Here is a 57,671-nt window from a genome sequence, read left to right as displayed (position 1 = left end):
TGGTTCGTAATGTCCCTGAAGGCAAAATGAGTACTTTCCTGAGTGCCGATGCGAAAGCCGGCGACAAAATGACCTTCAAAGGACCTTTTGGTAGTTTTTATCTGCGTAATGTTGTCCGCCCTGTGGTCATGCTTGCAGGTGGTACAGGTATTGCGCCGTTTATGTCCATGTTACAAGTGCTTGAAGAAAAAGGTTCTGAACAACCTGTTCGTCTTGTATTTGGCGTAACCAATGACTTTGACATCGTAGCAAAAGACAAGCTCGATGAATTACAAAGCAAACTCCCGTGGTTCGAATACCGTACTGTGGTCGCTCACCCTGAGTCACAGCATGAACGTAAAGGCTATGTGACCAGTCATGTTGAAAAAGATTGGTTAAACAATGGCGATGTGGATATTTACCTCTGTGGTCCTGTACCGATGGTCGAAGCGGTACGTGGCTGGTTAGATACCGAAGGCGTTAAACCTGCAAACTTTTTGTTTGAAAAATTCTCAGCGAATTAAGGGAGAATAGTTTAATGTCAGAACAAGCCAGATTTAACAATAAAGTTGTCATCGTTACCGGTGCCGCTCAAGGTATCGGTCGTGGAGTAGCACTACAAGTGGCTCGAGAAGGCGCTCAAGTGGTATTGGCAGATCTCTCAGATTTTGTTGAAGAGACGCTTAACGATATTCAAGCCCACAATGGCGATGCCATTATTGTTAAAGCCAATCTTGAAACATTTGCAGGCGCTCAATCAGTTGCTGCTCAAGCCATTGAAAAATATGGCCGAATTGATATCTTGATCAATAATGTTGGCGGTGCGATTTGGATGAAGCCCTTCCAAGAATTTTCAGAAGAAGAAATCATTAAGGAAGTTAATCGTTCATTATTTCCAACCCTCTGGTGCTGCCGAGCCGTGTTACCTGAAATGATTCAAAATCAGCAAGGGACAATTGTAAATGTATCTTCTATTGCAACCCGTGGTATTAACCGTGTGCCATATTCAGCGTCAAAAGGTGGGGTTAATGGCTTAACCGCTGCTCTCGCTTTTGAACATGCCAAAGATGGTATTCGAGTCAATGCCGTAGCCACAGGTGGCACAGAAGCCCCACCACGAAAAGTACCAAGAAATACCAATCCATTGTCAGATCATGAAAAACAATGGATGCAAGACGTGGTCGATCAAACCATTGACCGTACATTCTTAGGACGCTATGGCACAATTCAGGAACAAGTGAATGCCATCTTATTTTTGGCATCCGATGATTCATCTTATATGACAGGAACAGTCGTCCCTGTTGGTGGTGGAGATCAAGGTTAAACGCTATACCGTCATTGGTTTAATTCAACAGGCTCATTGACATAGTCGCATGGAGGCAAAAGCGATGGCACCCCTGTTAAAAACATTAAAAGAAGATTGGTCGATCTCAGCGACGGTTGCAGGATTTTTAGCCGTGCTGATTTCATATTCAGGCCCACTGATTATTTTTTTCCAAGCCGCACAAAAAGCTCAAGTTTCCCCAGCCATGATGATTTCATGGATTTGGGGGATTTCTATTGGTGCTGCGCTGGCGGGTATTTATCTCTCTATTAAATATAAAACCCCGGTGATTACCGCGTGGTCAGCGCCCGGTACAGCCCTTTTAGTCACCCTATTTCCGAATATTTCACTGAATGAAGCCATAGCAGCTTATATCACGTCCGCTATTGTTATTTTCTTGATTGGCATCACTGGCTATTTTGACAAACTCTTAAAATGGATTCCTCAAGATGTCGCTGCGGGAATGATGGCAGGTATTTTATTTCAGTTTGGACTTGGGCTGTTCACTGCGACAGATAGTATGCCGATCATTGTCTTTGGCATGTTATTGGTCTTTCTCATATCGAAAAGACTTTCGCCACGCTACGCGATGATTTGGGTCTTACTGACTGGTGTCATCCTGAGTTTTACATTAGGAAAAATTAATCCTGTTGATGTGAATTTTCAACTCGCTATACCGCAGTTTATTGCTCCAGTTTGGACTTGGAACTCGACTTTAAATTTGGCGATTCCCTTAATTTTAGTCAGTCTGAGTGGTCAATTCCTTCCGGGGATGGCGATCATGAAACTAAGTGGATATGACACGCCAGCTAAGCCCATTATCACTGCGACCAGTATTGCCTCGCTCGCTGTAGCATGTGTCGGAGGCATTACCATTGTTTTAGCGTCTATTACCGCAGCCATGTGTATGGGCAAAGATGCACATGAACTAAAAGAAAAACGTTATATAGCTGGTATTGCCAATGGTATTTTTTATATTTTAGGCGGCTTATTTGCAGGCAGTATTGTCATGTTATTTAGCCTATTACCTAAAGAGTTGGTCGCTGCACTTGCAGGTTTAGCGTTATTAGGTGCGATTGGAACAAACATGTCCGTTGCGATGAAAAATGAGGCCAACCGTGATGCGGCGCTAATCACTTTTTTAGCGACAGCCTCAGGTATGCATTTTTTAGGGCTAAGCTCAGTATTTTGGGGGATTTGTATCGGTGTCGCTGCACATGTCATTTTGACCAAACGAGTAGCCACACAAGCACCAACGAGTAGCCACACAAGCACCGATGACAACGACTCAAGATTCTAAAAGTTCATAATGTCCAAACGCATTGCCAATACAAAGAAGATGGAACACTACATCTTCTTTGTTTAATCGAAAACTCAATTTTTTGATTTTCTTGTCATTTAAACTTAAAAATTCAATATTCGAAATTAAGAGCTCTATAGGATAAAAAAGGGATCATGTTGCATCATCCCTTTTTTACTTATCTTTGAATTATTTACGTTTTTTCTTACCACTAAGTAGATCTATGGCTTGGGCATAACGTGTAGGTGCAATTCGCTGAATTAAATCAATAATTTTGGCATCATTACCAATTAAAACTCGACGTTTATTCTGCTTTACCGCATCTAAAATGACTTTTGCTGCGACTTCAGGCGGTGTTTTTAGCACTTTATTAAATGCTTTGGTTGCCCTATCTGGGTTCATCCCTAACGCACGAATACTGTCACTCATACGCGCGCTATTTGCAATATTGGTTCGAATCCCACCCGGATGCACGCAAGTTGCGCTGACTCCAGCATTTTCCAAGTCTAATTCTTGGCGTAAAGATTCAGTAAAACCTCGTACCGCAAACTTCGTTGCATTATAGGCACTTTGAGTCGGTTGAGCCGTCAAACCAAATAAGCTGGAAATATTAACTATATGTCCATCGCCACTTTGTTTTAAATACGGTAAAAATGCTTTTGTCCCATATACCACGCCCCAGAAATTAATATTCATAATCCACTCAATTTCATCATAATGCATACCTTCTACAGTACTGGCTAACGCGACACCTGCATTATTAAAGATCAAATTGACCTGGCCAAATTCAGCTTGGGTTGCAGCCGCCCATTGCTCTACAGCGGCACGATCAGACACATCTAATTGGGTCTGAATTATTTTCACACCGGTGTGCTTAATCATTTCAGCCGTTTGTGCAAGACCGTCAAGGTTGCGATCACTTAATGCTAGATGCGCACCTGATTGAGCCAGTTGAATGGCTAACTGCTGCCCAATACCTGAACCTGCTCCAGTAATGGCTGCGACTTTGTTGTTAAAATTTTTCATCGTTATTCCTATACACACTTAATCTCGTTCAGTGAACAAGCTGCATTTTCATATTATTCATAACACAAGCTTAACGAGAACTGATCTATGAATGAAATGATTTTATTTAATTGTAAAATATGAATGCTATACATAGCTCTTTAGCGTTATTGCTTCAAATCAAATTAATGTAATTCAACATGATTAGAGCAAAAATTGAAAACTTAAATGAGCCTTTTAGCTCCGGCTTTTTTTGGGATTGTAGCTCTAAATTTTTCAGCTCAAACAGCGTTTGATATTTATAAAAGTGATACAAATCCCAAATGTTATAAACAAAGCTCAACATTTATTCTATTTTTCTACACGATCCAGATTCTACATATTCAAAATCAGTATATAAAATCCACAATATATACTTATTTTTTTGTGAATATAGCCCTTGAAGACAACAAGGCTGATGCTTTGTAATTTTCCAAGTCTTGTGTATCCACCCTTTGGAAGATCAGGGATGCACATCTCTTACTATGTTCAATAGAGGTTCTAAAATGATAAAAACAACTCTTAGCCTAATCGGTTTGTCACTGGTGTCTAGCTTAGCTTTGGCTGCTGATCCATTGCATGGTACTAAATGGAAAACCATCGATGACCAAACCAAAAAACCTTTATCTGTAGTTCAATTTAATGAAACATCAAAGGGCGTTTTATCTGCAAAAATCGTTGATGTACTCACCCCGGGTGAAGCAGAAAACTGCCAAAAATGTGTAGGTAAATTCCACAATAAACCACTACTCGGTGTGCAAATCGTGAATGGTTTGAAAAATACCGGTAAAAATACCTATGACGGCGGTAAAATTACTGACCCGAAAAATGGTAAAACTTATAGCTTCAATGCAAAAATGTCGAATGACGGTAAGACCTTGAATGGTCGTGGCTATATTGGAGTATCCGCGCTTGGACGCAGCCAGACATGGATACGTGTAAACTAATCCGTATCGTACAAATTCAAAAAGCGACTCGATTGAGTCGCTTTTTTGCATGAAAATTTCAAATTTAAAAATTTTGGAATTTATATATTAAACGGTATAACGTTTGCTTAACCCCCATTCAGCTAATATGCGACGATAGGTTGTCGATGATCGATCTGCTTCGAAATGCGCCTCCATACTAATATCCAGTGGCAATTCCTCTGGTTTTTGACTTTCCACCATGTCCTGATCTTCAGCAAAAATTTGTGCATTAAAATCATAGACCGCTTGCAAATCGCCAGTGGTATCAAAATTACGAGTTAAAGGCACAAATAAACGGGTTTTATTATGCGATACAGGACAACAAGCATTTAAGATTTTTAACACCCCATTTTCAGGAAAATCGATGGTTAAAATTGCAGAAAATGGCGGATAGACATCAAACGTTCTTTTCCATAAAAAATCTTCTGGCGCTAAATGTTGTAAGCCATGCGGATAATTACTCACATCACTGAGATATTCTGTATGTAGTCCATAGTCCGTGCGTACTGTGGAATATTTTTGTACTTTAGGATTTTCACGGTCTGCAAAGCTCTCATGATGCACCCATGCGAAATGTGCAACATCAATAAAGCCTTCGAGTTGACGTCCACTTGAACCTCCAATATCAACATGAGGTGGCAATATAGATTGGTGCTGCTCGGTATCCCACGTGTCTAAATCGGGAAAATTGGCCGTAGATTCATCGCGGTTAAATAAACTGGTCCACACTAATCCATATTTCAATACAACTGGAAATTTAGTTAATGAAAAACGCTCTGAAATTTGAGTCAACTCTGGCTGTGCGGGAATTTTTACACACTTTCCTGCGCCGTTATAATGTAGACCATGATATGGACAAATAATGTCTTCACCCTTGACCCAGCCTTTGGTTAATGGCACCCCACGATGTGGACAGATGTCACGAACCAAATGAATTTTTCCACTTTCAGTTTGATATAACGCCATTTTTACATCGAGTAATTGCACTTGTTGCGGTTCAATCGAAACATCTTCTACACGTGCAACGGGATACCAATGCTGCGCCAAAATATTCCAGTCGTTAGCATCAAATGTACTGCACTGAGGTTGGGTAAATAAATTGAGTACTGGAATGGCATTCATAGTTCATCTCGACATTTTCAATATTTCTTCAGCATTTAGCGCTATTTAAATTTTGCTAAATCCTTATTTTCTAAATTGAAATTAAAATCTAAACACATTTTTGTCTATTAGAATGATTTGCATAGATTGTTCTGTTTTTTGGAACATTAAGTATTCATTATTGCTTGATTTGATAAAGCTGGCATGAATATCGCTTAAAATGCATAACATTATGATTCGCTGATGACGCGATAGAGATTGAAGCCTGTATGTCGATTACTTTTTCTAGATTTTCTGAATATTTCATGGCGGTTGCACGGACTGGAAGTCTGCGCAAAGCTGCTGAACAACTCTTTATTTCAGTCTCGGCAGTACATCGACAAATCGTTTTGGCAGAGGAAGAACTCGGGGTTGCCCTATTTGAACGACTACCTCAGGGCTTAAAACTGACGCTTGCAGGTGAATTACTGTATGCCGATTTATTAAAATGGCAAAAAGAGTATCAACTGACGCGAACTCGATTTGATGAAATCCAAGGCTTAAACCGTGGAAACATTGAAATGGGCTTTATTGCGGCTTTGAATGACAGTTTTGTCGTCGACTGTATTCAAAAGATGGCTGAAACTTATCCGTGGATCAACCTCAACATCAGCATGAATAGCAGTGAAGATATTTCCAGAAAAATCGTTGATGCAGAATTAGATTTTGGCATTATTTTAAATCCCAAAAGCCATAGCCAATTAGAGATTTTATCCTTTATAGAAATTCCGTTGGGCTTTGTAATGTCACCGCATCATACCTTGGGTGGGATGGATAAAATTTATCTTTCAGATACGTTAAATGAACGGCATATTTTACCGAGTGAACCACTCATTATTAGTGAATATGTACAGACTTTATATAAACACCATAAGTTTAGTCCGATTCAAAAGATCGAATGTAATGACATTAGAATGATATTGTCATTAGTTCAACAACAATTAGGCATCAGTTTGATGTCATACATGGATGCTTTGCCACTGCTTGAGAATAATAAGATTATTTTTAAACCGATCCGTGATAAAGGCTTACACAGTTTGACCATCGCTTTATGTGTCGCATCGAAGCGCCAAACTTCTCGAATTTCTCAGATCATGATTAATCATTTGGTGGAAAAAATGGAAGAAATTAAAATCAATTTAAAATCCATGACCCCCTAAAACCAATATTTTGGCGTTGTAATAGCAAATAATTATTTAAAAAAAAGCCAGTGCGAATAACCCGTACTGGCTGCTGAAAGCTAAAGTTTTATTAGTTTATTTTTTTAATCCAATGGATTGCCTACAATATTACTAATGATGCCTTTCATAATATGATTGCCTTGTTCTTTACGCAGTTCTGCATACCATTCGCGCGTCACACTTTCATCTTTCATATGCGTCACATCACAACGTTTACGCGCTCGCAGAACCAATTCATTAGCACGTTCATTACGTTTATTTTGATAACGACGCAATGAATCTTGTAAGCCCAAAGTATTGATTTGCAAAGAACGAGCTAAATAAATTGCATCTTCCATTGCTTGGCAACCACCTTGTCCAATATCAGGCGTTGTGCTGTGTGCTGCATCACCCACTATCACCACACGACCTTTGTGAAAATCTGCAAAAGGCTCAATATCATGAATTTCTACCCGATTGGTTTTTTGGGTATCTACGGCATCAATTAGCTTTTGAACCGGTTCACACCAGCCCTTAAAGTATTCTTTAAATAAGGCCTGATATTGTGTGCGGTCATTTTCTAAGCCTGCTGCTAAAGGTACATCAAAGAAGAAATAGAATCGGTTGTCGGCAACGGGCATCAGCGAAACGCGTTTACCTTCTCCTACAAATGTTGTCCATTGATCTGCCGCAGCAAATTCTTCAGAAATGTCGACTAAACCGTTCCAATTGACATAACCTGCATAGCGGCGCTCAACTTGTTCCCCCAATACATACGCCCGTGTCAATGAATGTGTACCATCGGCGCCAACCAATAAATCAGCCTGAACCTCGCTTCCATCGGCAAAATGTGTGATCACTTGATTATCTTGTTCTGAGAAACTCACCATTTTTTTGCCTAGATGAATATTCTCACGACCAAATTCATCCATGAGCATATTTTGTAAGTCTGCACGTGAAACAGGATAAGGTCGCTGACCAACTTCTTCGATTAAAGGAAACAGACTAAACTGCGTCATAACATCGCCCGTTAAACCATCGATATAGGCTAAATGATCCATCTTGCCACCGAGCTTTTCGACTTGTTCGGTTAGCCCCAAATAGTTCAAACATTTGACACCGTTAGACCATAAAGAAATAGCGGCTCCAACAGGTAAAATTTGTTCTGCCTGTTCATAGATGGTTACTTGGTGTCCGAATTTTTTCAAAGCGATCCCTGTCGTTAGGCCCGCCATACCTGCACCAATAATTGTAATGTCCATCTATAACTCCCCTGTGTTTTTTTAAATATCTTTCTCCTAAAAAGCGAAAAGCATGCCATTTTTTCAAACAAGCAATAAAAAATTCTAAAGTTGGCACACGCTGTGCTTCTAAACACGTGTAAATGCTTGTTTTTATCAAATGTTAAATTTTTAACACTAAAAACAAAATGCATATGTTTTAAATGAAAATAGTGAATGGATTATATATATGGCGACTTTACTAGCACCTAGTTTTGATATTCCTGCACAATTACAGACACTTACAAATTTAGCAGATGACCGTATTGGTGCAAAAATACTTGAATGTTCAGATGATTTTTTTGCAGAATCAAAACGCATGCTTCAATTTAATGCACCTATCTTCGTCGAAAATAAATTTGATGAGCATGGCAAATGGATGGATGGTTGGGAAACGCGTCGTAAACGCCATGCTGGTTATGATTGGGCAATCATCCAACTCGGTGTTGCTGGACGAATTCAAGCCTTAGATATTGATACAACATTCTTTACAGGGAATTATCCAGCTTCCGCATCAGTTGAAGCCTGCTTTGCACCAAATGGCGAGCTAGCACAGGCAGCATGGGTCAATATCTTAGACAATACCGTATTGGGCCCGAGCCAACACCATATATTGAAGGTCTCAACTGATCAGGTTTTTACCCATGTGCGTTTAAATATATATCCAGACGGCGGTATTGCGCGATTTAAAGTCTATGGTGAAGTTCAGGTTCAGATTCAAGATAGTACGAACACTTTAGACCTCGTTGCGCTAGAAAATGGTGGACGTGTTGTTGCTTATAGTGATGCTCATTTTGGACATCCACGAAACTTAATTAACCCTGGTCGCGGCATCAATATGGGAGATGGTTGGGAAACTAAACGTCGCCGTGCACCAGGTTTTGACTGGTGTATTTTGGCTTTGGGTCAATCTGGTGCAATTGAAAAAATTGATATTGATACTGCCCATTTTAAAGGCAACTTCCCTGCGCAGGTTTCCATACAAGCGATCTATGTGGAAGATGCCACTGACCCTCAACTGATTCCGCAAAGTATGTTCTGGCCGTTTTTGCTAGATTCACAAGACATGCAGATGGATCACATTCATAGCTTCGTCAGTGAGATTTTAAAGCATGAAAAAATATCGCATATCCGCATCAATATGATTCCTGACGGGGGGATTAGTCGCATACGGTTATGGGGAAAAATACATCCTTAATTGCAATATTGATAAAATAGGAAGCCTTCGTGCTTCCTATGTGTATGGTTTCAATTTTTTTAATTAAATGCCTTACTAAGATATCTAAACATGACACATAGCATAAAAATACAAGCTCTAAGTATTGAAGGCTTTGCGCCTTTTGGAGAGGTCATTTGCACGACTGGACATGATTTTTTCCACATCAATGACACACATACAGAGCGATATCATGCCCTCGTGGAAACAGAAATTTCAGGTGATGCGGTTGCTGGAATTAGCATCTTTAGAAATATCAAAACCACTGAATTGCCATTTACGATTTCGATGTTAGAGCGTCATCCCAACGGTTCACAAGCGTTTATTCCAATGCAAGCGCAGGCTTTTTTAGTGGTAGTTGCACCTGCGTTGGATGATCACAGCCCTGATCTTACACAGCTATGTGCTTTCATCACTGATGGTAGCCAAGGAGTCAACTATCGTGCAGGAACATGGCATCATCCTCTCCTGACACTCGAAGCACCCAGTAGCTTTGCCGTCATCGATCGGATTGGCACTGGACATAATTGTGATGTGTTCCAGTTCCCTACGCCTATTCACATTTCAAATTAATTTTTTTAGCTTAAATACTTAGAGTTAAATAGACTAAAAACCATCTAACCATCTGTTAATACATAATTTATTTCATCTCTTGATATTATTTAATTTAAACATAACGCATTAAAAAAGCCCTCAATTTAGAGGGCTTTATTTATTCTATACAAACTATATTCTATGAATCATCGTATGGTTCAAGACTCAAGATTGGCAATGATTAATGTTGCACATCTATCGCCATGCTTGGTTTTTTAACCTGATCTTTGCCCATAGTCACTTCTTTATTTTTAAATAAATTCAGATGATTGAACACAATATTTAAAATAATCGCCATCAAACAAGTCGAACTAATGCCTGAATGAAAGAGTGTTTGCACCCATTTCGGGAAGTTGGCATAGAAAGAATGATCGATAATTGGAATCATCCCTGCTGCAATCGCAGTCGCAACAATGATGAGGTTCTTTTGCTCGTTATAGTCAATTTTCGCCAAGGTACGAATACCACTTGCCGCAACCGTTCCAAACAAAACTAAACCAGCACCACCTAATACAGGGACAGGAATTGCTGCAATCAGTCGCCCCATAATTGGTAGAACGCCTAAGACGACCAAGATCATCCCACCCGCTGCGACAACAAAGCGACTTTTAACGCCAGTAATCGCTACTAAACCGACATTTTGTGCAAAAGCACTTTGCATAAATGAACCGAAAATTGGCGCTGCTGCACTAGATAGCATATCTGCACGTAAGCCATTGGTAATACGCTCAGCATCCACTTTAGTACCAACAATTTCCCCAACGGCAATAATATCTGCTGTGGTTTCAGTCATAATCACTAAAGTCACGATCAGCATGGTAATAATGGCACTTAACTCAAAAGTTGGCATACCAAAAGCAAAGAAGCTTGGAAATTGAATCCAGTTACCATTTGCAACTTTAGAAAAATCGCCAAAGCCAAAGGCATAAGCCAGCACTGTACCGAAGACAATGGCCAACAAAATAGATAAACGTCGGATGGTTGCATTACGGGTTAAATTCAGCGCAATCACAATACCCAAAGTTAAAAATGCCAAACTGATGTTCTCAGCACTTCCCCAGTCTGGTGCTTTATTGTTCCCCCCCATCATCCAGCGTACCGCTAAAGGCAGCAATGAAAGACCAATCACGGTGATCACACAGCCAGTCACAATCGGTGGGAAAAAACGAATAATTTTTGAAAAATAAGGTGCTAGAAAAAAGCCAATTAGAGATGCAACAATCACCGCACCATAAACAGCAGAAAGCCCACCGCCTGCGGTTACTATGGCAATCATCGTCGCCACACCTGCAAATGAAACCCCTTGAACTAAGGGTAATTTTGCACCGATATATTTTACACCTACGGTTTGTAGTATGGTCGCCAAGCCACCCACAAAAAGCGCTGCCGCAATCAATAAACCGATTTGCGCAGGTTCAAGTCCCGCGGCTGTACCAATAATCAATGGCGGAGCGATAATACCGCCATACATGGTTAATACATGCTGTAGACCATAGGCAAGGCTTTTCCCTGCGCCTAAATATTCATGTTCTGGTGAAACTGTTTTATCTTGTTCAGCCATTTTTATATCCCTTATTTTTTAACTTTGCTCTTAGCTGCCACGATACGTTGAATATGCAAATGGGCTGATGAGTAATGGAATATGAAAATGCTGTGAGGCATCTTTTACATAAAAATGAATCACAGCTTTTGAAAAAAAGGTTTCGGTATTTAAAGTCTGAAAATATTCAGCTGTCGCAAATTCAAGGCTATAAGCCCCTGCTGTAAAGTCCTTCAGCGCAAAATCATTAACGCGACCATCAGCATTGGTTTGGGCTGAACCTAGCAACTCTCCGTGTGCATTAAATAATTGAATGCTGACGTTCACTGCAGGTTTACCCAGATTGGTGTCTAAAATATGTGAGCTAATCATGCGCTAAGCTCCTGTTTTAATCTTAATAAGGCAATTTCAGCCAGTTGATGATGAACAATTCTTTTTTCGGTTTCAGGATCATTCAATAATCGATATTGCAGCGCCTGTAGTACATCTTCACTACTGAGGCCAGAGGCTTTGATTAAAAAGAGATAACCGTACTTTTTCTCATACGCGATATTGCCTTTGAGCAATGCAAATTGAGTTTCTTCATCTGCTGAAATTTCAGACTGTTCTCGATTAGAAAATTGTTGTTCCAAACTACTTAATTCTGCCTGTGCCTTTTTTTCACCAATCCGTGGATGGTTATCTAGAGCATTTTTGATTTCATCCCAAGTCCAAGCATTTGCAGCTTTTACTGCTTGCTCTGTGATTTGGGTGATAGAGGTATAAGGACGCTGCGCTACAATGTGTTCTGCCCAGCCTTCAATTTGCACACAGTGCTTTAAAAAAGTTTTTACATCTGCTTCGGATGCTTTATTAAATTCAACAAGTTGCACTATAAATTCGCCTAAAATTATTGAATGATTGTTCAAATTTAGTTTTGCAATATCAGTGCCAACCTAGGTCTATGATGTCAGTTACCTAAGTACAGGCCTAAAAAAAGAGGAGCTAAGCTCCTCTTTATCCAAATATTTTTTTACTAGACTGCATGATGTGTATACCAATGTTCCGCGATATCACCACGGCGACAGATCCAGACTTTTTCATGTGATTGCACATAATCTAAGAATCGTTGTAGTGCTTTAAAACGGCCTGGTCGCCCTAAAATACGACAATGCATCCCTATCGATAACATTTTTGGCGCGCTTTCACCTTCTGCATATAGCACACCAAAAGCGTCTTTAAGGTATTGATAAAATTGTTCACCACTGTTGAAACCACCCGGTGAACAAAACTTCATATCATTGCTTTCGAGTGTATAAGGAATAATTAAATGTGGACGGGTTCGACCATTTTCATTTGTCAAACGACTCCAAAAAGGTAAATCATCACCATAGTGATCGCAGTCATATTTAATTTGCGGAAATTCAGCCAATAGCTGACGTGTGTTGGGACTGTCACGCCCTGTGTACCAGCCAATAGGCGTCCTTCCAAATAAAGCTTCAAGCACACTAATTGCCTGATCCATGTGCTGACGTTCTAGCTCTATCGGCATATCCTGATAATGTAACCAGCGTTGACCATGTGAAACGACATCATAGTTGGATTGTCTGATCGCATCGACGATATAAGGATTGCGCGCTAAAGCCATACCAACGCCAAAGATCGTCATGGGTAAATCACGTTTTTTAAATTCTTCATGAATCCGCCAAAAACCGGCTCTGGAGCCATATTCATACATCGAGTCCATCGACATATGTTTGGCAGGAAAACTGGCCGCTCCAATAATATCGGATAAGAATTGTTCTGATCCTGCATCCCCATGTTCGATATGGTTTTCTCCACCCTCTTCATAGTTCAACACAAACTGCACTGCGATACGTGCCTGATTAGGCCATACGACTTGAGGTACATCGCCATGATATCCAATTAGGTCTCTGGAATAATCCTGTTGTTGGATCTGGTCAATTAAGTCTTGCCCGCGTAAGTAGCCTGTAGTCACTTCAACTTCCTAATTTGTTATATCAAACAGTAAAAAATTAGGTAGAAGCAAGCAAATTATACGCCAATATCGTAGACGGCTAAATAACTTTTCATATCAATGACCATTGCCTTTTTTTAAAATATTGAATGGTTGCCCTGAATCATCTGCAATGATTGAAATTTGCCAAATTTCATCTATTTCTGGAAAATTCTGATGCAGTTGATCAATGAAATAGTAATAACCCGGTGTATTTTCGGTAATATAAATGATTGTATTTGAACACAATATATAGAGTTGAATCTCATCAATGGTTCCAAGATCTTGGCGTACGACATCTATACTTTGAATATCTTTCCATAATATAGTTTTAGTGCTTATTTCAGGCCCAGTTATAGTGTATGTGAAACCATCATTAAAATATTCAAAATCACCTTTCTCCTGTCTTACACTCTCAAATTCATTTGTTTTATTTTTTATATCTTGTTTTAAATCAATTGAATCTACAAACCAAATATGAGGATGACAAATTATTGCATTCCAAATAATAAAAATACAAAGTGTAAAAAACCATATATTAGCTGTAATTACTATCGTAAGCACTGCCAATATAAATAAGATAAAACCCAAATTTATGTTTAAAAATAGTATAGTTGAAGTACTTATTGGTAACCATACTTTCATTGGTAACTGCTTGAACAAAATATCATCATCATTCAATTTTTCGTTATATTTAAAGTAAAAACAAATTGCCAGTATTAAGAATGATATTAAACTAATGAATGTAAAATGTTTTTCCCATATTTGCCAATTAGATAAAAAATATATAAAAATGACCATAAATATTGAAATTGAACAATACATCGTAAGTAAGGAATTTAAAAAAATATGCATTCTCATTGTTTGTTTAATCTAGTAATTTTTTAATGGTATAACTATACTTAATTATTGATAAATTTAAAGCATCATGATCAAATGTCTTTGTAAAATCAACACACCTAACTCTGAAAATTAATTTATATTCATAAGTCATTTTCACTCAGTTCCAAATAAAAGATTCAAACAATAAGATTGGCTAGCAATTGATTAATCCACGCTTTGGAGAAGACAAAAGATTTTGATTAGGCCCACCTCACATCCAAGTAAGTTACATAAGTTTTAGTGACTTATGGTGGTCTGTCTTAAGAATCTTTATGCAATAGAGCCATAAACGAGCAAAACTCTACAAAATATTAAAAAAAATATTTACTCATAATTTTTAAATTTTACTCTTCACTCAACAATGCAATATATTGAAAATAAATAAATTACAAAAATATAGATAAACCTAATATAATATTCATAAACTTCTGTTTCTTTCAATTGCCGCGTTAATATTATTTAAAGAATTAAAATTTAACTTTTTCGTAATCATTGGTTTAGTCATTAGTTTGGGCGGCATTATTTTAATCCAAACGGGTAATGGAAGTTTTAACTGGTCTACAGTCTTTACCAACATTCAGTCCAATCCATTAAGCTATTTTCTTGCTTTTATGGGCGCGAGTTTATGATCACTCTACTGTGTGATTACACGTAAATACAGTCATGGACATAACCCTATTTCATTCTTTTTCGTCGTAATTACCATTATACTATGGCTAAAAATGTTGATATTTCACGGTATTCCGCGAATGCCTACCGTAGACTTACATACCGGTATGTATATGTTAATCGTGTCCATCGTGACTGCATTGGGCTATGCAGCGTGGAATGTAGGTATTATAAAAGGCAATATTACGATATTGGTGACTTTATCGTATTTTAGTCCGATTTTTTCTTCGGTTATTTCAATGTTTATATTACAGACACCACTGAGTTTAAGTTTTTGGCATGGTGCCATTTTGGTGACATTCGGTTCGCTGGTATGTTGGATTTCAACCAGTTGGCCACAAATAAAAGCAAAATTAATGCAATTGCGTCATGAATAATATGGCGCAGTTAATTGCCTCTGATTATCTTAAACTGAATAACAAAACCGCGATTAGGCACAGCATGTGAAGTAACTGTGTTGGTGCAAAATATAGAAAATATTTCCATCCACCTGTGAGAAATGCATTCACACATTTTGAAATCGCATGGGCTGATAATCCAATCACCACAGCATAAACCAATGTTAAATTGTCGATATTACCTTGCATCACCACGGTTGCCATAGCTGCATGGACTTCAAAGAGTGATGCTAATAATGTCCCTAAAATTAAGCCTTTATCACCTAAAGCGAGATTTAATCCATACACAAGTGCTTGGATCAAAGTAAGCGTGATGGCAATGATTGCCGCCTGTTTTAAGCTAAACATTCGACTATCAGTCTTTTCTAACTGTGCTGGTTCATTCGCTTCTACACGAAGCATTTCGGGTTCTGACTCTTTATTATGCTGAACTTGAGATGAGCCATAAATCAGATATAGCGCAGCAAGGACTAATATCAAGATGCCGACGATACTTGGTATAACTAATATTTTAAACCATGCAAAACTCACCCCAAGGACAATGATCAAAAGTTGAACCAATGTCGCAACACATGAAAAAAGTCCTGCCCCTGCATTACTTTTGGCACTGGCTTTTCCTGCTCGTACTTCCATGCCTAAGCTTGCGATTGTTGCTGTGCTCGACACAAAACCTGATGCCAAGGCCGATAAAATAATGGCTTTATCAGAGGATAATAGCCGCTTGGCGATGTGCGCTAATGACTGCACCACCAAGATCAATATCAGTAATTTTAAAATCACATAGGGATTTAATACTGAACCCCAATAGGCTTGATTCGGAGTTAAAGGTAAGGCAATTAGGATCAATGCCAGTAAAAAGACTCCATCTCTTAACTCATAGTCTTTGATCCAATGCGCTGCAAAATGATGTAAGCCTTTTTTTCCAACTAATATGAGGGTCAGCACCACAGCCAAACACGCAGCAAGTGGAATATTAAAAACACAAGCAGCGCCGATTAAATAGGTCATAACAAAAGCAAGTTCTGTGGTTGTGCCAATATCTTGTTTTTGCTGGCTTAATCCATAATAGCTAAACATACTGACGACAATTGCACCGATTACACCAACAGCTAAATGGATTAAAAAACACAATGCTCCAAACAGCGCACAAATGGTAAATGAGCGTAAACCGGCAAAGCTCTGTTCACTGTCCAAATTGTTGTTACGTTGACGCTCCAAACCGATGAGCAATCCACTGCCTAAAGCCGAAGCTAAAATCGTTAACAACGCTGGGAAGGATAAAGTTTGTATGAGTATTTCCAAATTTAAGCCCTCCCATCAATACATTGTTTATATTGGCAATATAAATAAAAAATAATAAAAAAAATTTAACGCTAAAATTTGAAAAATAAATATATAGATTGAACAACTTGAGCATTTTCAATCATGTTTAAAGTTTACTCACCCTTTAAATCATAAACAATTCAATGATAAATATCCTAGTGGACATCAAATATTTCTCATATTTAATTAAAAATATATTCGAAAAACTAACTTAAATTTGGCCTTAATTTGCTTTCATGACTGTTTAAAGCACACATTAAGCCCAAATCACCATAATGGCCGCAATCACCACAAGGGCTAATCCCCAATGATCGGTTCTTGCGAGTTTTTCCTTAAAGAAATAGGCAGAGATTAAGAGGCTAAATAATATTTCGATTTGACCTAGGGTTTTGACAATCGCAACCGTTTGCATACTCATAGCAGTAAACCAGCCCAAGGATGCTAGAAAGCTACAGACACTAACGCGAAAGGTCAGACCGACTCTATCCCACATGGCAATGAGCGTTTTGCGGCTAAATAGACTGAGGTACAGCAGCATAATCACACATTGAAAGCCAATTACACTCAACAATACCCACGCCGCACGATGCAAAGTCGGTAAATCACTTAGCTCTAAACTGGCTTCACGAACCAATAAAGAGGTAATAGCAAAACTTAATCCACTCCCTACACCGATGCATAAAGTTGGCAAAGATAACTTTTGTCGTTGAGAACCTTTGCTTAAAAGAAAAACGGCTATGCCACCAACCAAAACACCAATCCAACCAAATAAACTTAAATGTTCACTTAAGAAAATCACCCCCACTATGGCCGCAAAGATGGCTTCACTTTTCGCTAAACCGACGCCGATGGCATAATTCTTTTGCTTAAAAAGCAAGACCATTAAAATCGTCGCTAAAATTTGACTTAGTCCTGCAATCACCACATAGATCCAAAACATAGGTGTAAATGTGGTCACCTGAGTCACAGGCTGTTGTTGGTACAGCACAAATAAATAAATGCAGGCAAATGGGAGCCCAAAAATAAACCGTGCAAGGGTGACACCATACACATCAACAGTGGTACTGAGTTGTTTTTGAAATGCATTGCGCCATGACTGCATAAAAGCAGCCATTAAAGTGAACAAGATCCAAACTGGAAACATAAGAAAGGTGGTTTAACGGTGGATGCCTCATCAATTTACGCTTTTATTGAATTGAATGCGACCCAACAGGGCTAGATTATTCATTGAACTTGGTTATAGATTCGTTGAAAAAAATTTATTTAAAAACCTGATATTAAGAATATAGTATTTATCAAAATTTAAGTTTTTATAAAAAAATGCAAAGGCATATCACCTTTGCGTTTTGCTCTTTACCAATATTTAGTTGGTAACTTACAGTAAGTTAGCTTTCAAGTAGTACAGCACCAAATTGCTCACGTAGATCTTTTTTCAGCATTTTACCTGTTCCGCTCAAAGGAATAGCATCCACGAAAATTACTTTATCTGGCACCTGCCATTTAGCGACTTTATCTGCATAATAATCCAAAATTTCTGTATCAGATAAATCGACATCTGGCTTTTTAATTGCAATCAATACAGGACGCTCATCCCATTTTGGATGGGTTGCTGCAATCACTGCCGCCATTGCAATTTTAGGATGTCCCATAGCTAAATTTTCTAACTCAACAGAAGAAATCCATTCACCGCCAGATTTGATCAAATCTTTTGAACGGTCACTAATTTTTAAGAAACCATCCTCATTCAGGGTTGCAATATCCCCTGTATCAAACCAACCATCTGAGGTTAATGGAGACTCTGTTTTGCCAAAGTAATTGCCAATAATCCAATGCCCTTGGATCTGTAAATTACCCGTCGTTTCGCCATCACGTGCAACTTCGTGTGTACCGTTTTCTTCATCGGTAATACGTAAATCGACCCCAAATGGTGGACGACCTTGTGATAATCGTACTTGTAATTGTTCTTCTTCAGATAATAACAAATGTTTGGCTTTAAACTGGTTTGAAGAACCTAATGGACTGGTTTCGGTCATTCCCCAAGCATGAATCGTTTCACAGTTAAATTGTTCTTTAAACACTTTTAACATCGCAGGAGGACAAGCAGATCCACCCACCACATTACGCACTAAACTTTGGAGCTGACTACCCGCTTGTTGCGCAGCATTAATTAAACCCTGCCAAATCGTTGGAACACCCAATGCAACGGATACTTTATAGTCATCAATCATTTGCGTCAGGCTTGCTCCATCTAAACCTGGGCCTGGCAGCACTAAAGTACATCCCACCATTGCCGCAGCATATGGCGTACCCCATGCATTGACATGGAACATCGGCACAACAGGCATCATAATATCCCGCGCTGAGATATTTAATGAATCCGGCATACAAATCGCATAACTGTGTAAGACTGTTGAACGATGGCTATACAACACACCTTTCGGATTGCCTGTGGTACCAGAGGTATAACATAAAGAACTAGCCGATAATTCATCTAATTCTGGCCATGTATAGTCTGCAGATTGTCCCGCAATAAGTTCATCATAAAATTTAACATCTGGCACCGCTTCGACAATTGCTGCATCTGGTGCATCTAAACAAATAAAATGTTCAACAGATTTTAATAGTGGTTTTACTGCTTTGATTAACGGCAAAAAGGTTTTATCAAATAACATCACGCGGTCTGCGGCATCATTGATGATAAAAATTAATTGTTCTGGAAATAAACGCGGATTAATAGTGTGACAGACATAACCACTACCTGAAATAGCGTACCAAGACTCTAAGTGACGATGGTTATTCCAAGCGATGGTCGCAACACGATCCCCTAAATTTAAACCGAGTGATGCAAGAACATTGGCAAATCGTTTTGAATTTTTATGGACTTCACCCCAAGTGGTTTTCGTAATCGTCGTGTCTGTATTTTTTGAAATGACTAAACTATCCGCATGATAGCGACCCGCATGTTCAATCATGCTACTAATCAAAAGCGGTTTAAACATCATATTACCAAGCATTCTTTGCTCCCACATTCATCCATATTGAGTTGTTGTTTTTCCGCACTGTCCTGCAGATTTTTTAAAACTTTGCACCATGTCAAAAGTGATTATTCTTTATCGACAAGGTTAAAGCAGTAGATATGAAACGCATATCCAAAACTGATTCTTATGTTTTAACCTTAATTGATTTTAGAATCCACTGTTTTATTGCTCAAAATATGAATGCTTTAGTGGTATAAAATGCAAAAATTAAAGCTTTAGACCTATTCAAAATATAGTCTTATTTAGTTATAACATTGCTGCTTTAAAAATGTCGTTTTCAGTTATCAAATAATCGACTGAGTCAATTGGCATAAAAAAACCCAGTCTAGATACACTGGGTTCATTCATTGCATTAGCCGTTGCAGTTAAGTTGAAAAAGTTACAGTACTTCAAACTCAATACGACGGTTTTTCTTACGGCCTTCAGGCGTAGCATTGTCTGCTACAGGCTTATTTGAGCCCATCCCTTCAGTACTTAAGTTCGCCGCTGCAATATTTTTTGAAATCAGGTAGTTTTTAACTGCATTAGCACGATCTTGGCTTAAACTTAAGTTTTTCTCAGGATTCCCCGAGCTGTCTGTGTGACCAATAATTCGTACTTTTTTCCCACCGACGCGATTCAGTGCGACAACCATTTCATCTAAGATCTGTACCCCAGATGGCGCTAAAATAGCACTTCCCGATTCAAATTCGATAATACGATTACGTAAAGCCGCATCAATAATAGCCTGTTCAGCCTGATTGACAGAAAGCTGTGCATTGAAACGAAAAGGTGCTGTGACCAAAGACTGAAACTTGGTGGTCGTTGGTTGGATATCATTTTGATTTGACATCTTGCCACTTAAATCGACTTGCGTTCCGCGTACAGAGAGTTTCCCCTGTTTTACTTTTTTTAAGTCATCATTAATCATTTGGCTTACGCTATTGCCCCAACCATTGGGTGCTGTAACCGCTCGAACCTGAATTTTATCAACCACATTTGCCTGACCATAGGTCAAATAGGCTTTATTTAATATTTCTTGCTTGGTTGCTTCATTCGGTACAGCACCTTCAATCACAATAGGCTCTGCCCAAAGCAAAGTCGAACAACCTAAAATGTACACACTCGCAAGAAATTTGGGCAACATTGGTAAGATTCTTTGCATCATTATTCTTCTATAAAAGTCTGTCTAAAAAGTTTAATGCCATGAATAAGGCTGATCTGGCGCTCACTCAAAGACTGTTCCAAAACGGCTAAGCCTGCATTTTGTTCAAGATAAGGATCAATCCAACTAGCATCAATCAAGGAAACCCAATGATCACTTTGCATGTTTTGGGTAAATACATCACTCAGCGCTGTAATATCAGCGCCTTGAAAACCAAACAGTAAAACTGGCGAATCACTGTGTAGGATGCCAATGAGTAATTCAGCATCTTGGTTTTCGACAAAGCGACTAATTAAATTGACCCAAAAAGCCGCAATTTCATAACAGTAACTAATATTATTGATCGGTAAAATCAACACTTTATTCAACCGAGACGTGCCCTGATGAATAATCGGTTGTAGCAGCAAACCGAGACCAATCATGCTTTGCGCCAACTGATAAGGCGTAAAATTCAATAAACGTGCAAATGAATGCAACGTATGATGCTCATAAAAAGAAGAGGTTTCTTCTGTCCCGAACACTTGAATTTCGTTATTCAGTTTGCCTAATTTATCGAGCAAAATATCGGGATCGCGAATAGAACGCATCACTCGGTTACGCTGATATAAGTCAATTAAGGTTTGTTTATAACGATATGGTGCATACAAAATATTATCGAAAGGATCATCGATTTCTAGCAGATGAGCGAGCACCATTGGAAATTGACGCTTTGAACTGTCTTCACTACTAATCAAATTGGCAACCAAAAAACGCTTATCTTTTGGACTGGCAATAAAGAAATCTAATGAAGGCAGTGAGTTATACGCTGCATTAAAATTGTCTGAACGCATAGCGAACTCAAGCGCCTCCGTGATCCACTGATCGATTAACTGAATCAGTGAATATTGTTCACGGCTCTTTAAGAAGTCACCACGAGCTGGACATTTTCCATAATACAGCGGTGTCGTTCTCACTTCATACATCGTCACACTCCTTGTTCTTTTGCACGAATGCCACCGCTCTCATTTTTAAATTCATCATCATGGTGTTGCTGTTCCTTGTACAACACTCATCGGTGAAGTCACTGGCGCTACAGGCGCTTGTCCTGCAGGCATCGTTTGCGCTGCGACGACACGAACACCTTTATTCGTCACCACTTGATCAACAAGAGTCATACCTGAATAGCCTGAACCTGTAGTTGGGCCAGATGCGTTACCACTAATTAAACGGAAATTCACTTTAACAAACACTTTTGGATTTTGTTTGCTACGCCACACCATTTCAAATGAATTACCATTTTGTGTACGCTGAGCGCCTTCAACCAATCGGTTAATACCATATTCACCCGGCTCATCAAAAATGGTATGAGTTTGACCATCTAAGTCAATCGCGGTAATTCGTGCACCCGGAATTGCCCCTTTATTTGGCCAAACGAAGTTCACCCATTGCTGAACACCGTTTTCATACACCATACGCTGACCATCAATATCAATGGTATATGAAAGCAACTGTGTATTTTCTAATGGGAAGAACTGGAAGTTCGATTGATTGGTTGCCGCAGGTGCTGCTTGACTCAATTCCCCTGTAGCAACGCCATTACTTGGCGCAACATAGCGTTGGAAGTTCGCTACAAATTGTGGATTTAAACCAATGCCCAAATCTTTCCATGTTTTCGTGGTTAAGGTATAGCCTCGACGAATCACCAATGGATCTAAATATTCTTTTACAAAGCGAGCGATACTTCCGTTTTCACCAAAAATTTGGCTAATTTCATTACTGGTCGCTTGTAAAGTAGCATTGCTATTAAATGGATATTTAGGTGCAAGATTGGTTGTAAATGGTTGATACGCTTGCATTGCCCATAACTTATTAATTTCGTTTTGAGCTGGGATCAGTAATACTTCAAATGACTGGGTCACCGGCTGCATAAAGAGCTTTTGAATCAACTGCTGGTCTAATTCATTCAGACCCACAGACATTTTTTCATCCACAAATTTTTGCGTGCTATTAAAGACAGAGCTTTGATCATTGATGGTTTGTTTCACCAATGTCATGCTTGCAGGCCCCATATCACCACCACTCTTTAAGTCATTGAACTTACTACGTACTTGACTCAAAGACAGCATGTATTCATCTAAAATAGATTTGTTTTGCTGATCATCGCGCTTACGAACCAATTGATAGAACACATCAAACTCTTTTGCAATAACACCTTGACCGGCTTTAGAAGCCACTTGCTGTGCCTGCTGCGCATCATCACGGCTGAGAACTTTACGTTTAAACCACGCAATAAAGCCTTTCTGAGGTGCTGCCAGTTCTGCTTGAACAATTGGATTATCCCAGCTGGTTTCTTTCGCAATACGGTCAACCACTTTACGAATTGGCGAATTTTCAGGTTCACCTAAAATATCAATGAAACGTGACTGCTGAGCGACATCTGCGCCTTTGCCATAATGCACAGCATTTAAGAATTTACGCCATTCAGCGATATATTCCTGCTTATATAGTTCGGTTAACTGTTTACTGATTTGATCTGGACTACCACTAAACGTCAGGTCATCCGATCGATTGGTATTGAGTACCCAGTCTTGGGTATCTGTCGGATTATTCGCAGCTTGGTTAATCGCATCTTTTACATAATCATTCCATGCTTGGTAAGTAAAAATACCCGGCAAGGCATAACTACCTAACATGCTGTTTTGGCTTGTTTCACCTAATATTTGCTTCACTGTCACCGCAGGGAAACGTACCGAACCACGCATTTTAATTTCATTATAAACGCGGTCACGTGCAGGAATACCCATAGTAACAGCCGTTAATAATTGACGTGTTTGATCTACCAATAAAGGATCAGATTCCATTTGTGGGAACGCAGGATCAGCAGCTAAAGTCATCGCATAAGATAAAACTTGTTCGGCTTTTTGAATCATTTCCCCGCGTGGCATTTGACCACGATTTGAATCTAACCATGAACGCCAGAAACGAGTAACTTGGTCACTCAAATGGCTCGATTCCATATATTTATGATTGCTCATCATCAAATAAGCCTTCAGTGCATTATATGCATCCTGAGGGTTAGTATCTGATGGTTCTAAATAGGGCTGATTTGATTTCACAGCTTGAGTGATTTGCACATTGACGTGATTTTCTTTCAACGTCGCTTCATTGGCTTTGACACGTTGTAAGTACTGCGCCATATTTTGCTGAGATGGTGCTAATACAATTTGTTGAATTCCACGTAAATACTCAACTTTGAGTTTTTCACGGATTTTATTCCCTTGGTATAAACCAAAACTATATTTCAATGGACGATCTTCATCAAAATGATCGAGCTGCTGTAAATGTCCTTGTAATATCAGCAATGCATCCAATTGAGTCGAAAGCTCACTTCCGCTACGGCTTTCCATTTGCACAACTTTGTCTAAGTCAGCTTGAACTTCCGCCACGAGTTGTTGGTTATTACGATACGACCAAACCCATAACCCAAGCACCACAGCAACCAATAACAATGCAGCAATAAATGCCATAAAGCGCTGACGTTTACGTGCAGGATTGATATGTTGTTTAACTAGATTTTTATCTTTTAAAATGACGGTTGAAAAGAGTCCTTTTAAGAAATAACCATGGTCTTGCGAAACAGAATTCGTAGGAATGCCAAACTCACTATCCGTACTTTTCACCAAATGAAAATCTTCAGCGATTTGCTCGGTCATTGGACTTTCAATCACACCTTCTTGCAATGCACTGGTGAAATAGAACCCACGGAATACCGGTTTAAACTGATAAGGGTTGTCTTGAAACAACGTACCAATAAAAGTTTTTAACACTGGCTTTAAACTTTTAAACTCAAGTGGAAATGTCATTACACTTGGAGAAATATTTTGCGAATGACGACGACTTAAGTGCGTAGTACTGACGCTCTTCAAACCATCGTATAAAATTGAATAATGCTTTTCGAACATCTCAACGGCATGCTCAGATGAGTCTGGATCATAAGGCAGTGTTGCACCCCAAACTTGATCAAATTCATCCTTATCATAACAATCAAAAAATTCAGTAAAGCCGGCAATCAAATCCATTTTTGAAAAAACGATATACACTGGCGCAAAAATTTCTAAACGTTCAGTCAAATCCTGTATACGTGCGCGTAAGTTTTTGGCTAATTTGATTGATTTTTCAGGGCTTTGACTGACAAGCTCAGCCACAGAAACAATCACGATTAAACCGTTAATTGGTGCTTTAGAACGGTTTTTTTTGAGAATATTTAAGAAACCTAACCATTCTGAATGGTCTTCGGCATAAACAGAATATCGACCTGCGGTATCGAGTAAGACACCATCTGTAGAGAAAAACCAATCGCAGTTACGAGTACCACTTAGACCTGCCGACACCATTTTCTGATGAGTTTCTTCAAATGGAAATCTAAGACCAGAATTATAAATCGCTGAACTTTTACCCGCTGCTGGGTTACCAATCACCATGTACCAAGGTAATTCATATAGGGCTGCATTACCCTTTTTGTCGCCGAGTTTTGATTTACGGATAAGTTGAATCGAGTCTTTCATTTGCTGATTGATCAGCGCAAGTTCTTCTTTATTCTTTTGTTTGCCGTATTCAGCTTCATTATCTTTGGCAATCGCCTCAGCCAGCTCTTCGCCTTGCTGTTTATGACGATAATGCTGCACTAATTCATAAATACCCCACAGAATTAATCCGAGAATATAAACAGCAACCACAATGTAAAAAGTCTTTTGCGGAATCGAATTATGCATGGCAACAATAGCCACAAAAAATGACAAAGCCACCATCGCTTTAGGATTGGTGACGTACTGCCAAACATAACCGAGGATCGTATAAAATAGTGTGTTCACAATGTTCTCAATTTCGTCTTAATTCTAATTAAACAGTTTCTTGTTCAAGTTCATCTTCTACTGAAAATGCTTGAATAAAAGCAAATGTCGATTCTTGGTCTGTGCTATAAATCATGGCAGTTAACTCTTCTGGCAAGTGCATACCCAACATGAATCCAAAAATTTTTGCCAATTGCTGGGTATTTCCAAGATTCTGTTTTGTATATAAAAAATGATAGGTTTCAATCGCGGTTTCATTAAATTTATGCTGTAATTTTTTCACCACTTTTATATCTGTTGCATCATCTAACATCAATAAAAAGGGTTGTTCTTGATCATACTGATCTAAATTATTCAGTGCTTGAAGCTCTAAATGACGTTTCAACTCAGGCTCATGTGCCACCACTTGTAGCACTTTATTTGGAATTAAGCCTCGAACTTGAACGTCTGAAGCAGCCAAACACCAACTCGATGTAAACTCTGCAGCAATGTATTTTTCTTGTAGCCACATCTTTTCATCAATCCATTCTTGATCGATTTCAGAGTCAGCATTGAGAATCAAACTGACTTCAGACTTTTGTTTTGAAATCATTTCTAAAATGCTTAACCATTCTGAATAAGCGACTTGAGTGCCGATAAAATGTGGCTCGATATGAATTTGTTCAGGAATGATCGAAAACCCGTCGGAAAGATACTGCTGAATAATCTGAGCATAATCATCACTCCATTGATGAATCAAATTATCAGCAAGCAAAATATGGACATTTAAACGGTTTAGACGTGAAACTTGCTGTGCAGTGTTCGCCAAATGTTCTGGATGTTCATCTTGCGTATAATCTGGGTCCACCCAACCCGGATGCATACGGTACTGATATGCCAATTCACTATCATAAAAGAGTGCAGATTGCTTCAGATGCTCAGCGATTAAAAATAGACTTTCTACGTGTTGCTCTAGTTGTTGCTGAATAAGTGACTGGATTCGTTTTTCACGCATGGTGATGGCACTAAATTCATCATCTGCTTCTTCACTAGTAAGTTCATCTAAATCTTTGATTCGAAATGAAAGAACAGGCAAACCGTATGCATTGAATAATTTATCATCAAGTTCAGGACTTTTGAATTGTTGAATATCTTGGATAATTTGTTCATTTTCACCAAAACTATGCCAAGCCGCTGAAGAATAAACATTTAAACGAAATTGCTGTACATCGACAGGCTTCGGTTTTGCTTGTTCAATGGCCTCAAGTTGTTGTTGCTCAGCTTGTTCCTCGGCACGTTTTTCAGCTTCAAGCTTTTTTTCTTTTTGATGTTGAATGCTCTTATAAATCAAATAAGGCGACAAAATAATCGCACATAATGCGACAGGAAGAAGTAGAAAATAGGTGACCAGATCCAAAGCCGTCGGGTCATAGCCTGTATCTCGCCAGTAAAAAATCACGAAAGCAGTACACAAAACAAAAAGCGTACTAAAGGTTCCAATTATTAATTTCAGCATTATTATAAATTCCCCATTAAGGCATAACAGGTTTCTGTATTATCGACCTGTTTATTCGGCTGTAAAAATGCTCCCTGAGCTAAACCAATTCCGCTCAAAGAATTTAAACACACCGGTTTTATTTCTTCTTTTTGTAAAATTAAGCGCACATCCACCATTAATGTTGGACTGCACCAAGTTTGAATCATTTGTTTTAATTTTAGGCTGCGTGCCTGATTCGGTAAAAATGTTAAATAATCTTCATGATTTAAAGGTCCAATCACGATTTCAATTTTTTCGTCAATCTGTTGAATCTTCTCACCACAAAAAGTATTCAGCCCCAATAAGCTCGGCTGAGATCCACCTAAACATGTTCTCTGATCTTCTTCAAATACAAAAGTTTCAGGGATAAATTCTCGAATATCAAATTTCTGCTTAAAGATACAATTCAGCATGGTTTTTAATGCATAAGCTGTATTGTTTTGCCCCTGCATTAAACCTGAGAATTCAGCAAAATAATCATCTAAATCTGGCTGATCATGCTGGCTACGGATATAACCATTTAATGCATGTAAAATATCAAGATAGTGATTATCCTGCTCGATTTCATAACGAATAGGTAAATGATAATTTAAACTGGCATCAACATAATGTGCTGTTAATTTATGATTAAACAGCCCTAAAAACTTTTGTGTTTCGTGTCGCTGATGTCGCCCGCTGAGCTTAATCTTATTGGTATAGCTATAAGGTAATGCACCTTGAATACCCGTTAAACCCACCATTAAATTTGTCAGTTCAACTTTCTCATCGTTGAACTCTAAACTTTCAATTTCAGTGTTCGGGAAGTTCAAATTAAGTGAACTATTAAACTCAAAGTCATTAGCCCAATGGACTTGAGCTGCTCCATAAGGTGCATGTCTTAACAAACGAGTAGCTTGAACAAACTCGTAGGCTTTCGGTTCTTGGAAAAGTCCGTCAATTACAGAGCTTTCTTGCCACCAACGTTCTGCACGCATTGGTATAACTCCTGTTGACTATTTGCATCAAAAACCGAGACATCGACAAAGCTGTTCATATTGACTTTTAAATTAAAGATATGGGCTAGCAATTGACTAAATATATACAGGCTATGCCCTCTAAATATATCCGCATCGATATCGAGCTGTACTTTTAAACCTCTGACAAATAATGGAAACGGTTTACTATCTACAAGTTTCTGTGTGGTAGAAAACTGAATATTTTTTATGGAGTCGATAATAATTTGGTTTTCTTTCGATTTAGGTAAATTATACAATTCCAAAAGTTCTTTAATATGAGAGACCGTATCGCCTTTCATTAAAGACATATTATTCAAAGATAAATGTGAAATGACCCGCCACTGTTCTTGTTTATTTTGCTCAAAATAATACGGTAACGACGGTCGTTTGAGCATCAGGGCACGACGGGCCAAATTACTATCATTCAGAGTTAATGCATTTTGATCTTTATTATAACTTTCGTAAGGTAACTCACGATTACTACATAGTAGTTCAGTACTAATAAAATCGGACTGAGTGCTATGTGGGTCTAAAGCACGAGATATGATTGAATAGTTTAATTCCTGATGTTTATTCTTCATCTGCTGCGGATTTAAACTATAAAAAAACTGGACTTTATCCTGATGATAATGACTCATTGCAAAAAAAGGCAGTACCGGATAATACACTTCATCTTGGTTACTTTTTTCACGCACCATATTCATTTTTAAAATGCTATAGGCTTGAAAATATTCAGGATGGTGTGCATCTGTCACCAATGGATATTCCATTCGCTTATGATTAATCTTTTGCGGCTCTGCTTGTTTATTGAAAAGATTAACAATTGGTGTAGCAAACAATTTAAAATTTGCAGCATTTAATTCAGAATAATTTCGAATCGCTGCTTGATCATTTAAATTGAGTTTAAAGTGCATTTGAACATCAAATTCACTATGTTCTAAACTTAAAAACTTAATGAAATCTAGATTTAGATTTAAAAAATTGAATTTTTCAGGAACACAAAAATATTCCATCAGTAAACGATATGCATGATGCGTATGTTGATCGATAGGTAGAACACTTTGAACTTCTTCAAAGCCCATAATTTCAAATGGATTGGCAATATCAAAAATGTGCTGCCCTACACGAATCGAAAAACTTGTAGTGGATTTAAAAATACTATCCAAAACCTGCAAAGGAAAATTAGAAATAGCGTCTAAAAAGATCGGCAAAGTTTCATTTTTGAGTAAAGCGTGCTTATTCGAAAAAATTTCAAATCCTAAGCTCAATGTGGCATTTTGATTTAAATGCATATGTGCCGATGGATGAGTTTTGAAATTGAGCTGTTTTAATTGAATCGGTAATAATGTGACTTCTTGTACCGTCTGATATTCACATTGAACACCGCGCGTACTTTTGGCTTTTAGACTGGTCGCCTTTGGAATAACGTGTCGATCTGTTAATTGCTTAATTTTATTTATATCTTCGAAGCTCACCACAGAACATGCAGGAAATGGTTTTAAATATTGAGGAAACATCACCTCAAAAATTGATCGGGTAAAAACGTCATAACTATCTGCAAGTTTTTTATCAATCCGTGCAGAAATTAAAGAAAAGGCTTGAATTAAACGCTCAATATGCGGGTCATCTATTTGTTCTTGGTTTAAAGACAAACGCTGGGCGATTTTGGGGTATTTACTGGCAAACTCACGGGACTGTTGTCCAAATTCCTGTAGTTGTTTTTCGTAATACGGTAACAGCTCTTCAATCACAGATAACCCACTTCATTAAGCTCTTGGAGAAATAACATATTGTTGTGTTGTTGGTTTTAATAAGGCATCAAAAATAACTGGTTCGTATAAAGGATGAATATTTAAATATGCCTGAATACTTAAACATAGTGCCCCCATATTATGACCATCCATGAGCATTTCGACTCGAATCTGTTTTAAACGCGGTTCATGTGCAGCAATCGATTGCTCAATTGACTGGCAAATTTTGTCGCGATCCGATGGATTTGCTGTCGATAAGCCCACAAAATCGATAATGCCAAATTGCAAAATAGATTTTTTTGCTAATGGAAAGTCATCAATTAGTTCATCTAATTTTGCCACACGACTATTGAGGAGATCCTCTAAATCGGAAGCAACAGATTCACGAAGTTCTTGCAAAGACAGACCTTGAGTTTGCTGAGCATCTGCTGGTAATAAGCGGTCAAATAAAGTCGTTCTAAAACCATAAGGATAAAGCTGATCGAGATTCATATCTTCTTATAAATATTTAAAAAAATGAAAATAGAGGCTACCCAAGTTAGCCTCTATCTGAATCCATCTATTACGCTGCGTATGAAGCAGTGTTGTTAGATAATGACCACTTCTTAGTAACAGCACCTTTCGCAGTACCGTTAATATCTTGTTGGTTATATGTCCACTCTACTGCAGCATATTTCAAACCAAATGATTCGTGTGGAACACCTTCATCGTTTACAGTTGGTGTCACGCTAGAAACCAACACATGTTTCAGTTTGATTTGAAGATATTTAATACGTTTGTCGCCATTCGCACGGTAGAAATCAATTTGAACTTCATCAAATGTATAACCTGCTGAACATGCTTCCCAAAGTTTAGGGCTTGTCGCGTCTAAATCTTTAACAAACACCATATCAGAATGTTCTACACGTTCTGCAGTATGACCACCCACACTTGAAGAAGTCGCAGATTTAGGTTGACGGATGTTATGCGTCCAAGAGTTTACTTCTAACCAACTCTTGTGCTCTGCATCACGAGATTCGCCGTCTACTTTGTACTTACCACGAAATTGAATGTATATATCTTTCATTGTTCTGAATACCTATTTATTTAAAGTTATTATAGTGTTGACCCAAATTAATTTGAGGACTGAGGTAACTCGGTCACAAGTCGTAATGAAACAGACAACTCATCCAACTGGAAATGTGGTCTTAAGAAAACCACAGATTTGTAGTGACCAGGCAAAGCTGGATTTTCTACAACTTTTACAGAAGCTTCACGCAATGGATACTGAGCTTTAGCTTCTTGAGATGCACCATCATCAAGTAATACATATTGCGATAACCACTCATTTAAGAAGGTCTCAACATTACCTGCTGATGCAAAACTACCTACTTTGTCACGCATCATTGCTTTTAAATAATGTGCAATACGTGAAACTGCCATGATGTATTGGATCTGGCTAGACAATGCAGAGTTTGCATTAGCTGTATCGCTGTCATATTTTTTAGGTTTTTGCGTCGATTGCGCACCGAAAAATGCTGCATAATCAGTATTTTTGCAATGAACTAACGGAATAAAACCAAGATCACTCAGCTCTTTTTCACGACGGTCGGTAATAGCAATTTCAGTTGGGCATTTAAAGACCACTTCACCATCATTGGTTTTGAACGTATGGACAGGCAAGCCTTCAACTAAACCACCACCTTCTACACCACGAATCGCAGCACACCAACCATGCATATCAAAAGCATTGGTTAAACGCGTACCAAAGGCATAAGCCGCGTTCATCCATAAATATTCATTATGGTTTTCACCTGAAACTTCTTCAACGAAGTTAAAGCCTTCAGTGGCAATACCTTCTTTTGGATCATATGGCAAACGACCCAATACACGTGGCATTGTCAATGCAACATATCGTGCATCATCACTTTCACGGAATGAACGCCATTGTACATATTCTGCTGTTTCAAAGATTTTAGATACATCACGCGGACGATCAATATCAGTAAAAGACTCTAGTCCCAACATATTCGGGCTAGCAGCCGAAATAAACGGTGCATGTGCAGCCGCAGCGACATGTGAAATTTGCTCAAGCAAATACATATCAGATGGAGTACGGTCAAACTCAAAGTCACCAATCAATGTTGCATAAGGCGCACCACCGAATGATCCATATTCTTCTTCATAGATTTTTTTGAACAACGTGCTTTGGTCAAAATCGGTCGCACCTTGGAAATCTTTAATCAATTCTTTTTTCGTCGTATTTAACATACGAATTTTTGTTAAAGAATTTGAAGGTGTTTCTTGGCAGAAATAATACAAACCACGCCATGTCGATTCAATTTTTTGAAATTCAGCATGGTGCATGATTTTACTTAACTGAGATGAAATCAACGCATCAATTTCAGCAATACGCTTATCAATTGATAAAGTCATATTGTCTGAAACGGTGATGGTACCTGCCATCACTTCTTTAGCAAGTTCACCAATCAAACTTTTTGCACGATCATGTTCTTGATCTGTACGCGCGATACGACTTTGTTCGACAATTGAATCTAAAAGTGAATATTCTTCGGTTGCTTCAACGTTTACAGCAGTTGCAGTATTATAATTACTCATTTTCTGCCTCCACGCTCAACTTACGAATTTGATCAGTGTTATGTAACACTTCATCCAATAAATCTTCTAAGCGTTCATTATTTGAAATTTTATTACGCAAGTCAGACAGACGCTCACGCGCGGCAACTAACTTTTGTAATGGATCAACCTGTTGTACAACTTGCTCTGGAGTGAAATCGGCCATGCTCTTAAATGTAAGATCTACCGACATTTTTCCACCGTCTTCAGTCAAGGTATTCTCAACTTGAAAATTAGCACGTGGCGCTAAAGACTCCATTACCTCATCAATATTATCTAAATCAACATTAATGAATTTCTTGTCTTTTAATTTAGTTTTCTCTACTTCAGATGCCGCAGAGAAATCACCTAACACCCCAACAACGAATGGTAATTCTTTAATTTCTTTACCGTCGCCAACTTCAACATCGTAAGTCAATTGAACACGAGGAGGACGAATTCGTTGAAGTTTTTTCTGTACACTTTCACGTTTTGCCATGAGTGCTTTTCCTTGTTATTTATTTTTTAATGTATCGAAAGGTGAACCACTGGCAGCAGGTTTTTTCGCTGTAGTCTGCGTTTTTGCTGTCGTGGTAGTTTTCTTTTTGCTTGCTGCTGTAGTCGTTTGTTTAGACTTGGTAGACGCTGTATTGGTTCGTTTTTTAGCTGGTGTTGTCTGTTTAGATTTCACATTGCTCGAAGATTCTGTACTTTTTTCACGAACATCTGCTGCAGCAGACGTAGATTTATCAATCGTCGGCTGAATATAACGAATATTATCCGACAACACTTTGGCAGGAGAATAGGTCTGTTCATCTAGAGTACGATTTTCATTACTCCGCATATGATTCAGCGCATTATAAGAAATAGCGATACCTGCTAAAAAAGTGACATCAGTAAGTTCAGGCGACTGATAGTTCTTTTCTCGCAGCAGATTGACCGCTTGCAATGCTTTTAAATTGTAACCATTAGCTTGATATTTTTTGGCAATATCTACAAAAATTTCATTTTTTAAGTTCTCATTTTTCTTATTTTTTTTGTCACATAACTGATTATAAAAACCAATAATCTCTGGATCTGTATCACCTACTGCCAGTGGATAATCCTTTAAACAGGATTTTTTCACAGATGCCGCTTTATCTTTTGCAAAAACGGTTTGTGTTAAACTAGCTGCTAAAATTATAGGTAATAAAACACTAAATTTATTCAAAATTGCCTCTGTATTTCTACGTGCTAAAACTTAATTTATGTGAATATGTGGAGAAATCACCACTTATTTTCCCGTGGGTTTTCTCTTCATTTATCAAAATTAAAAATATGCTGCAGATTTAACAAAAAATAAGCACATAGAGTCAATACAAAAATGTGCCAAATACTCCAAAGTTTGTCGACGATTTGTTTTTTTTTGTTTCATTTTATAAAAAAATCTTTTTCCTTTTTTTATTTAGTCTGTATTATATCGCCTAAAGCAAGACACTAAAAATATATAAGGTGTTGATTTTAAAGTTTTTATTTTTATAGCAAGAAAAAAGAGATCACAGTCAAACTTGTAAAATTTCGTACTGTGGATTCTAAATTTGATGAGTTATTTATGAATAATTTAAAAGTTTTAATTACTAAACTTTCACCTCACGCCCGCATTTCACTCGAAAAGTCAGCCAATACATGTATTTCACAGCAAAATTATGAAATCGAAATTGAACATTTTTTACTCGAATTATTAACCTATAACAATAAAAATGACCTTCAAATACTCTTAGAAAAATACAAAGTTTCTGCAGACGGTTTGGCAGATGACCTCAAAGAAAGTATCGCTCAACTTCCAAAAGGAAATACGCGCACCCCGATTTTTGCCCAATCCATTGTGCGCTTACTTGAACAAGCTTGGTTATTAGCATCTGCTGAACAAAATCCACAAATTCGTAGTGGTCATTTACTTGTTGCACTGCTTACCGCGCCAGATTTATACCAAATCGCAGCAAGAGCTTCTTCTCTATTCGATTTATTACCTATAGATACGATTAAACATAAATTTTTAGATCTTTGCCTAAAAAGCATTGAAAATGAAGATTTAGCAACAGCATCACTTGATGAAAAATCAGCAGTACAAACGAATGCAACTACGCCAGTTAAAACACCAGCTCTAGACCAATACACCATTAATCTTACTGAAAAAGCTAAAAATGGTGGCATTGATCCTGTGATTGGTCGTGAGTTTGAAATCCGCTTAATGCTCGATATTTTGATGCGTCGTCGTCAAAACAATCCGATTTTAACGGGTGAGCCTGGTGTTGGTAAAACGGCCGTTGTTGAAGGTCTTGCATTAAAAATTGCAACTAACCAAGTTCCAGATGCTTTAAAAAACGTCAGCATCCACACTTTAGATATGGGCTTGCTACAAGCGGGCGCCAGTGTTAAAGGTGAATTCGAAAATCGCTTAAAACAAGTTATTCATGAAGTTCAAGCCTCTGCACATCCAATCATTTTATTTATTGATGAAGCACACACGTTGATTGGTGCGGGTGGTCAAGCAGGTCAAAATGATGCAGCAAACCTGTTAAAACCGGCGCTTGCACGTGGTGAGTTAAGAACCATTGCCGCAACCACATGGGCTGAATATAAGCAGTATTTTGAAAAAGATGCCGCATTAAGCCGACGCTTCCAAGTAATTCAGGTTGAAGAACCGACTGAAGAAGTCGCAATCGATATGCTGCGTGCCATGATTCCCGTGATGGCAAAACATTTCAATTTACAAATTGACGATGAAGCTATCGTTACTGCAGTCCATGCATCACACCGTTATATCACTGGCCGTCAATTACCTGATAAAGCGATAAGTGTCTTAGATACGGCTTCTGCACGTGTAGCTTTAACGCAAAATGCACAACCTGTAAAATTGGATCAACTTCAAGCTCAATTACATAATTTGAAGCTTGAATTGGCGATTCTTGAAAATGAACATAAGAATATTCCTATTCACCACGAACGCATTGAAAGTGTAAAAACACAAATATCCGCGCTTGAACAAGAAATTCAGTCGACAGAAACGCAGTGGAAAAAAGAACTCGAAATCGTTCAACAGATTAAAACGCTTGAACAAGAGTCCGAGCAAAAACCAGAAAATATTGAAACTTTAAGCAATATTCGTAACCAACTGGCAACTTTACGAGGTCAAACGCCGCTGGTTTTTGAACGTGTAAATGCTCAAATTATTAATGAAATCATTTCAGACTGGACCGGCATCCCTGTTGGTAAAATGGTTAATGATGAAATTCAGCAAATTTTGAAGCTTGAAGCACAGTTAGAACAACGTGTGATGGGTCAAGATTATGCACTGCATCAACTGGTACAAGGCATTAAAACCTCCAAGGCAAAATTGGAAGATCCAAATAAACCTCAAGGCGTTTTCATGCTGGTTGGCCCAAGTGGTGTGGGTAAAACCGAAACTGCACTTGCGTTAGCAAACGAGTTATATGGTGGTGAGTCTCATTTAATCACCATTAACATGTCTGAATATCAAGAAGCACATACCGTGTCGTCTTTAAAAGGTGCTCCTCCAGGTTATGTCGGTTATGGCCAAGGTGGCGTACTGACAGAAGCAGTTCGCCGTAACCCATATAGTGTGGTTTTACTCGATGAGATTGAAAAAGCACACAGCGATGTTCAAGAGCTATTCTACCAAGTATTCGATAAAGGTACTTTGGAAGATGGTGAAGGTCGTGTCATTGACTTTAAAAATACAACGATCTTATTGACTTCAAATGCAGGCTCTAGTGCCATTATGCAGGCTTGTTTAAATCAGCCAGTAGAAGAATGGCCGTCAGCAGAAGAACTTCTAGATGTATTAAAACCAGCTTTATATAAACAATTTAAGCCGGCATTTTTAGGTCGTATGCGTATCGTGCCGTATTTCCCATTGCACGATGATCTGCTCGTACGCATTATTCAGCATAAATTAGGCAAAATCACCGCGCGTATTGAAAAACAATATGGTACGCAAACACGTTATACCGACGATTTAGTCGAATTATTATTAAGTCGCTGTACTGAGGTCGATAGTGGTGCGCGTAATGTCGACAACATTTTAAATGCGACGGTCTTACCTGCTTTAGCCACTGAATTGTTGATGGCGATGAGTGAACAAAAGATTCCATCAGTCATTGAAATCGATGTCAAAGACGATGAAATTATTTATGTTTTAGATCCTAAAAGTAAACCTGCGAAAAAACGCAGCAGCAAAAAGACTAAAACCTTAGAAGCATAAGTTAGGAACGATGTAGAATATGAGTTTAGAGCTCGACGCTTTATTGCAACCGATTACGGATGATTTACCTTGCGGTAGTGATTTTTCATTTTCAAATGATTTTCATGCAATTAAAAAAGCTAAAACACAAGATGACCCGCTCTTGGATCAAGGCGACTGGATCGCAGAACCGAAACAAGCAGATTGGGGCTTTGTGCACCAAAAATCGTCAGATTTACTTCGCGAACAAACTAAAGATATTCGCTTATATGGGTGGTTGCTTGAAGCATGGACTCATATTCATGGTTTTGAAGGGATTGCCAAAGGGATTGAACTTACACAAAAAAGCTTGCAAGACTTTTGGCTACAACTTCATCCTGAAATTGAAGATGATGACCTTGATCAACGTCTAGGTTTATTACAAGGGATAATTAATCAAATCCCAACATTAATTAAATCAGTTTCAATCGTTCATGGCGCGGCAGCTTATTCCCTATCCGACTATGATCGACTACTTCATGTTCAAAACCAAAGACGTAAATCCAACCATGAAGATGATGATCAAGAAGAGTCTTTTAATGGTATGGAACAGTTTGAACATGCCTTGTTCAATACGTCAAAATCAATTCAATACCAGTATTACCAACAGTTTTTAGATATTTTAAACCATTGGGAAAACTTAAAAACGACTCTTGATGATTTGATGGGTTTAGATGCGCCAAGCTTTGCTGGCATTGACTCTCAAATCGAAATGATTCACTTGAGCTTAAAAAAAATCTATAAAGCAGATGCTTTTATCAATTCATCGAGTGCTGAACAGGTTCAATCAAATTCTCCAATTGAAAGCCAAACACTTTCCACTGTAACTTCCGTGCAGAATGATATGCAAATAATACAACAACAGCATACACAGCAATTTAAACCTCAAGTGCAAAATCATCTTGAAAACCGTGAACAAGCCATGAAAGTCTTGCAAGATATTGCGGACTATTTCCAAGTGAATGAGCCGCATAGCCCTGTCAGTTATATGCTGCAAAAAACCATTAAATGGTCACAAATGCCACTGCATGAATGGTTAACTCATGTGATTAAGGATGAAAACCCTCTTGAAGCTGTACAAGAAATGTTAGGTGTTCAGCAACAAAGTAATGAATCGAATAGCGACTGGTAAAAGCAATGTTTAAAGCAGAAAAAATTTTATGGGGTGAAGGATTATTTTTACGCCCGCAACACTTTCAATTACAAGATGCTTATCATGAACAGCGTTTAAACCATACGGTTCGCGCAACAATACCGTTCGCTTATGGTATTCAAAGTTTAATTTTTGATGAATCACAACTCAGTACCAATACTTTGGCTTTGAATAAAGTTGAAATGATTTGGCAAGATGGCGAGATTTATCAAGCACCTGCACAAGACTTATTACCTGAGCCTGTACTACTTGATTCATTAAATTTACGCGGTGAAATGCAAATTTATTTAGCATTACCAATCGTTCAACCGAATAAACGAAACGTCAATTTTGAAGAAAATACCCAATCGAGTCGCTATCATTCACATTTGACTGAAACTCATGATTTGTTTACAGATGCAACGGCTGCTGAAATTACCTTATTACGCCGCCGAGCAGAGTTCAAAATCTTTGAATTAGGCCAAGAACCACAGCACAATCTTGATGGTTTTCTTTATATGCCAATAGGCCGCATCAAGCGCCAAAGCTCTGGTAATTTTGTTTTAGATTATCAATTTATCCCACCAATATTACATATTAGTTCGTGTGATTCGCTGATTACTGGGCTTAAACGAACGCTGAATATCATTAAAGCTAAAATTAAAACCATTCAATCGAATAATCGTGAAAACGAACAAAAGTTAATTGAATTCCGTTCAGGTGATATCGTGTCATTTTGGTTGGTTAATGCGCTAAATACTGCGCATGCAACCCTGAACCATTTATTGCAATATCCACTGATTCATCCTGAACGTTTGTATTTTGAATTATTGCGTCTGACAGGTTCCTTGCTCACCTTCTCGACAGCTTACGAAGTAGATCAGCTTCCGCAGTATCAACATCATAATTTGCAAGAAAGTTTTGCTCAATTAGATGTGATTTTACGTGAGTTGCTTGATACGATTATTTCAAATCGATATATCAGTATTAACTTGAAAGAAACCCGTCAATCTTACTGGGTCGGCAGTCTTGAAAGTGACAAAATTACTCGTGATTCTCGCCTGTATTTAGCTGTTTCAAGTAGCGTGATGCCTACACATGACATTATTTCTTATGTACCGCTGCGCTTTAAAGTCGGCAATACTGTCGATGTTGAACAGCGTGTCATGGCGGCCTTACCTGCTGTGCCATTGCAACATATGATGCAAGTGCCAACAGCAATTCCGGTACGTTCAGGTGTGAGTTATTTTGAAGTTGAGCCAAATAATGATTTGTATCAACGTATGCTTGATTCTGAATCCATCTGCGTTTACATACCAGCTGGCTTCCAAGATATCTCGATTGAACTTATTGCTGTGATGAATGGTTAAGGAGCAATCATGAATATTTCAAATAATGCCCCTTCACTTTTTGACGACGGTCAAATAGGATTAGGCTCTTCAAAACCAAGTGCTGAACCGAAAATCAACAGTTCAACCAATTTAGTTGATCTACTGCATGATGGTTTTTACATCGTATTCTTACTCAAAAATCAATATGTTCCATCCAGCCCTGAAAGTTTCAGGACAAAAATTATGGATCTATTAAACCGATTTGAAAGCCAAGCCCGTAAGCTTCAATTCAGCAATGAAGATATCACGGACGCAAAATATGCCTATTGCGCTTTATTAGATGAAACCATTGTCACCCAACAAGATGCACGCTTTTTTGATTTACAAAACAATTGGATGATGAATCCATTGCAATTAAGTCTTTTTGGTTCACAGCTTGCGGGTTACCGCTTTTTTGAAAATTTAGAGCAAATTCGTTCTAAGAATAAAGATCGTTTAGCAGCACTTGAAGTTTATCATTACTGCATGCTCCTTGGTTTTCATGGTAAATACCGACTTGAATCGATTGAAATGCTCAATTCACTCGTTGCACGTGTCGGCGATGAAATTGATTATATGAAAGGTAAAAAGGCGTTTTCGCCTTTCGCGGCATTACCGGATCAAATTAAAAACATTATTCACCGTGAATTACCATTTTTTTGGATCATTATCTTTTGGGCTTTGTTTGCTGTATTAGCATTTGGTGGACTGAGATATATGTTATCTAGCCAAAATAATCAGGCGTTATCACAATATCAAAACGTCATAACTGCCCCATCGGAACAGGCTTATATCACCATTCATTTACCATAAGACTTAGACACCATGGCAAACGAAAAATCGAATAACGTTAGAATTTTACAGTCGACTCAAAAAAATAATTTACCGCCTTTAGCTCATGCTGCTATCGGCTTTCTTGTTGGTGCAGCGGTGATTATTGTTGTTTGCCTGGGATATTTTTATCTAAATTCTGACGATCAGCCTACAAATGCAGAAATGACTACTTCTGCCCCAACTGAAGATAAAGCTGAAACTGAGGCATCCGCTGTACCTCGTCAAAACGAAAATGAGCAAGCTTCAGCTGAAAAAGCGCAGCAAACCGTTCATGCAACTGAAGAAAAAGATCCGGATAATGATTTATATTCGAATGATTTAGCTACTGCTTTCAATCATGGTAACACGGCTAAGGCAACTCAGCCTGTTCAAGCTGTGGCGAATAACCGTTCACCTTTTGAAATTACCCAACCGCAGCGCCCTGTTGTAGCTGCTACAACAACCGTTAAACAACATATTCCTACTACATTAGTAAAACCAAAAGCTGCGCCAACAACAGCTAAGGTGACCAAACCTACAGAGCCATCTACAAAAGCAGCAAAAGAAGATGAGCACTTTGAAGAGCCGATGGGCGGAACGCAAATTTCTGAAACAAAACGTCCGAAAGTGGTTGCTGCAACAAACACGGCGAATGCGACTGTGAGCGCTACAGTTTCCCCATGATCATCTTTTTGGTTAGTTGTTTCTTTGTCTTAGCACTGGTGACAGTGCTTTGTTTTTCTTATGAACTCAGAATTAAAGTTCAGGATTTTTTCTTTCAAATCATTCCACAAAGTAAAAAAAGAATTCAGCACGCCAAAAATTTTGCTTATGAACTGAACTATGCAGCAGCACCACAACAGATTCAATCACACTGGCATTTACAACAATGGTGGATTTTATTTGCAGGCTTCTTACTGTTTGCCAGTATTTTATTATTTGCTTTTACTCGCCCGATTACTGCAAGTAAAGTAGAAGCTGATTATTTACGTAAAGTCGATCCACAAATTTACGCTATGCTCGATGGACAGGTTTTAGATGCACCTCCTGAAGTTGAAGAATATCTTGTTCAAGAGGCAATCGCAGAAGAAGCAGCAATGGTTGAGCAGCCATCTGTTATGGCCTTAAGTTTCAATCCAGAAGTTCAAGATATCCATACGCATTCATACTCTACGGATATACCTTCAGCAGATCGTAAATGGCATAAAATGAACCCACGTTATAAGCAGCGTTTATTGATGGTGTTTAAAATTATGCGTGAACAACATGGCTATGAAATGGTTTTACTCGAAGGTTATCGTAGTCCAGAACGTCAAAATAATTTAGCCACCAATAAAAATACCACTCGTGCCCGTGGCTTCCAAAGTTATCATCAGTTTGGTTTAGCAGCTGATGTTGCATTTAAACGCAATGGCAAAGTGGTCATTACTGAACGAGACCCTTGGGCTATGCGTGGTTATCAACTTTATGGTCAAGCCGCTGAGTCTGTTGGTTTAACATGGGGCGGACGCTGGAAATCTATTCAAGATTATGGTCATACAGAATATCGAATGCCAGGGCTGAAAAAAACAGCAGAGATGGCTGCATTACTCACGTCTGAAGGTCAACTTCAAGCCAATAATATTTCGATTGAATAATTTCGATGTTGTGCCTGCAAAATATAATTGAAGGCACACCGTATTAATTTAAATAATTTTGTATTTGCTCTATTACTTCAGTTGTTTTTTCTGCATGTAACCAATGGCCTGCGCCTTCTATCTCTACAATTTTCGCATTTGGAAATTGTTGTTCTATCGTATTGGTATGTTCCACTTTTGAAATATAAGGTGACTCTCCACCTTTGATGAACAATACAGGCTGTTGCCAAGTATTTTCAATATTTTCCCAACCAATAATCTGGTCATATTGTTTATACAACGCATCTACATTAAACAACCATTGTCCTTTGCTAAAAGACTTGAGCAGAAACTGTATCACCATATCGAAATGAATATACTCACGCATAATTTCAACCGCTTGTTGTCTAGATTGAATTTGCGCATTATTTACGGCGATCAATGCTTTAAAAATTTCATCATGATGACGTTCTTGATATGCAAAGGGCGCGATATCCAATACAACAAGTTGCTCTACCCGCTCTGAGATTAAAGCCAATTGCATTGCGACCTTGCCTCCCATGGAATGGCCAATCACTGAAAACTTATCGATGCCAATCGCATCTAATGTTTCGAGTACATCGTTTGCCATCTCACGATAATCCATTTCTGTACTTTGAGGTGATTTACAATGATTTCGTAAATCAAGCTGAATGACAGAATGTGAATTTTGAAAAGCTCTGGCAAGCATCCCTAAGTTACTGAGGCTGCCAAATAAACCGTGAATAAAGACTAGCGGGTGCGTTTCGCCCTCTAATTTTTGATGATATTCGTAATTTAGGATCATTTTTGAATACTTTGCTATGTTGATATTATGATGCCTAGTTGACGGAATGAAATCAAATGACAGTTAAAAACTATTAGTCTTACTTAGGCTATTTGTATGTGGTATATGATTTAACTTGCTTAGGCTATTTCATAAATGAAATAGCCAACCGCAATCAACCTAAAAGATCTTTGTCTTTAATTTGCAGATTTAAAGTGATTAAAAGGAATTTTTAAATAGCGAATACCATTCCCTTCTGGTTTTGGAAATTTACCTGCATCCATATTGATTTGTATTGCAGGTAAAATCAGTTTTGGCATAGCCAATTTTGCGTCACGCTGAGTTCGCATTGTGACAAAATCTTCTTTTTTCGTACCAACGTGAATATGAATATTCTGCTCCTTTTGTGCATGTACACTGCTTTCACAGCAGTATTCTGACCGATTTTCTGGTAAATAGTCATGGCATAAAAACAAGCGCATTTCAGGTGCTAACTGATAAATCTTTTGTACTGAATCGAATAATACTGCTGCACTGCCCTTGGGAAAATCACAGCGTGCTGTGCCATAATCAGGCATAAATAAGGTATCACCGACAAACACAGCATCATCACCAACCACATAGCTCAGACAAGCAGGTGTGTGTCCAGGCGTTGGAATGTTATACGCATTTAACTCGCCGATTTTAAATGCTTCATGATCTGCAAATAAATAATCAAAAGACTGATGTGAATTAAAATATTTCACATCAAAATTATAAATGGCACTGAATGTTTCCTGCACAATCTTGATGTTATGGCTCATCGCAATTTTGCCACCAAGAACCTGTTTTAAATATTGTGATGCCGTTAAGTGATCTGCGTGCACATGCGTTTCTAAAATCCATTCTACGCTTAGGCTATTTTCTTGAATATAGCGAACAATCAAATCTGCATGCTTCGTTTGAGTAGTTGCAGAAGCAGCATCATAATCCAATACACTGTCTATAATCGCACATCGTTTTGTTTGTAGATCAGATACCACATAACTGAATGTATTGGTATTTTCATCAAAAAAAGGTTGTACCTGTGCACGCTTTGACATTAATTTGCTCCCGCAAATTTTCGATGTAGATAGACGCCTGCAAACATCGCCACAACAAAATAAATTGCTTGATAGTAGCCAAGTCCAATCAAAGTAAAGGCTGGCGCTGGACAGATTCCTGCAATTCCCCAACCTATTCCAAAGATAACACTCCCCATGATGAGTTTTGCATCAATTTGATTATTACTCGGTAATTCAATCGCCGTCCCATCAAAGGTTGTCGGTTTTGATTGACGAACGGCCATTTGAAATGGAATAAATGCAACTGCAATGGCTCCCATCATCACAAAAGCTAAACTCGCATCCCACTGCCCTGTTATATCAAGGAAACTTAAGACCTTTTCTGGATTAGACATGCCAGAAATCATTAAACCTAATGAGAAAATTCCACCAAAAATAAAAGCCAATATATTTTTCATCATTAAGCTCCGATTACATGTCTCATTACATAAACTGTGATAATCCCTGCCAACATAAAACTAGCAGTTGCAACGAATGAACGCTTAGAAAGACGACTAATACCGCAAATGCCATGTCCGCTTGTACAACCTGAACCTAATCGCGTTCCGAATCCAACCAATACCCCGGCAATGATCATCATCCATGGGCTTGCATCCAGTTCAATTGTCACAGAGGTCATTTTCCCGTAGATAAAAGGCACAATAAAAAGTCCCGCTAAAAACCATATCGCAGGTGTTTTTAAAATCGTTTGAGGATTCAACATTTGCGCAATTAAACCACTGATACCGGCGATTCGACCATGTACGTATAGGTAGCCAACTGCGGCTAGGCCCAATAAGGTCCCGCCGAGAAAAGCGGTTAGAAAGGGATGCATATTCATCAGCCACAAAAACAATATATGTTTTTATAATATGTTATTTAAAAAAAGATGCAAGCCCTCCAACCGAAATATTCGTTCTGACTTGCCTTTTCCTGATTGAAAAATTCAACGTTTCAAGAGTGTTTGATTAATTTATTTAGAAATAATTTATAAACTTGAAAAATCACAAAATATATCCTCGGAGATTTTTCAATAAAGGCTGTTTATTATGAAGTTAATTGAAATAATAGATAATTTATAGATCAATACTGATATCGCTGAGTGCATCGCTCACCCATGTTAAAGCATCTGAACCCAATTCTATAATATTCGAACCAATTTCAGCTAAGTCAGTCAAATCTACAGAAGATAAAGGATCAGATGATGTACTATTTTTTTGCTGTTCTTGTTCAGCTTGCTGCTCAATGGCTTGATCAAGATGAGTTTGATCTAATGGAGATGAGTTTGAATGTTGTTGTAATTCATAGTCATTATTCTGCATAAGTTCAGCCTGTTATGTTGTTTTCTATTACGTTCAGTTGATATTAATTTGGCTCAAACTCTTTGAGCACCTTATCTACAAACCACCAAGGTAAACGCTGAATACCTGAATTCATCTTTAAAATTTCAGCTTGTTCAATTTCCGCAATGAAAGAAGCATGCTGTCCATCGGCAGAGTTATCAAATAAATAACTACGATCCGTTGCTTCTACCGCCTGCATTAACAAATCCATACTTCGATAATAACGTTCGCGAATTTTTTGTTCTGGAACACCATGTCCACCCGTTTTCACTCGGTACTGAACACGTGAAATATTGATAACAGGATCAATAGTGGAAACATAATACAGATAGGTTCGAAAGCCTTTTCTTTTTGCTTCGCGTAGAAATTCCACCTTGGAAATATGGGACATCACCGTTTCAAAGGTAAAACTAATTTTTAGTTCTAAAAACTGCAAACGGATATAATCAATAATTCTTGCACAAAGATATGAGTCAATCTGGTCTGGATGAAATTCTATTTTCCACGGATCTAATATCTGAGGTTTTCGTGCTAATAGAGGAATAAATGCTCCATTCGCGGGACGTTTTTTCGTATCTAGAAAGTCAATTAATGCTTCTGATTTTAAAGCGGGATGGTAATCCAACAAATTGAGCCGGTGTGAATGTTTCAGTTGAGCTTCGAGTTCATCCGCATTTAAATATGCCCCAATATGATGGGGCAATAAATATTCTTTAACTGTGCTTTTACCTGAACCATTTGGACCCGCGAACATTCTAATGCGAGGTTGTGGAGGCATGTATTAAACAATTTCCTCTATTTTCTTTTTTCGTTTTAAAATTTTTGGTAGATCATCCACTTGTACAAAGTCGGCTGATACATCTTTTATTTGTACTTCTTGACCATTTTGCAGACGTTGAACCAGTTGTAGACCTTTTACATAAACCACAGTGGATGACGCACTTGCTTGTTCAAAAGCATGGCGAAATGCATGGATAGCAAGGCTCGGGATCATATCGTCCTCATATTGGCTTGCTTTCATTATTGAAGTATAAGCTGTCATGTAACAACTCCTCAAACATCAAAAATAATGTGTTCAATCATCTTATCATACTCGCAATATTTGTCTATTTATCCATCAGTCATCCTGAGAAGAAATTGATAAAAATTCAAAATGCTTAAATCATTTGATTGTATTGCTCGAAAAGAATGTCGTATATGAGTCAATGTGTGTGGATAGTAAATCAAGAATTATGTAAAAGTTACCTACATTGGATTTATCACCCAATTAAGCATTTAATTTTTCACAAAAAAATAGCCACTTATTCAGTGGCCAAAAGAGAACGACATCAACAAGTTGATGTATTAGTACTGACCTATGCAACAGGACCAGGGATGTTTGTTGCATATAAATCGTTCTAACTTGATCATAATAATGTGATGAACTTGTCAATTTAAGCATATTTTATATCATTTTCTGACAATCTACATTTTCAACTTCTAAGATTATTAGAAACTGCACCTATAGTGAATAATGCTGTAATAATTTTGAAATATTAGACCATTTCGAATTATGAAAAATAGAACAAAATGAAAGAAAGTTAGACTAGAGCCCAAAAGTTTAAGCAGAGAAATTTAAACCTAAATTATTTTGTAGGACTCGAACAAAATGCACTTTCGTTTAAGCCAGATGACTGCATACTCTGTTGCTGTTGTTGTAAATAGTGCTGTGAAGCCACTCGCATTAGATTGGCCATTTCAAGAGCTGAGTTTTGCTGAGATATTTCTAAAATCTGTCGATATGCATTCAATCTTAAACAAAATGCTTGAGTTTGCTGCTGACCCGTTGCAGTAGATGTAGGGTCATCTAAAATGGCTTTGGTTGAATTAATTTGCTCAGTATATGTATGTATCTGAGCATTATATTCAGCTTGAGTCAGTTGTGGAGTAACCGCTTCATTCACATTTGCATATGCTACAGAAGCAGTAAACACAGAAAAAATAAAGACATAAAGTTTATACATCAACGGAGAATGCATAAATTAAGCCTCATCACCTTCTTTCCAGACATCTTCATAATCATCAGCATCGATCATAAAACGATAGCCCACATCCAAAGCTAAATACGGTAGCACTTCAGGCACAACATCTTGCAGTTTACGCACAGTCATTGTTTCAAAGTTATCTGCGCCTTCAAGCTCGCCGCCATAAATATACCAACTGACATTTTCATCACCTTCTGCAGGCTTACGAATACCAACTATTGGATCTTTATTTAAGGTATGGACAGCCACAGCAATTACATCATTGCCCTGCACTTCTACATATGCAGAACCCACTTCTTCACATAAAAGTTTTTGTTCTGCAATCAGTTCTGCCAAAGGTGATGAATTTTGCGTATGTTTTGCCATGTTTGTTCTCAGGCCATATAGGTTTCGGGCATTCTACCGTGAATTACACTTATATAGATAAATTTTTTCCGTGCGAAAGCATTCGTGCCTTGTTTTATCAATTCATTTATAACAAAAGACTCAATGCTGTAGATTCCATGTAAAGGTATAAACAGGAATAAAGGAAACTTAATTTAAGACATATACCGCTCAAACACAGAAATAGACGAAAAAAAATAGAATCAACATTCAAACAGCAAGCTTCTTTACCACCACAGATTTAACTTTTGCCAATGCCTGTGCAAATTTGGACAAATACCCGATTTTCCAAACTTACATGATTTATGAAAGAAATCGTCAATGCCTTGCACGTTTCATAGATTCAAAACACTGACTAGAAAATACACAGGATGGTTAATACGCTTATATATAGGTCTATAAAGTATGACTTAGCTAGGCAATAAATGTTCATCATATCTAAAGCTGCCTACTTATAAGGAAATGCTCCCACAGAATATTTAATTCGCTAAGGCAAACAAAATATCTAGCTTGAGCCCTATCATCTATGAAAAAAATTTCATTGGCCTAGAAATATGCTTTATAAACCATAGAAAAAGTAACTATCTTTTAATTTTTATATACTTAGCACACAAACCTGATTTATTCTTTCAAATAACTCGATTGAAAACTGAGAACAATTTAGATTCCTTTACGCGTGAAATAAGTTAAACCTTAGAAATTTTAATTCGCTGTATGAATACCATCTTTATGACTATGCATGCTTAGGCTGTTCAACTAACGATCTATAAGGTGGATACACAAGCCATCTCACCTTTAAGATCATTCGCACTGATTATTGCTAAACGTATGCACCACGATATAGCAAGTTTACACAAAAGATATCAACAGTTTTAGCCAATTGGGTTTAAAATGATGTCCTACAATATAATGATAAAAATGTAATCTTTTAACATTGCCAATTCTCTGCAAAGTTCGCATTATATAGCCCATTCTCGGCACATGCTTTTCACGTCAATTCAAAGAAATTATAAAAAAAATGTGGAATTTTATGCCATAATGAGCAAACTTTGCAGGTATCTTGTAAAGTAAATTTGCAACTTTTTATTGGAGCAGGCTGAATGAGCTCGACCATTTTGGTCATTCATGGACCGAATCTCAACTTACTGGGAAAACGTGAACCCGAAGTTTATGGCTATCTGACACTTGAAGATATCAACCAAAAACTGATTTCACAGGCTCAAAACGCTTCCATTTCTCTCGACACTTTCCAAAGTAATTGGGAAGGCGCTGTCGTCGACCGAATTCATCAAGCGCAACAAGAAGGCGTTCAATTCATCATTATTAACCCTGCAGCCCTAACACATACTTCGGTTGCTGTGCGTGATGCCCTTCTTGGTGTAGCCATTCCATTTATCGAAGTACATCTATCAAATGTCCACGCTCGCGAAGCATTTAGACATCACTCCTATCTATCTGATAAAGCCGTTGGCGTTATTTGTGGTTTAGGTGCAAAAGGTTATGCCGCAGCACTAGACTTCGCCATCGAAAAAATTCAACCAACTTTTCAATCTTAATTAGGAATACTGTTCATGGATATCCGTAAAATCAAGAAACTCATCGATTTGATGATTGAATCTGACTTACAGGCGATTGAAGTTAAAGAAGGCGATCAATCGATTGCTCTAACTCGTCGCAATCCAGTAGTTGCTGCCGCTGCGCCTGCTATGGCTGCTCCTGCCGCTGCGCCTGCTGCACCTCGTTCACCACGTGGTGCTGTTGAGCCGTCTCCTATGGTTGGTGTGTTCTATGCTGCGCCAAATCCAGGTGAAGCACCATTTGTGAAAGTTGGTCAAACTGTATCTGCTGGTGAAACACTCGGTATCATCGAAGCAATGAAAATCATGAACCCAATTGAAGCAACTCAAAGCGGTGTAATTGAAGAAATTTTGGTTAAAAATGGCGAAGTGATCCAATTCGGTCAACCATTATTCCGCTATCGCGCTTAAGACCACGGGGAATCACAATGTTGCAAAAAGTTTTAATTGCAAACCGTGGTGAGATTGCGCTCCGCATCACCCGCGCTTGCAAAACTTTAGGAATTAAAACCGTAGGGATTTATTCCGATGCCGACAAAGACCTAATGCACTTACGCTTCTGTGACGAAGCAGTGTGTATTGGACCAGGTGCCAGCAGCGAAAGTTATCTCAATATCCCTGCCATTATTACAGCGGCTGAAATCACCGGTGCAGATGCCATCCATCCAGGTTATGGTTTCTTATCTGAAAATGCTGAGTTTGCTGAAATTGTAGAAAACTCAGGTTTTATCTTTATCGGCCCGCGTCCTGAACACATTCGCTTAATGGGGAACAAAGTTTCTGCCATTATTGCCATGAAAAAAGCCGGCGTACCGACTGTTCCAGGTTGTGACCATGCTGTAACGATTCACAATGCTTTGGCAGAAGCTAAAGAAATTGGCTTTCCATTGATCGTAAAAGCAGCTTCTGGTGGTGGTGGTCGTGGTATGCGTATCGTTGAACGTGTAGACACACTCCTCGAATCTGTACAAGCTGCTCAACGTGATGCTGAAATGTGGTTTGGTGACGATACCGTTTATATGGAACGTTTCCTTCAAAAGCCACGCCATGTCGAAGTGCAAGTTCTTGCAGATGGTAATGGCCATGCAATTCACCTTTATGATCGTGACTGTTCATTGCAACGTCGTCATCAAAAAGTACTTGAAGAAGCTCCTGCACCGGGTCTACCTGAAGAAGCACGTGCGCATATTCTTGAAGCATGTGTAAATGCTTGTAAATTGATGCAATACCGTGGTGCGGGTACATTCGAGTTCTTATTTGAAGAGGGTGAATTCTTCTTTATTGAAATGAATACTCGTGTGCAAGTAGAACATCCTGTTACTGAGCAAGTAACTGGTGTAGATATTATCGAGCAACAATTACGCATTGCTGCTGGCTTAGGTTTGGATCTTCAACAAGAAGATATTCAACTTAAAGGTCATGCGATTGAATGTCGTATTAATGCGGAAGATCCATCTACATTTATGCCTTCACCGGGCAAAATCGATCATTTCTATGCACCGGGTGGCGCAGGTATCCGACTAGATTCTCATATCTATCAAGGATATAGCATCCCACCCTACTATGATTCAATGATTGCAAAACTCATTGCGCATGGTAAAGATCGTGAAACCTCTATTGCGCGCATGAAACAAGCTCTAGAAGAGATTATCTTAACTGGCGTGAAAACCAATATTCCGCTACATAAAGATTTGATTCTTCAAGATAAAAATTTCTGCGAACAAGCAATGGATATTCACTATCTTGAAAAGCATCTATTAAAGAAAGTCGAAGGACATGAAGAGAAATAAAACTTCAGTGTCAAAAAAACCACTCAAATGAGTGGTTTTTTATTTTCATAAGAAAGATCTATAGTCATGCTTAAGGCAAAACTCGACGCAATGTCGCAAAACACTGCTGAGCCTGATCATTGGCACAGAAATTAATAACCGATGGACTTTTCCACTTTACAAAGTACTGTGAAATTTCGCCGGTTTGATCTTGAATATTGCCCGAACAATCCATCTGATTATTGTCATATTTCACTTGTAAAATCAGTGCTGGAATTTGCACATTCGGATCTTGCGCAGGTTGATAGTCATATACCCCAGATGACCACTCTTCACCGCTTTTGATCACAACATCATTATTGCTCTTAAAATTATAATATTCAACGCACTTTTTATTGGTCGGAATTTCCATACCCCATAAGCCGACCAATTCAGAACGTGTTGTCACCCTAAAGCTATTCACCGCTTCAACTTGATTTTTAGCCTCTGAATTTTGAGTTGTATTCTTATTATCTGCCGCCATCACCAACGATGAACTCAACATGAGTAAAACTGTAAGATATGCTATTTTCATACATTTAATCAGTCATATAAATCATGCTCTTAAAGTAACACATTTTTTTACAAATCCGCGGTTTATCACATTTTCATAACAATCATTTTTCCTATTTATCCAAAAAATCAATCTCAGTTAACGAAACTACAAATCAGCTAAATGCCAAACAAATCACACTATTTACAATAAAATAATATAAAATCTTTTTTATCGTTTAATATACGAAAAAAACGAATTCTCCCATATTTAACCTAGTCTTACATAAGCTAATGAAACTGCATTCGAATAGTCTTGCTCCGCTTAATGCACGCCACAGCATGGCTTTTGTCATAGTCGCTGCAGTTATTCTTTGCTGCTGCTTAATCGGTATTTTCACCCGCCCATTAAGCTATTTAGCGATTTTTTGGCCTGCGAACGCAGTATTGTTAGCAATATTCTTAAGGTTCCCTAAACTGAGTAATCTGGGAGGATGGTTAGGTGCATTTACCGGTTATATGCTCCCAGATTTAGTGACAGGCAATTATTTCCAACTCACTTTATTTCTCACTTTTTCAAATTTAACCAACAGCATGGTATCGTTATTTTTTATGCGATATTTTCAGGTGAACTATCAAAACTATAATAAAGGTTTCACCTTTCTGACCATGATTGTCATCATCGCCTGTGGTGGATGCCTTGCAGGTGCTCTTTTTGCTATTTTCACTGTGCCTTATATCCCCAACACGTTTATGTCGACCGATCGATTGTCGATTGATTTTGGTATGTGGTGGATTACTGAAATATTAAATGCGCTGATTATATTACCGCTTATTCTGTCTTTTCCTAAACTGGCCGATCTTAAACTTTATTTCAAAGATCGACGTCATCAAAGCTTTCAGATCAATAAAATATTTCCGGCAATTGCAGTTGTCTTCTGTGTATTTTTAACAGCCGTTTCTACAGGTCCAGGGGCAATTCTCTACCCTTTAGCGGCTCTAATTTGGGCAGCATTAACCTATCGATTATTTACCTTATCCCTAATTAATGCCGTGGTAATTTTAGCGACCTATTACAATTTAAATGCGTTCTACTTACACGATTCTTCATTAGCCTATTTATCGACAGCAATTTCAGTCCGTATCGGCCTAGCCATGCTGATTCTCTCGCCGTTGATTCTTTGTATTATTAGCCGAAATCGGCACGAACTATATAAAGAGGTTTTATACCTTGCAAATCATGATAGTTTAACGCATGCGATGAATCGTCGATATTTTTTCGAGCAAGGTGAGCTTTACCTACAAAACCAAATTCAGCTTAACTTTTCCATTATCATGATGGATATTGATCATTTTAAAAAATTAAATGATCAATATGGGCATTATGTCGGTGACCAAGTTTTACAAGAATTTTCGAGCGTTGTGCGTAAGAATTTACGTGAAACTGATTTATTTGCACGTATTGGTGGTGAAGAGTTTAGTGTATTACTCACGAACATTGCAGCAGCTGAAGCTCAAGGTATTGCTGAGCGTATCCGAAAAGTCGTTGAAACTACGCCTATTTTCATTGATAAAAAAAATACGATTTATATTACGGTGAGTATAGGTCTGATTCATCAGTCTTTGCCCAATGCTCCAAGTTTGCAAAGTATGATAAATCAAGCCGATCAGGCATTATATCAAGCCAAAGAGCTCGGCCGTAATCAGGTGATTTTAGTTCATTGAGATTTATCAAAATACTGAATTGTTTTAAGCTTGCTTTTGGATCGTTTTAGGCAAGCCCACGACCAAAAACATGGCAGGTATAACCACCAGTCCTGCGATCATAAAAATAACGGGTCCCGAAAGCATGTCCCAATATCGGCCTGCTAAAATACTGCCACTCGCAACACCTAAGCCCCACATGGTACTGTATAGCGCTTGACCACGCCCTTGTTGACTCGCAGTAAAATTTTGAAAAATGATCCGCATCGCGATTAAGTGGAATAATCCAAAACTAAAGGCATGAATCGTTTGCGCTGCAAATTGAGTGATAAACACCTTCGGATATAAACCTACAATCAACCATCGCATCCCTGTTAGCCCCAGACAAATGAGCACTAAATTGCGCCAAGAATATCGATTAAAAAAGACATTGGCATAGGCAAACATAATGATTTCTGCAATGACTCCTACAGACCATAAAAAACCGATTTGGCTCGTCGAAAAATCAGCCTGCTTAAGGTAATTGCTATAAAAACTATAAAACGGCGCATGCGAAAAAAGTAGAAAAAATTCAATGATAAAAAAACTAGCTACAACTGGTCGTTTTAAGATAGGCCAAAGTGGTTCAAGTTTTTTCTGTGAAGATGGTGCAGTAGCGGGCTCTTTAATCGTAAATGACCAAATAAATGCGAGAAATGCAATGCATAACAACATGATAGGCAGCATTGAAACAGGTATTATTTCTAGCAAAGCCCCTATTCCAAATACACCAACAATGAAACCAACTGATCCCCATTTTCTGACTTTTCCATAAAGTTCTGCACGACGCTCAGCCAACCAAAATAAAGTTACCCCTTCAAACTGAGCTAAAATGGCATTTTGAAAGAAACTGAATACCAACATGAGTAATGCAACAGACTGAAAACTGTTTGGAATTATAAAAATCAGAAACCAAATACAGGCTTCCATCCATGTTGCGATTCGAACTAAAAGCATGCGCTTTCCGGATTTATCTGCAATCCACCCCCAAATAAATGGCGCAAAAAAACGTGTCACAATTGCAATCGAAGATAAAACACCTATTTCTTGATAATTAAACCCTTGATCCTCTAAATACAAACTCCAATACGGCATGAATGTACCCACTATTGAATAATAGAAAAAGTAGAATCCACCGAGTTTGGATTGGATTGGAATGTTAAGCATCAAACTGTATTCCTTAGTATTTACAGTAAGTTATAAACTTTTCAGAGTTGTATGCTTTTGCATCTAAAAGGCTTGGTTAGGATATGACGAGTATACAAATTTATTTTAATTAAATTATTTCAAAATTTGTACAATTTTATCAAAATATCAAATTTCCTCATTATTCTATTTATTAAACAATATGTTATTTTTACTTATAAAACTCTCATATGTTAATAAAAACCGCCCATTTGGGCGGTTTTTTATCTATTGGCTCTTAGTTCGAACTAAATTTAAAAAATGCAGATGACGCTCATATTGATCAATGACATCTTGCAAGATATCTTCTTGCGTCCATTCGATGATGTCATAATTTTGACCACCTTCCCTCAAAAATACTTCAGCTTGATAATCTTGCGTAATTTCTCCTGAATCAATCATAAAGCTTGGTGTATTTTTTTCTTGGACAACTACTTGGTAGATAAAGTTAATCTCATCTTGATGGTTTACACGAAGCTGCAAGCCATCATCTATCGTGTTTACCGTCACATCTAAATGACGACGCTTAAACTCTTTCTGTAGATTTGAAAATGCCTGGCTTACCGTTGTATCAATATATTGTTCAACTTCTTCACGTGTATGCGGATAATGCATAATCAATCCTAAACGTTGCTGCCAACTTCTTGGATTATGAATTGCTCTAGGTGTAATACGCGCATCCTGTAATGCTTGCATCTTGGTTGCATCTAAATGTAGAGCCTTGACTAAGCCCCAGCAAATTAAAAGCATTACAAAAGTGAATGGTAATGCACTCAACATTGTTGCAGATTGCAAAGCACCTAAACCTCCTGCAAACAACAAAACAATCGCAAGAACAGCCATTAACGTTGTCCAAAACAATCGCTGCCAAGTTGGAGAGTTTTCAGATTTTGCAGTTAGATAGTCTGTAACTAAAGCCCCAGAGTCTGCCGAAGTCACAAAAAACAACATGACCAGAATGGTCGCCACAAAACTCATCACGCCTGAGAATGGCAAGGTCCCTAAATATTCAAATAACGCAACGGATGAATCTCGTTGCACTGCAGAAATCAGCGAGGTGTTCGCTTCGTTTAAAATACTATAGAGTGCAGCATTCCCCATGACTCCCATCCAGATCAACGTGAAGCCTGTTGGAATAAGTAAAACACCTACAATAAACTCACGAATAGTACGTCCTTCAGACACACGCGCAATAAACATACCTACGAATGGCGACCATGAAATCCACCATGCCCAGTACATAATTGTCCAACCACCAATCCAACCATCAGATTGATAGGCATATAAATTAAAGGTCATGTTGAATAAGTTTGAAAAATACTGGCCAGCATTTTGTATAGTCGCTTGTAATATGAATATCGTAGAACTAGCAAAAAATACAAATAATAAGAGGGTTAATGCTAAGCCTAAATTGATCTCTGATAATCGTTTAATACCCTTGTCTAAGCCCATAAATACGGACAAAGAGGCCATAGCTGTAACAATGACGATTAGAATTAGTTGCGTCGTCGTTGAATATTCAATCCCGAATAGATAATTCAGGCCGGAGTTAATTTGGGTTACACCAAAACCTAAAGTCGTTGCGACACCAAATACAGTACCGATCGTTGCAAAGGTATCTACACCATCACCAATTGGACCATAGATTTTTTTTCCAATGAGAGGATATAACGCAGAGCGAATTTTTAGAGGTAGATTGTGTCTATAAGCAAAGTAAGCTAACGCCAAGCCAACAATTGTGTAGATTGCCCAAGCATGAAGTCCCCAATGGAAGAATGTTACACGCATAGCTTGCTGAGCTGATTGGATAGTTTCTGGTTCACCGGTTGGAGGTGATACATAGTGCATCACTGGCTCCGCGACACCGAAGAACATTAAGCCAATACCCATACCAGCAGTAAATAGCATAGCGAACCAGGAGCTATTACTATATTTTGGCTGGCTATGGTCTAAACCAAGTTTAATTTTACCCATATTTGAACAGGCAATATAAATAAGCACTAAGAGAAAAATGGCTACAGATAGTACATAGAACCAACTGAATGAGTTTGTAACCCATTGATTCAGTTGTTTAGTTATTAAATCAAAAGCATTGGGAGCTAAAAATACAATGGCAATAAAAATGCCGATAATGACAACTGTGCTAATAAACACATTTGGATTCACATTGGAATACCATGACGGTTTCAATGAAGACATACCTTCCCTATTCCGTTTTATTTGTAAGACAGATCTAAATTGATCAAAGAGATATCCGCTACTTGCGAAAGAAACAGGCTTGTAAAGATGAGTGCTGGCGATTGTAATTTCGCTCTATACGATAAATATTAAAAATATTCATGTGCATAAATTGAAAATTAAAGGCTGACTCAATCTAAGCCACTGTTTAGAATGTGCACATGTTATCATATTTTTAGATACTAAATTAAATATTAAGCAATTTATTAAATTAAGAAAACGATCAATTTAATGTCTTCATTCTAAATTCATTATATTTATCAATATCATTTTTCTTAATTTCTTATAATTTTCCAATTAATACAAAACTCAAAAAACCACTTTTTGGTGGTTTTTTGAACATTTTTTATCACTTATATAATTTCATCTGGTTGGTTTTTCTTCGGTTACTTTCTAAGTTATCCAGATCCAGATAAAGTAAGTTTAGCGAACTGCTTCAACATGCAATTTATAATTAACCGTTCTATTATTCCGTGCCGTATTCCGCATTTGGTAGATCTGAATCAAATAATTGCCTGATTCTGGCAGCTTGAATTTTCCAGATACTCCTGTTGTAGATCCAATCACTAAAGCTTCTGTTTTTCCTGGTTTATCACCAGGAGCATATATATTAATTTGGGCTAAATCATGATTGCTTGTCAGCTTATAGCTTAAAGTTTGTCCAGCCTTAGCATTCAAACTATACTGAATGTCATCGTAGCCTTTAAATGATCCTGCAACTGTAGTACCAATAGCACCTTTTGCAAACTGAATGGGTTTTACTGGTGCAGCAGATACACTTGGCGAAACCGCCGCAGACAAAGCCAAAGTTATTGAACCTAACAAAGTTAATTTTTTCATCACTATGTGCCATTTTTAAATTGATCATTTTTAATCATGTGAAATTCTAAATTTCATCAATAGATTTCTTTCATAAGTCATTTTTCACTCAGCTCCAAGTTATAAATTCCAGCAATTAGATTGAATCTCAATGCTAGTCTTTTGCCTCGATTGCGATATCGCTCAGCAAGAATTTTGAAGGTTTTCAAACTGCCAAATACATGCTCAATTCCAATTCTTCTTTTATTGATTTCCTGATTATAGATTTTTAGTTCGG

General features: G+C 38.1%; 54 protein-coding genes (1 of these 54 running past the window's edge). 18 read left to right on the top strand and 36 right to left on the bottom strand.

Annotated features, from left to right (window positions below; all coding sequences use genetic code 11):
• The 3 genes from benC to benE all read left to right on the top strand — a co-directional run.
• Positions 1-503, top strand: partial view of a benzoate 1,2-dioxygenase electron transfer component BenC gene (gene benC, locus FTU17_RS07430; protein ID WP_078190731.1) — the final stretch only. Its footprint begins 514 nt before the window's first position; 503 of the gene's 1,017 nt are visible here — the last part of the coding sequence; its start codon lies beyond the left edge, outside the window; it ends in the stop codon at positions 501-503.
• A 14-nt stretch (positions 504-517) separates the two neighbouring features.
• Positions 518-1,303 carry a benzoate diol dehydrogenase BenD gene (gene benD, locus FTU17_RS07425; RefSeq protein ID WP_180027182.1) on the top strand — a complete coding sequence of 262 codons (786 nt, stop codon included), beginning with the start codon at positions 518-520 and terminating at the stop codon, positions 1,301-1,303.
• 64 nt (positions 1,304-1,367) lie between these two features.
• Positions 1,368-2,603 (top strand): benzoate/H(+) symporter BenE, encoded by a 1,236-nt coding sequence (benE, locus tag FTU17_RS07420; RefSeq protein ID WP_180008138.1) that lies wholly within the window; start codon positions 1,368-1,370, stop codon positions 2,601-2,603.
• A gap of 189 nt (positions 2,604-2,792) precedes the next feature.
• Here benE and FTU17_RS07415 read toward each other — a convergent pair whose 3' ends face one another.
• Positions 2,793-3,629 carry an SDR family oxidoreductase gene (locus tag FTU17_RS07415; protein ID WP_180035226.1) on the bottom strand — a complete coding sequence of 279 codons (837 nt, stop codon included), beginning with the start codon at positions 3,627-3,629 and terminating at the stop codon, positions 2,793-2,795.
• 524 nt (positions 3,630-4,153) lie between these two features.
• Here FTU17_RS07415 and FTU17_RS07410 point away from each other — a divergent pair.
• On the top strand, positions 4,154-4,594 hold the full coding sequence (locus FTU17_RS07410; RefSeq protein ID WP_168379617.1) for a DUF2147 domain-containing protein: 441 nt from the start codon (positions 4,154-4,156) through the stop codon (positions 4,592-4,594).
• Positions 4,595-4,681: 87 nt separating this feature from the next.
• On the opposite strand, the gene FTU17_RS07405 is transcribed toward FTU17_RS07410, so the two are convergent.
• Positions 4,682-5,737, bottom strand: coding sequence for an aromatic ring-hydroxylating dioxygenase subunit alpha (locus FTU17_RS07405; RefSeq protein WP_180008136.1), 1,056 nt, complete (start codon positions 5,735-5,737; stop codon positions 4,682-4,684).
• Positions 5,738-5,985: 248 nt separating this feature from the next.
• Between FTU17_RS07405 and FTU17_RS07400 the strand changes: the two genes are divergently transcribed.
• Entirely contained in the window at positions 5,986-6,915 is a 930-nt protein-coding gene (locus FTU17_RS07400; RefSeq protein WP_180135013.1) for a LysR family transcriptional regulator, read from the top strand.
• A 104-nt stretch (positions 6,916-7,019) separates the two neighbouring features.
• Here the strand turns inward: FTU17_RS07400 and hpxO are convergent, their stop codons facing one another.
• Entirely contained in the window at positions 7,020-8,177 is a 1,158-nt protein-coding gene (gene hpxO / locus FTU17_RS07395) for an FAD-dependent urate hydroxylase HpxO (protein WP_180135012.1), read from the bottom strand.
• A gap of 208 nt (positions 8,178-8,385) precedes the next feature.
• On the opposite strand from hpxO, the gene alc reads away from it, so the two are divergent.
• Together alc and FTU17_RS07385 are read left to right on the top strand one after the other, a co-directional pair.
• A complete protein-coding gene (gene alc / locus FTU17_RS07390) occupies positions 8,386-9,393 on the top strand; it encodes an allantoicase (RefSeq protein WP_180135011.1) in 1,008 nt (335 codons plus the stop codon).
• Positions 9,394-9,483: 90 nt separating this feature from the next.
• Positions 9,484-9,984, top strand: coding sequence for an ureidoglycolate lyase (locus FTU17_RS07385; protein WP_180109332.1), 501 nt, complete (start codon positions 9,484-9,486; stop codon positions 9,982-9,984).
• A 202-nt stretch (positions 9,985-10,186) separates the two neighbouring features.
• On the opposite strand, the gene FTU17_RS07380 is transcribed toward FTU17_RS07385, so the two are convergent.
• The 5 genes from FTU17_RS07380 to FTU17_RS07360 all read right to left on the bottom strand — a co-directional run bounded on the left by FTU17_RS07380 (position 10,187) and on the right by FTU17_RS07360 (position 14,186).
• Complete coding sequence (locus FTU17_RS07380; protein WP_180135010.1) at positions 10,187-11,566, bottom strand: nucleobase:cation symporter-2 family protein; 1,380 nt, start codon at positions 11,564-11,566, stop codon at positions 10,187-10,189.
• Between the two features lie 30 nt (positions 11,567-11,596).
• Entirely contained in the window at positions 11,597-11,917 is a 321-nt protein-coding gene (gene uraH, locus FTU17_RS07375) for a hydroxyisourate hydrolase (protein WP_180135009.1), read from the bottom strand.
• On the bottom strand, positions 11,914-12,417 hold the full coding sequence (uraD, locus tag FTU17_RS07370) for a 2-oxo-4-hydroxy-4-carboxy-5-ureidoimidazoline decarboxylase (protein WP_180115657.1): 504 nt from the start codon (positions 12,415-12,417) through the stop codon (positions 11,914-11,916). The genes uraH and uraD overlap by 4 nt, the downstream gene beginning before the upstream one ends.
• A 143-nt stretch (positions 12,418-12,560) precedes the next feature.
• A complete protein-coding gene (puuE, locus tag FTU17_RS07365) occupies positions 12,561-13,523 on the bottom strand; it encodes an allantoinase PuuE (protein WP_180135008.1) in 963 nt (320 codons plus the stop codon).
• A gap of 96 nt (positions 13,524-13,619) precedes the next feature.
• The gene (locus FTU17_RS07360) at positions 13,620-14,186 is read right to left on the bottom strand and encodes a hypothetical protein (protein WP_180135007.1); all 567 of its coding nucleotides are present in this window, start codon (positions 14,184-14,186) and stop codon (positions 13,620-13,622) included.
• 878 nt (positions 14,187-15,064) lie between these two features.
• Between FTU17_RS07360 and FTU17_RS17485 the strand changes: the two genes are divergently transcribed.
• A complete protein-coding gene (locus tag FTU17_RS17485) occupies positions 15,065-15,469 on the top strand; it encodes an EamA family transporter (RefSeq protein ID WP_373684062.1) in 405 nt (134 codons plus the stop codon).
• Between the two features lie 24 nt (positions 15,470-15,493).
• Here FTU17_RS17485 and FTU17_RS07350 read toward each other — a convergent pair whose 3' ends face one another.
• From FTU17_RS07350 to FTU17_RS07285, 14 genes are all read right to left on the bottom strand, one after another.
• Positions 15,494-16,792, bottom strand: a complete 1,299-nt coding sequence (locus FTU17_RS07350; protein ID WP_180135006.1) for an MgtC/SapB family protein — start codon at positions 16,790-16,792, stop codon at positions 15,494-15,496.
• A 277-nt stretch (positions 16,793-17,069) separates the two neighbouring features.
• A complete protein-coding gene (locus FTU17_RS07345) occupies positions 17,070-17,957 on the bottom strand; it encodes a DMT family transporter (protein WP_180022638.1) in 888 nt (295 codons plus the stop codon).
• A 241-nt stretch (positions 17,958-18,198) separates the two neighbouring features.
• The gene (locus FTU17_RS07340; protein ID WP_180022639.1) at positions 18,199-19,827 is read right to left on the bottom strand and encodes a long-chain-fatty-acid--CoA ligase; all 1,629 of its coding nucleotides are present in this window, start codon (positions 19,825-19,827) and stop codon (positions 18,199-18,201) included.
• A 403-nt stretch (positions 19,828-20,230) separates the two neighbouring features.
• On the bottom strand, positions 20,231-20,977 hold the full coding sequence (locus FTU17_RS07335; RefSeq protein WP_306669385.1) for an OmpA family protein: 747 nt from the start codon (positions 20,975-20,977) through the stop codon (positions 20,231-20,233).
• Positions 20,978-20,997: 20 nt separating this feature from the next.
• Positions 20,998-21,957 carry a type VI secretion system-associated protein TagF gene (tagF, locus tag FTU17_RS07330; protein WP_078190765.1) on the bottom strand — a complete coding sequence of 320 codons (960 nt, stop codon included), beginning with the start codon at positions 21,955-21,957 and terminating at the stop codon, positions 20,998-21,000.
• Positions 21,958-22,014: 57 nt separating this feature from the next.
• A complete protein-coding gene (gene tssM, locus FTU17_RS07325) occupies positions 22,015-25,845 on the bottom strand; it encodes a type VI secretion system membrane subunit TssM (RefSeq protein ID WP_180135005.1) in 3,831 nt (1,276 codons plus the stop codon).
• Between the two features lie 28 nt (positions 25,846-25,873).
• Positions 25,874-27,319, bottom strand: coding sequence for a hypothetical protein (locus tag FTU17_RS07320; RefSeq protein ID WP_180135004.1), 1,446 nt, complete (start codon positions 27,317-27,319; stop codon positions 25,874-25,876).
• 2 nt (positions 27,320-27,321) lie between these two features.
• A complete protein-coding gene (tssG, locus tag FTU17_RS07315) occupies positions 27,322-28,314 on the bottom strand; it encodes a type VI secretion system baseplate subunit TssG (RefSeq protein WP_180005370.1) in 993 nt (330 codons plus the stop codon).
• Positions 28,278-30,086 carry a type VI secretion system baseplate subunit TssF gene (gene tssF, locus FTU17_RS07310; RefSeq protein ID WP_180135003.1) on the bottom strand — a complete coding sequence of 603 codons (1,809 nt, stop codon included), beginning with the start codon at positions 30,084-30,086 and terminating at the stop codon, positions 28,278-28,280. Before tssF ends, tssG begins: the two co-directional genes overlap by 37 nt.
• 15 nt (positions 30,087-30,101) lie before the next feature.
• Positions 30,102-30,578, bottom strand: a complete 477-nt coding sequence (tssE, locus tag FTU17_RS07305; RefSeq protein WP_078190770.1) for a type VI secretion system baseplate subunit TssE — start codon at positions 30,576-30,578, stop codon at positions 30,102-30,104.
• Between the two features lie 70 nt (positions 30,579-30,648).
• Positions 30,649-31,152, bottom strand: a complete 504-nt coding sequence (locus FTU17_RS07300) for a type VI secretion system tube protein Hcp (RefSeq protein WP_078190771.1) — start codon at positions 31,150-31,152, stop codon at positions 30,649-30,651.
• A gap of 47 nt (positions 31,153-31,199) precedes the next feature.
• Positions 31,200-32,684 (bottom strand): type VI secretion system contractile sheath large subunit, encoded by a 1,485-nt coding sequence (tssC, locus tag FTU17_RS07295; RefSeq protein ID WP_111885474.1) that lies wholly within the window; start codon positions 32,682-32,684, stop codon positions 31,200-31,202.
• On the bottom strand, positions 32,677-33,180 hold the full coding sequence (gene tssB, locus FTU17_RS07290; protein ID WP_078193364.1) for a type VI secretion system contractile sheath small subunit: 504 nt from the start codon (positions 33,178-33,180) through the stop codon (positions 32,677-32,679). The genes tssC and tssB overlap by 8 nt, the downstream gene beginning before the upstream one ends.
• Positions 33,181-33,195: 15 nt before the next feature.
• Positions 33,196-33,807 carry a hypothetical protein gene (locus FTU17_RS07285; RefSeq protein ID WP_180023731.1) on the bottom strand — a complete coding sequence of 204 codons (612 nt, stop codon included), beginning with the start codon at positions 33,805-33,807 and terminating at the stop codon, positions 33,196-33,198.
• Between the two features lie 465 nt (positions 33,808-34,272).
• On the opposite strand from FTU17_RS07285, the gene tssH reads away from it, so the two are divergent.
• Genes tssH through FTU17_RS07255 form a run of 6 tightly spaced genes read left to right on the top strand, consistent with a single transcriptional unit; the run spans position 34,273 to position 41,915 of the window.
• A complete protein-coding gene (gene tssH, locus FTU17_RS07280; protein WP_180135002.1) occupies positions 34,273-36,945 on the top strand; it encodes a type VI secretion system ATPase TssH in 2,673 nt (890 codons plus the stop codon).
• Between the two features lie 19 nt (positions 36,946-36,964).
• A complete protein-coding gene (gene tssA, locus FTU17_RS07275; RefSeq protein ID WP_180027198.1) occupies positions 36,965-38,095 on the top strand; it encodes a type VI secretion system protein TssA in 1,131 nt (376 codons plus the stop codon).
• Positions 38,096-38,100: 5 nt separating this feature from the next.
• A complete protein-coding gene (gene tssK, locus FTU17_RS07270) occupies positions 38,101-39,465 on the top strand; it encodes a type VI secretion system baseplate subunit TssK (protein WP_078193368.1) in 1,365 nt (454 codons plus the stop codon).
• A gap of 9 nt (positions 39,466-39,474) precedes the next feature.
• The gene (gene icmH / locus FTU17_RS07265) at positions 39,475-40,278 is read left to right on the top strand and encodes a type IVB secretion system protein IcmH/DotU (RefSeq protein ID WP_111885479.1); all 804 of its coding nucleotides are present in this window, start codon (positions 39,475-39,477) and stop codon (positions 40,276-40,278) included.
• Between the two features lie 12 nt (positions 40,279-40,290).
• Positions 40,291-40,962 carry a hypothetical protein gene (locus FTU17_RS07260; RefSeq protein ID WP_180135001.1) on the top strand — a complete coding sequence of 224 codons (672 nt, stop codon included), beginning with the start codon at positions 40,291-40,293 and terminating at the stop codon, positions 40,960-40,962.
• Positions 40,959-41,915: a M15 family metallopeptidase gene (locus tag FTU17_RS07255; RefSeq protein ID WP_180059881.1), complete on the top strand. Its 957-nt coding sequence runs from the start codon at positions 40,959-40,961 to the stop codon at positions 41,913-41,915. The genes FTU17_RS07260 and FTU17_RS07255 overlap by 4 nt, the downstream gene beginning before the upstream one ends.
• Before the next feature lie 43 nt (positions 41,916-41,958).
• On the opposite strand, the gene FTU17_RS07250 is transcribed toward FTU17_RS07255, so the two are convergent.
• From FTU17_RS07250 to FTU17_RS07210, 9 genes are all read right to left on the bottom strand, one after another.
• Complete coding sequence (locus FTU17_RS07250) at positions 41,959-42,720, bottom strand: alpha/beta fold hydrolase (RefSeq protein ID WP_180135000.1); 762 nt, start codon at positions 42,718-42,720, stop codon at positions 41,959-41,961.
• A gap of 176 nt (positions 42,721-42,896) precedes the next feature.
• Positions 42,897-43,781 carry an MBL fold metallo-hydrolase gene (locus tag FTU17_RS07245; RefSeq protein WP_180059885.1) on the bottom strand — a complete coding sequence of 295 codons (885 nt, stop codon included), beginning with the start codon at positions 43,779-43,781 and terminating at the stop codon, positions 42,897-42,899.
• Entirely contained in the window at positions 43,781-44,200 is a 420-nt protein-coding gene (locus tag FTU17_RS07240; protein ID WP_180008166.1) for a DUF6691 family protein, read from the bottom strand. Before FTU17_RS07240 ends, FTU17_RS07245 begins: the two co-directional genes overlap by 1 nt.
• A 2-nt stretch (positions 44,201-44,202) precedes the next feature.
• Entirely contained in the window at positions 44,203-44,616 is a 414-nt protein-coding gene (locus tag FTU17_RS07235; protein WP_180005525.1) for a YeeE/YedE family protein, read from the bottom strand.
• A 241-nt stretch (positions 44,617-44,857) separates the two neighbouring features.
• A complete protein-coding gene (locus FTU17_RS07230; RefSeq protein WP_180041448.1) occupies positions 44,858-45,103 on the bottom strand; it encodes a hypothetical protein in 246 nt (81 codons plus the stop codon).
• 43 nt (positions 45,104-45,146) lie between these two features.
• Positions 45,147-45,902, bottom strand: coding sequence for a zeta toxin (locus tag FTU17_RS07225; RefSeq protein WP_257227371.1), 756 nt, complete (start codon positions 45,900-45,902; stop codon positions 45,147-45,149).
• A 3-nt stretch (positions 45,903-45,905) separates the two neighbouring features.
• Positions 45,906-46,166 carry a hypothetical protein gene (locus FTU17_RS07220; protein ID WP_180134999.1) on the bottom strand — a complete coding sequence of 87 codons (261 nt, stop codon included), beginning with the start codon at positions 46,164-46,166 and terminating at the stop codon, positions 45,906-45,908.
• Positions 46,167-46,749: 583 nt separating this feature from the next.
• Positions 46,750-47,142: a hypothetical protein gene (locus FTU17_RS07215; protein WP_180050770.1), complete on the bottom strand. Its 393-nt coding sequence runs from the start codon at positions 47,140-47,142 to the stop codon at positions 46,750-46,752.
• A 3-nt stretch (positions 47,143-47,145) separates the two neighbouring features.
• Positions 47,146-47,514 (bottom strand): hypothetical protein, encoded by a 369-nt coding sequence (locus tag FTU17_RS07210; RefSeq protein ID WP_180054637.1) that lies wholly within the window; start codon positions 47,512-47,514, stop codon positions 47,146-47,148.
• A gap of 1,118 nt (positions 47,515-48,632) precedes the next feature.
• Between FTU17_RS07210 and aroQ the strand changes: the two genes are divergently transcribed.
• The 3 genes from aroQ to accC are packed head-to-tail and all read left to right on the top strand — an operon-like array spanning position 48,633 to position 50,899.
• Positions 48,633-49,088 (top strand): type II 3-dehydroquinate dehydratase, encoded by a 456-nt coding sequence (aroQ, locus tag FTU17_RS07205; protein ID WP_180134998.1) that lies wholly within the window; start codon positions 48,633-48,635, stop codon positions 49,086-49,088.
• 15 nt (positions 49,089-49,103) lie between these two features.
• Positions 49,104-49,520, top strand: a complete 417-nt coding sequence (accB, locus tag FTU17_RS07200) for an acetyl-CoA carboxylase biotin carboxyl carrier protein (protein ID WP_078190790.1) — start codon at positions 49,104-49,106, stop codon at positions 49,518-49,520.
• A 17-nt stretch (positions 49,521-49,537) separates the two neighbouring features.
• Positions 49,538-50,899 (top strand): acetyl-CoA carboxylase biotin carboxylase subunit, encoded by a 1,362-nt coding sequence (gene accC / locus FTU17_RS07195; protein ID WP_180005521.1) that lies wholly within the window; start codon positions 49,538-49,540, stop codon positions 50,897-50,899.
• 70 nt (positions 50,900-50,969) lie between these two features.
• Here accC and FTU17_RS07190 read toward each other — a convergent pair whose 3' ends face one another.
• Positions 50,970-51,452 carry a hypothetical protein gene (locus tag FTU17_RS07190; protein ID WP_078190792.1) on the bottom strand — a complete coding sequence of 161 codons (483 nt, stop codon included), beginning with the start codon at positions 51,450-51,452 and terminating at the stop codon, positions 50,970-50,972.
• Positions 51,453-51,751: 299 nt separating this feature from the next.
• Here FTU17_RS07190 and FTU17_RS07185 point away from each other — a divergent pair, with 299 nt between their 5' ends.
• Entirely contained in the window at positions 51,752-53,134 is a 1,383-nt protein-coding gene (locus FTU17_RS07185) for a sensor domain-containing diguanylate cyclase (RefSeq protein WP_257227370.1), read from the top strand.
• Between the two features lie 24 nt (positions 53,135-53,158).
• Here the strand turns inward: FTU17_RS07185 and FTU17_RS07180 are convergent, their stop codons facing one another.
• The 4 genes from FTU17_RS07180 to FTU17_RS07165 form a co-directional block, all read right to left on the bottom strand.
• Positions 53,159-54,319, bottom strand: coding sequence for an MFS transporter (locus FTU17_RS07180; RefSeq protein ID WP_180109318.1), 1,161 nt, complete (start codon positions 54,317-54,319; stop codon positions 53,159-53,161).
• A gap of 246 nt (positions 54,320-54,565) precedes the next feature.
• Positions 54,566-56,536 carry a choline BCCT transporter BetT gene (locus FTU17_RS07175; RefSeq protein ID WP_180134996.1) on the bottom strand — a complete coding sequence of 657 codons (1,971 nt, stop codon included), beginning with the start codon at positions 56,534-56,536 and terminating at the stop codon, positions 54,566-54,568.
• Between the two features lie 462 nt (positions 56,537-56,998).
• Complete coding sequence (locus tag FTU17_RS07170; RefSeq protein WP_180005517.1) at positions 56,999-57,415, bottom strand: DNA breaking-rejoining protein; 417 nt, start codon at positions 57,413-57,415, stop codon at positions 56,999-57,001.
• A gap of 77 nt (positions 57,416-57,492) precedes the next feature.
• Positions 57,493-57,671 (bottom strand): transposase (locus tag FTU17_RS07165; RefSeq protein WP_180003507.1); only part of this gene is annotated, 179 nt, incomplete at its 5' end.

The organism is Acinetobacter sp. YH12070, assembly GCF_013419625.1.
GTDB classification, from domain to species: domain Bacteria; phylum Pseudomonadota; class Gammaproteobacteria; order Pseudomonadales; family Moraxellaceae; genus Acinetobacter; species Acinetobacter amyesii.
Note: the sequence above shows the minus strand (reverse complement) of the source record. Positions and strands in the feature narration are given on the sequence as shown.

What these genes read in the sequence shown, in the direction of transcription:
- benD (WP_180027182.1), top strand. Translation starts at nt 518, where the DNA reads ATGTCAGAACAAGCCAGATTTAACAATAAAGTTGTCATCGTTACCGGT.
- benE (WP_180008138.1), top strand. Translation starts at nt 1,368, where the DNA reads ATGGCACCCCTGTTAAAAACATTAAAAGAAGATTGGTCGATCTCAGCG.
- FTU17_RS07415 (WP_180035226.1), bottom strand. Translation starts at nt 3,629, where the DNA reads ATGAAAAATTTTAACAACAAAGTCGCAGCCATTACTGGAGCAGGTTCA.
- FTU17_RS07410 (WP_168379617.1), top strand. Translation starts at nt 4,154, where the DNA reads ATGATAAAAACAACTCTTAGCCTAATCGGTTTGTCACTGGTGTCTAGC.
- FTU17_RS07405 (WP_180008136.1), bottom strand. Translation starts at nt 5,737, where the DNA reads ATGAATGCCATTCCAGTACTCAATTTATTTACCCAACCTCAGTGCAGT.
- FTU17_RS07400 (WP_180135013.1), top strand. Translation starts at nt 5,986, where the DNA reads ATGTCGATTACTTTTTCTAGATTTTCTGAATATTTCATGGCGGTTGCA.
- hpxO (WP_180135012.1), bottom strand. Translation starts at nt 8,177, where the DNA reads ATGGACATTACAATTATTGGTGCAGGTATGGCGGGCCTAACGACAGGG.
- alc (WP_180135011.1), top strand. Translation starts at nt 8,386, where the DNA reads ATGGCGACTTTACTAGCACCTAGTTTTGATATTCCTGCACAATTACAG.
- FTU17_RS07385 (WP_180109332.1), top strand. Translation starts at nt 9,484, where the DNA reads ATGACACATAGCATAAAAATACAAGCTCTAAGTATTGAAGGCTTTGCG.
- FTU17_RS07380 (WP_180135010.1), bottom strand. Translation starts at nt 11,566, where the DNA reads ATGGCTGAACAAGATAAAACAGTTTCACCAGAACATGAATATTTAGGC.
- uraH (WP_180135009.1), bottom strand. Translation starts at nt 11,917, where the DNA reads ATGATTAGCTCACATATTTTAGACACCAATCTGGGTAAACCTGCAGTG.
- FTU17_RS07360 (WP_180135007.1), bottom strand. Translation starts at nt 14,186, where the DNA reads ATGAAAGTATGGTTACCAATAAGTACTTCAACTATACTATTTTTAAAC.
- FTU17_RS07345 (WP_180022638.1), bottom strand. Translation starts at nt 17,957, where the DNA reads ATGTTTCCAGTTTGGATCTTGTTCACTTTAATGGCTGCTTTTATGCAG.
- FTU17_RS07340 (WP_180022639.1), bottom strand. Translation starts at nt 19,827, where the DNA reads ATGCTTGGTAATATGATGTTTAAACCGCTTTTGATTAGTAGCATGATT.
- FTU17_RS07335 (WP_306669385.1), bottom strand. Translation starts at nt 20,977, where the DNA reads ATGTTGCCCAAATTTCTTGCGAGTGTGTACATTTTAGGTTGTTCGACT.
- tagF (WP_078190765.1), bottom strand. Translation starts at nt 21,957, where the DNA reads ATGTATGAAGTGAGAACGACACCGCTGTATTATGGAAAATGTCCAGCT.
- FTU17_RS07320 (WP_180135004.1), bottom strand. Translation starts at nt 27,319, where the DNA reads ATGCTGAAATTAATAATTGGAACCTTTAGTACGCTTTTTGTTTTGTGT.
- tssG (WP_180005370.1), bottom strand. Translation starts at nt 28,314, where the DNA reads ATGCGTGCAGAACGTTGGTGGCAAGAAAGCTCTGTAATTGACGGACTT.
- tssE (WP_078190770.1), bottom strand. Translation starts at nt 30,578, where the DNA reads ATGAATCTCGATCAGCTTTATCCTTATGGTTTTAGAACGACTTTATTT.
- FTU17_RS07300 (WP_078190771.1), bottom strand. Translation starts at nt 31,152, where the DNA reads ATGAAAGATATATACATTCAATTTCGTGGTAAGTACAAAGTAGACGGC.
- tssC (WP_111885474.1), bottom strand. Translation starts at nt 32,684, where the DNA reads ATGAGTAATTATAATACTGCAACTGCTGTAAACGTTGAAGCAACCGAA.
- tssB (WP_078193364.1), bottom strand. Translation starts at nt 33,180, where the DNA reads ATGGCAAAACGTGAAAGTGTACAGAAAAAACTTCAACGAATTCGTCCT.
- tssH (WP_180135002.1), top strand. Translation starts at nt 34,273, where the DNA reads ATGAATAATTTAAAAGTTTTAATTACTAAACTTTCACCTCACGCCCGC.
- tssA (WP_180027198.1), top strand. Translation starts at nt 36,965, where the DNA reads ATGAGTTTAGAGCTCGACGCTTTATTGCAACCGATTACGGATGATTTA.
- tssK (WP_078193368.1), top strand. Translation starts at nt 38,101, where the DNA reads ATGTTTAAAGCAGAAAAAATTTTATGGGGTGAAGGATTATTTTTACGC.
- icmH (WP_111885479.1), top strand. Translation starts at nt 39,475, where the DNA reads ATGAATATTTCAAATAATGCCCCTTCACTTTTTGACGACGGTCAAATA.
- FTU17_RS07260 (WP_180135001.1), top strand. Translation starts at nt 40,291, where the DNA reads ATGGCAAACGAAAAATCGAATAACGTTAGAATTTTACAGTCGACTCAA.
- FTU17_RS07255 (WP_180059881.1), top strand. Translation starts at nt 40,959, where the DNA reads ATGATCATCTTTTTGGTTAGTTGTTTCTTTGTCTTAGCACTGGTGACA.
- FTU17_RS07250 (WP_180135000.1), bottom strand. Translation starts at nt 42,720, where the DNA reads ATGATCCTAAATTACGAATATCATCAAAAATTAGAGGGCGAAACGCAC.
- FTU17_RS07245 (WP_180059885.1), bottom strand. Translation starts at nt 43,781, where the DNA reads ATGTCAAAGCGTGCACAGGTACAACCTTTTTTTGATGAAAATACCAAT.
- FTU17_RS07240 (WP_180008166.1), bottom strand. Translation starts at nt 44,200, where the DNA reads ATGAAAAATATATTGGCTTTTATTTTTGGTGGAATTTTCTCATTAGGT.
- FTU17_RS07235 (WP_180005525.1), bottom strand. Translation starts at nt 44,616, where the DNA reads ATGCATCCCTTTCTAACCGCTTTTCTCGGCGGGACCTTATTGGGCCTA.
- FTU17_RS07230 (WP_180041448.1), bottom strand. Translation starts at nt 45,103, where the DNA reads ATGCAGAATAATGACTATGAATTACAACAACATTCAAACTCATCTCCA.
- FTU17_RS07225 (WP_257227371.1), bottom strand. Translation starts at nt 45,902, where the DNA reads ATGCCTCCACAACCTCGCATTAGAATGTTCGCGGGTCCAAATGGTTCA.
- FTU17_RS07220 (WP_180134999.1), bottom strand. Translation starts at nt 46,166, where the DNA reads ATGACAGCTTATACTTCAATAATGAAAGCAAGCCAATATGAGGACGAT.
- FTU17_RS07215 (WP_180050770.1), bottom strand. Translation starts at nt 47,142, where the DNA reads ATGCATTCTCCGTTGATGTATAAACTTTATGTCTTTATTTTTTCTGTG.
- FTU17_RS07210 (WP_180054637.1), bottom strand. Translation starts at nt 47,514, where the DNA reads ATGGCAAAACATACGCAAAATTCATCACCTTTGGCAGAACTGATTGCA.
- aroQ (WP_180134998.1), top strand. Translation starts at nt 48,633, where the DNA reads ATGAGCTCGACCATTTTGGTCATTCATGGACCGAATCTCAACTTACTG.
- accB (WP_078190790.1), top strand. Translation starts at nt 49,104, where the DNA reads ATGGATATCCGTAAAATCAAGAAACTCATCGATTTGATGATTGAATCT.
- accC (WP_180005521.1), top strand. Translation starts at nt 49,538, where the DNA reads ATGTTGCAAAAAGTTTTAATTGCAAACCGTGGTGAGATTGCGCTCCGC.
- FTU17_RS07190 (WP_078190792.1), bottom strand. Translation starts at nt 51,452, where the DNA reads ATGAAAATAGCATATCTTACAGTTTTACTCATGTTGAGTTCATCGTTG.
- FTU17_RS07185 (WP_257227370.1), top strand. Translation starts at nt 51,752, where the DNA reads ATGGCTTTTGTCATAGTCGCTGCAGTTATTCTTTGCTGCTGCTTAATC.
- FTU17_RS07180 (WP_180109318.1), bottom strand. Translation starts at nt 54,319, where the DNA reads ATGCTTAACATTCCAATCCAATCCAAACTCGGTGGATTCTACTTTTTC.
- FTU17_RS07175 (WP_180134996.1), bottom strand. Translation starts at nt 56,536, where the DNA reads ATGTCTTCATTGAAACCGTCATGGTATTCCAATGTGAATCCAAATGTG.
- FTU17_RS07170 (WP_180005517.1), bottom strand. Translation starts at nt 57,415, where the DNA reads ATGAAAAAATTAACTTTGTTAGGTTCAATAACTTTGGCTTTGTCTGCG.